This window comes from Vagococcus fluvialis (genome assembly GCF_003337315.1).
Lineage (GTDB): Bacteria > Bacillota > Bacilli > Lactobacillales > Vagococcaceae > Vagococcus > Vagococcus fluvialis.
In genome coordinates, this window is record NZ_QPJV01000015.1 from 1 (window position 1) to 57,671 (window position 57,671).

Below are 57,671 nucleotides of genomic sequence, written 5' to 3' on the forward strand. Positions count from 1 at the left end.
ATGGCAAGAAGGATACACCTGTTCCCATGCCGAACACAGAAGTTAAGCTTCTTAGCGCCGATGGTAGTGAAGGGTTTCCCTTTGTGAGAGTAGGACGTTGCCATGCTTATAATAATTATCCGGCATAGCTCAGTTGGTAGTAGCGCATGACTGTTAATCATGATGTCGTAGGTTCGAGTCCTACTGCCGGAGTACAATTTAGGCCCGTTGGTCAAGCGGTTAAGACACCGCCCTTTCACGGCGGTAACACGGGTTCGAGTCCCGTACGGGTCATTTTGGAGGTTTAGCTCAGCTGGGAGAGCACCTGCCTTACAAGCAGGGGGTCAGCGGTTCGATCCCGTTAACCTCCATTAGATTAATATATAATTACTCTAAAATAGGTTCCGTGGTGTAGGGGTTAACATGCCTGCCTGTCACGCAGGAGATCGCGGGTTCAAATCCCGTCGGGACCGTTTTAGGCGCAGTAGCTCAGTTGGTAGAGCAACGGATTGAAGCTCCGTGTGTCGGCAGTTCGATTCTGTCTTGCGCCATTATATGGAGGGGTAGCGAAGTGGCTAAACGCGGCGGACTGTAAATCCGCTCCTTCGGGTTCGGCAGTTCGAATCTGCCCCCCTCCATTATTTTAATAATTTCAAACTATAGGGGTATAGTTTAGCGGTAGAACTACGGTCTCCAAAACCGTCAGCGTGGGTTCGATTCCTACTACCCCTGTTTTATTATGGCGGTTGTGGCGAAGTGGTTAACGCATCGGATTGTGGCTCCGACATTCGTGGGTTCGATTCCCATCAGTCGCCTTTTAAAAATTGGGCTATAGCCAAGCGGTAAGGCAACGGACTTTGACTCCGTCACTCGTTGGTTCGAATCCAGCTAGCCCAGTAAACGGCGGTATAGCCAAGTGGTAAGGCAGAGGTCTGCAACACCTTTATCATCGGTTCAAATCCGGTTACCGCCTTTTAGTTGTTATTATATATAACGCCGGCGTGGCGGAATTGGCAGACGCGCTGGACTCAAAATCCTGTGCCCGTTAGGGCGTGCCGGTTCGACCCCGGCCGCCGGTATAACTTTAAGGCTTGTATATAATAGTAATAATAATTATCCGGCATAGCTCAGTTGGTAGTAGCGCATGACTGTTAATCATGATGTCGTAGGTTCGAGTCCTACTGCCGGAGTTCTTATAATAAGGAAGTTTTGGATATAGTACCTGGAGAGTTGTCCGAGTTGGCCGAAGGAGCATGATTGGAAATCATGTAGGCGGTAATAACTGTCTCAAGGGTTCGAATCCCTTACTCTCCGTTTTATAAAATTGGCCCGTTGGTCAAGCGGTTAAGACACCGCCCTTTCACGGCGGTAACACGGGTTCGAGTCCCGTACGGGTCATTAAAATTTAACCATAGGTTAGGCGCAGTAGCTCAGTTGGTAGAGCAACGGATTGAAGCTCCGTGTGTCGGCAGTTCGATTCTGTCTTGCGCCATTATATGGAGGGGTAGCGAAGTGGCTAAACGCGGCGGACTGTAAATCCGCTCCTTCGGGTTCGGCAGTTCGAATCTGCCCCCCTCCATTATTTTAATATTAATACGGCGGTTGTGGCGAAGTGGTTAACGCATCGGATTGTGGCTCCGACATTCGTGGGTTCGATTCCCATCAGTCGCCTTTTAAAAATTGGGCTATAGCCAAGCGGTAAGGCAACGGACTTTGACTCCGTCACTCGTTGGTTCGAATCCAGCTAGCCCAGTAAAAGACTCTAATCATTTTAGAGTCTTTTTTTTGTCTAAAAATATAATACTCGTTTTTTATCTTCTGACTAATAATTTATAATTATTACTTGTTATTTTAGTAAATAGTAATATATAATAGGAAAGTTGTTACATAATTATTACGAATATTTCTAAGGTAACAGAAAATCTAGGTCTTAAGTCGTAGAGGAAATTACGGCAAATGCTTGATAAAAAAAAACTAGTTTTGGGGTATTATTTATTTAAGAAAACTTGAGTGGGAGATGTTAACAATGGAAATGAAAAATATTATTAAAAATAAAGATTCAAGAGAAATTATTGGATTTGTTGGAAAAACAATATTATATACAACTATTCTTTTAGGTTTAGTTTATTTATACCATTATAGTTCAGTCGGCGGCGGCTCATTTATTTATAATCAATTTTAAAAGGGGCTGTTAGCGACATGAAGAATTTAATTATTACAAAAATAAAGGAATGGGCTGAAAAAGCGCCTAATACTTATTTTTTTGATGAAGGAGATTCAAGTTTAACTTATGGTGAGTTGGAGCGCTACTCAGATGCTTTAGCAAGTCATTTAGAATCTAATTTTTCTAAAAAACAAAATATATTAGTTTATGGCGGACAAGATAGTCGTATGATTATTAGTTTTCTTGCAGCTACAAAAGCAGGTCATTGTTATGTACCTGTTGATATTCATACACCAAAAGATCGTGTAGAAATGATTTTAGAAGAGTCAGAAGCTACTTGTGTCATATCTTTAGGGGAATGGCCACTAGACAAGGGTAAAGTCATTACAGAGGATTTATTTGAAGAATTAGTAACCCTAAATAAAAAGCCGAATTTAGCGAATATGGTAACTGGCAATGATAATTATTATACAATTTTTACATCAGGTACAACTGGGAAACCTAAAGGCGTTCAAATTACATATGACAACTTAGTGAGTTTTACAGATTGGATGTTATCTGACTTTAACTTAAAAACAGGACAACGCTTTTTATGTCAAGCACCATTCTCATTTGATTTGTCTGTGATGGATTTATATCCTTCACTTTTATCTGGTGGGACTTTAGTACCTTTAGAAAAAGCAGATGTTGATAACTTTAGTAAGTTATTTGCACGACTACCTGAAATGGATTTAAATGTTTGGGTATCTACACCATCATTGGTAGAGATATGTTTACTAAATCCAGATTTCAATGATGAGAAGCTTCCTGGTCTTGAAAACTTCCAATTCTGTGGAGAAGAGTTGCCTCATGCTGTTGCTCAAAAACTTATGGAACGTTTCCCTAAGGCTGATATTTACAATACATACGGACCAACAGAAGCAACTGTTGCGATTACGTCTGTTTTGATTAATCAAGAGGTTCTTGATAGCAATGAGCGTTTACCACTTGGTAGAGTGAAGGCCGATACAAGTTTAGTTATCTTAGATGAGGAAGGAAATGCTTCTGAGGAAGGGACAATTGGAGAAGTGCTAATTGTAGGCCCTGGAGTATCTAAGGGATACTTTAACCAAGAAGAGAAAACAAAAGAAGCCTTTATTACTTTTGAGGATCAAGCAGCATATAAAACAGGGGATGCTGGTTTAATTAAAAATGGTCTCCTTTATTATAAAGGAAGACTGGATTTTCAAATTAAGTGGCATGGTTACCGAATGGAATTAGGTGACATCGATCATCATATTATGGAAGTTGATATGGTGAGAAATGCGTGTGTTGTTCCTAGATATAATAAAAATCATAAAGTTCAACAATTAATTGCTTATGTTGTGCTAAATGAAGGTGTATCAGGTGATGCAAAAGAACTAGGTAATCTTGTTAAAGAAGAGCTTCAAAAAAGTGTGATGGATTATATGGTTCCTCAACGTTTTGTCTTTGTAGAGAATTTACCTTTGACTTCTAATGGCAAAGTAGACCGTAAGAAGTTGATTGAAGAGGTGAATCTATAATGTCATTCTTAAGTACTTATGTGCCATTTCTATCACCTTTTGAAAAGCCATTTTATTTTATATTGTTAGCAATTATGTTTATTCCATCGATAATTTACTCATTACAAGGAAAGAGAGCTTATTGGTATCAAAACTTTTTGACTCTCTTCTTTTTATGGGTAAGTTTTGTTGGACCTAATTTGAATCAAGGTTATGCATTGTTTGGTTATATTTTGTGGCAATGTATTTTAACAAAAGTCTATTTCAATTATAGACAAAAAGATAATAAAACAGGTTGGTTTTACCTGTCTGTTTTCTTAAGCTTAATCCCAATGTTTATTATGAAGATTGGACCCTTAACTGGAAGTGACCATTATCAACTGTTTTATTTCTTAGGCTATTCTTATTTAACCTTTAAATCTGTTCAAGTAATTATGGAGATTCGTGATGGAATGATTAAAGATTATCAAACATCTGATTACATTCAGTTTTTATTATTCTTCCCAACTATCTCATCAGGACCTATTGATCGTTATAGAAGATTTTTAAAGGACTTAAAAAATCCTCCAAGTAAAGAAAAATACACAGAAATGCTTGGGACAGGGATTCACTATATTTTCTTAGGCTTCTTATATAAGTTTCTAATTGGCTATGTTTTAGGAACTCATCTAAGACCTTTAGTTGAACAATTTGCTTTATCATCTGGTGGGCATGTTTTAGGAACAATAGGTTACATGTATGTCTACAGTTTGTATTTATTTTTTGATTTTGCAGGGTATAGTTTATTTGCAGTCGGAACAAGTTATTTATTAGGTTATGAAACACCAATTAACTTTAACAAGCCATTCTTAAGTCCAAATATTAAAGAATTTTGGAATAGATGGCACATGTCTTTATCATTTTGGTTTAGAGACTATGTCTACATGAGATTAATGTTTACTTTGATGAAGAAAAAAGTATTCAAAAGTCGTATTGTCGCTTCAAATGTTGGGTATTTTGCCCTTTTCCTAATCATGGGAGTATGGCACGGATTAACTTGGTATTATATTGTTTATGGTATTTTCCACGCGAGCTTGATTTGTATTAATGATGCTTGGTTAAGATATAAGAAAAAACATAAAGATAAATTACCAAGTAACAGATGGACAAATGCTTTAGGTATCTTTATTACCTTTAACGCAGTTTGTTTTAGTTTCCTGATTTTCTCAGGATTTTTAGATACACTATTTAAACAATTAATTAACTTCTAGGAGATGGATATTATGGATATCAAAGAAACAGTATTAGCAATTATTGAAGATTTAACAGGACAAGATGTGTCAGGAGATTTAGATTTAAACCTTTATGATGATGGTTTGCTTGATTCAATGGCAACCGTTCAAATGTTAGTTGAAATTGATGGTCAATTAGGTATTACAGTACCAGTTTCTGAATATGAAAGAAGTGAGTGGGGGACTCCACAACAAATCATTAATCAAGTGTCAGCTCTAGCTTAATGGAAAAGAAAAAACTTCTACTAGCGATTGGACCATTTTTAGCAGCAGTAATGATTATTGGATTTATTGTTTTTTCCCCTATAAATCTGTTTCAAAAGCCTTCTGAGAAAGCTATACATCGATCAGCATCTTCGATGTCAGTTAATGTCTTAAAGGGAAATGCGTTAAAAAATGAGGCAATGGCAAGTGGACATTACCTACCATTTTTTGGATCATCTGAGTTAAGTCGTGTGAATGAATTTCATCCTTCTGTTCTAGCTCAAAAATACAATAGAGATTATGAACCTTATTTATTAGGTGCAGCTGGTACTCAATCTTTAACTCATTATTTTATGTTAAATTCTATGAAGCAAGAATTAAAAGGTAAAAAAGTCGTTTTTGTCATTTCACCACAATGGTTCGTTAAAGATGGTGTGGGCGATCCAATGTTTTCACTTTTTTATTCACCACTTCAAACAAATCAATGGTTAATGGATGTTGATCCTAAAGACGAGAATAGTCAGTATCTTGCTAGCCGTTTAAAGAAATTTTCAAGTGTTAAAAGTGATACTCAGTTAAACGGAGCTGTTAAAAAGATAGCTAAAGGTGAAGAAATTTCTAATTTAGACTATACAAGAGCAATGGCTCGCTACAGAATGCTTTCTAAAGAAGACTTACTGTTTAGTAAAATCGGTGTGAAATCTAAATTCAAAAAAATTGACCGCGAAGCAGAAAAATTACCTGCTAACTATTCATTTGAAGAATTAGATAAATTAGCTTTTGCTAGTGGTAAAAAAGAGACTAATAATAATGAGTTTGAGGTCGCTAATGGATTTTATAGCAAACGAATTTTACCAGTTAAAGGTAAAATGAAAAATTCTCAAACTAAATTTGATTATGTAGTATCTCCGGAATTTTCTGATTTTCAATTATTATTAAATGAGATGGCGAAGAATGAGATGGATGTTTTATTTGTTATCCCTCCAGTTAACAAAAAATGGTCAACTTACACTGGGCTTTCTCAAGAAATGTTAGATACATTTAGTAAAAAAATGACTTATCAATTAAATTCTCAAGGTTTTAATCATGTAGTAGATTATACCAATAAACATTCTGAGCCTTATTTTATGGAGGATACAATTCATATTGGTTGGCGTGGTTGGTTAGAATTAGATAAAGATTTACAAAAATTCTTACAAGACTCAAATAAACCTTCATATGATATTAAATCTGATGAATTTTTAAGTAAAGAATGGCAAAATAGAAGAGAATTTTAAAAAGAATGCTGAGGATATTTTCCTTTAGCATTCTTTTTTGTTTTTTAATAGTTTTAGAAATGAGTAGGAAGAATTATTAAGTATCTGTTGCTGATTCTTTACGATGTAAAAGGGTTGTTTTTGGTTAAAGCCTTTTATTGTAATTGTTGAGATTTTTTTATTTTCTAGTTCTTTTTTTACAGATGATTGATAAATAAAAGAAATACCTTCATTTTTGTAAACCATATCTTTAATAACGTTGATATTACCAACTACTTGTTTATTAATAAGATCTTGATAATCCATTTTGTGTTCATTGAATTTATTTAAAACCGCTTCCATAATTCCGGAGCCACTCTCTCTAATTAAAAAACGTTCAGTGCTAAGTTTATTGATAGAAACTGTGCGATTAGCCAGTGGATGCTGATTAGAGCAGACTAGGAGAATATTATCTTCTAGAAAAACTTCGCAATCAAAATCCGAAATAGAAATTGGACCTGAAATAAGAGCAAAATCAATTTTTCTTTTAGTTAGCAAAGATAGTAGAGCCGAGGTATTATCAACTAAAACAGACACTTTAGGATTGTCAAATTGCTGGTTAAACTTAGATAATGTATCGGAGATGATAAACTCTCCAATTGTTTTACTTGTTCCGATTTGTAGTGAAATTTCATCAATTAAAAAAGATTCGATTTTGTTTATCTCACTTTGAATTTTTTTGATTTGATGATATAAGTAAATTCCCTCAGAGGTAATTGTTAGTTGATTATTTTGATAAATAACTAATGAGGTTTTAAGTTCTTTTTCAATAAATTGGATATGTTTTGTTACAGCTGGCTGAGTAAAGTTAATTTGCTTGGCTGTTTTTGTGTAACTTTTTGTTTCAACTAAAACTATAAAGGTGTTATATCGATAGTCTAACATGATTTCATTCCTCCAATAATTGTATTATACATCATATTTGTGATTTTTATAACTAATATAATTTATTGTTATAACACTATAATAAACAGTGATTATCTTTTTGTGATTAAATGAACTAGAATTAAATTGTTCAATAAATAACAAAAGGGGATGATGAGGTGAATAGGTTAGAAAATGAGACTACAGGAGTATTTAATAAAAAACAAATTATTATTGCTGTTACTCTTGTGATTTTACTAACAATATTTGGTAGCTACTTAGGTTATCAAAAAGAGATGTTGTCGATTCAGTTGTTTTCAGGGATATTACTAGGAGGGGCTTTAACAAGAACTAGGTTTGGTTATGCAGGTGGAATTAAAAGAATCTATGTTCGAGGTGAAGGCAGTCTGAGTAAAGCATTATTAATAATGCTTTTAGCAACAATGCTAATTTTTATGGGAGTTCAGTGGTATGCAGCTCAAAATGGGGCTGTACCTGCATTTAGTGCTGTAGAAGGAGATGCAATCATTCCAGGAACTCAAAATGTTCAGTTTGCAAACTTAGCAACTGTTATTGGTGGTGTGTTGTTTGGGATGGGAATGATTTTCTCAGGTGGTTGTGCGTCAGGAACACTAACTGATATGGGTGAAGGTGAAGGACGTGCTATGTTTGTCTTTATCTTTTTCATCTTAGGCTCTGCTCCTGGGGAATGGGCAAGATATACATTTGATAATACTAGTTTGGGAAAAGTTGGTACTCAAATTTATTTACCAGACTATTTTGGTTACTTTGGAGCACTTCTTATTTCAGTATTAGGGTTACTTTTTATTTACTGGTTAATTTTAAAATATGAGAAAAAAAGAAAAGCAGAAGGAACGTATGCTGATCCTAAAGGTGACTGGGAAAACTTTGAAAAACCAGTTACTGATATAAAAGCAAGTGAAACTTCTCTTTTAAGTTATAAAACGTATCATAGATTATTTGTTGAGAGATGGACTTTTAATACTGGAGCTTTAGTAATTGCAATTATTTGTAGTTTTATTTTACTAGCTACTGGAAAAGCTTGGGGTGTTACAAGTGCCTTTTCTAAACTTGGAGTTGCGATTTTACAACCATTAGGTATTTCTTTTTCATCTCCTGCTTTTACTGAAATTGTAGAAGATGTTAATAAAGGCTTGTTATTAGATGGTGGAACTATTCGAAACTTAGGAATTGTTTTTGGTTCATTAGTTGCTTTTTTACTAGCAGGCAGATTTAAGTTATCTCTTAAATTGAATAAATCAGATTTACCCTATTTTGTAGTAGGTGGCTTATTAATGGGATTTGGTGCCCGTTTTGCAAAAGGGTGTAATGCTGGAGCGATGTATTCAGCTATGTCAACATTTTCAATTTCTGGATGGATTTTCGCAGTTGCCATGGTTCTTGGTGGCTTAATTAGTTTAAAAGTTTTTGCTGGTAAAATGAGTTTGATTCCTGCAAAAAGAAAAAAATAAACAAATATACTAGGAGGAAACAAAATGAGTAAACGCGTATTAGTTGTCGGAGGAGTAGCTGGAGGAGCTTCAACAGCTGCTAGAGTAAGAAGATTAGATGAGTTTGCAGAAATTGTTATGTTTGAAAAGGGGCCCTTCGTTTCATTTTCAAATTGTGCCCTACCTTTCCATTTAAGCGGTATCGTAGAAGAGGCTGATAATTTGGTGTTAATGACGCCAGAAGTTTTCCATAAACAATATAATATTACAGCAAAAGTTAATCATGAAGTGATTGAAATAAAACCAGATAAAAAGCAAGTTGTTGTAAAAAATACAGTAACAGGCGAATTAACTGAAGAAACTTATGATGAATTGATGTTGTCCCCAGGAGCTAATCCTATCTTACCAAGCAGTATTAAGGGAATTGGTTCTGATCATGTCTTTACAGTGCGAAATGTTCCAGATATTGATGGTATTCATCGTTATATGAATGACCATAATATTAAAGATGTAGCAGTTGTTGGAGCCGGATTTATTGGTATTGAAGTAGCTGAAAACTTACGTGAAGCGGGTAAAAATGTCACTATTATTGAAGCTAGTAATCAAGTGATGGCTCCATTTGATCATGATATGGCTCAAATTTTACATAAAGAAATTATTGATAATGGTGTGGACCTTGTTTTATCAGATGGTGTGAAAGAAATTTTTGGTGACCATGTTGTGTTAGCGTCAGGTCGTAAAGTAGTTGCTAAAGCAGTTATTATGGCAATTGGTGTGACTCCAGAAGTAGAACTAGCTAAGCAAGCTGGACTTGAAATAGGTGTGACTGGTGGTATTAAAGTGAATCATCATTATCAAACATCAGCTCCTTATGTTTATGCAGTAGGAGATGCAATTGAAGTCACTCACTTTATTACTCAAAAACCAACTCGTTTAACATTAGCCGGACCTGCCCAAAGACAAGCTCGTGCAGCAGCAGATCATATGTATGGTAGAACGTATCGCAATACTGGAGTAATTGGTTCATCTGTTATTCAATGTTTCAACATGAACGCAGCTTCTACAGGCTTGAATGAAAAAGATTGTCAAAAAGAAGGAATTGCTTACCAAACTGCTTATGTGATTCCAAAAGATAAAGTTGGGTTAATGCCAAATGCTAGACCGTTATTCTTTAAATTAATTTTTGCTGATCCATCAGGCCAACTTTTAGGTGCTCAAGCAATGGGGGAAGGCAATGTTGATAAACGGATTGATATTATTGCCAGCCTTATTATGAAACATGGAAATTTAGAAGACTTAAAAGAGCTTGAATTATCTTACTCACCATTATTTGGTACTGCAAAAGATGTTGTTAATATGGCAGCTTTAGTTGGTTTAAATGTGTTAAACGGAGAATACAAACAAGTTCCAGTGACTGAGATTAGAGAATTACAAGAGAGTGATGCGTTTATTATTGATGCTCGTGAAGCATGGGAATTTGAAGAAGGACATATTAAAGGAGCTGTCAATATTCCTTTTAGTGAATTTAGAAATCGTTTAGATGAAATTCCAAAAGATGAGCCGGTTTATGTTCACTGTTTATCTAGTCAAAGAAGTTATAACATGGTAAAAGCTTTAAATATGCGTGGTTTCGATAATGCTTATAACTTAATGGGTTCATTTTTAGGTTTATCAATGTATGAATACTTTACTGATAAAACTGAAGGTAGAGAACCAATTGTAACCAATTATCGTTTTGATTTACTGTAAAAGATAGAAGAGATTGTGACATAGATTAAGGTTTATGTCACAATCCTTTTCTTAATAATACAAGAAAAGTTGGAGACTGATGAAAATGAAAAATAAAGACCATCGATATACCTATCTAACTTGGTTGACTATTATTTTAGTTTGGTTTGTAGTGACTGAGTTTAATTTGATATCTTCAAGATTGGTTCCATCCCCAATCCAAGTTATTCAAACCTTTTTTGATATTTTAAAGAATGGTTATAATCACATATCCTTTTGGGAGCATATGGGGATTAGTATGTATCGATTATTTTTATCTTCTTTTTTAGCCTTAATAACTGCAATTCCTCTTGGATTATTAAGTGGTTATTCTAAAAGAGTGAGAGCAATAGTGGATTCTGTCGTACAGTTTTATCGTCCTCTTCCTCCGCTAGCCTATTATACATTACTCATTTTGTGGCTTGGAATCGATGAATCATCAAAAGTGATGTTGTTATACTTAGCAGCATTTGCCCCAATTTATTTAGCCTGTGTATCAGCAGTCAGTAAAGTTGATCCAGATTTTATTAATAGCGCTCATTCTTTGGGGGCTAGTAAAAAGGATGTCTTTTTTACAATTGTATTGCCAGCAAGTGCTCCAGATATTTTTACTGGGTTACGAACAGCAATTGGAGTTGCTTATACGACTTTAGTATCTGCTGAAATGGTTGCTGCAACTTCTGGTATTGGTTGGATGGTAATAGATGCTTCTAAATATCTAAAAAGTGATGTTATGTTTGTCGGAATTATTATTATGGGACTAACGGGATTATTAATTGATTTTATTTTAAAAAGAATTGAATCTAAATTAGTTTTTTGGAAAGGAAAATAAAGATGAAAAAGAAAACAGTATTTTTACTTATAGTGAGTTTATTAGTTATTTTATTTGTTGGTTGTGGTAAGAAAGAGGCTTCTGATTTACCAAAAGAAGTTAGAATTGGAATTATTCGAGTGCCAAATGACAAACAGGTTGCTATTTCAAAGAAATTTTTTGAAGAGTATTTTGAGGATAAAGGCATTAAAACTAAATTTATTTTCTTTGATTCAGGTGTAGCTGCTAACCAAGCTTTTTCATCTAATAGTATTGATTTTGCTGAGATGGGTTATACAAATGGGGTAGTTGCTTTATCGACTGGAATTCCTGTTAATTTAATTTGGATTCATGAAATTTTAGGAACTAATGAAGCTCTTGTTGTTCCTGATTCAAGTGATGTGAAAGACATTAAGGATTTAAAAGGTAAAAAAATTGCCACACCTTTTAGCTCAACCTCTCATTTTAGTTTATTACAATCTCTAAAAATAGCTGAAATTGAACAGGATGTTGATCTTCTTGATATGGAAACAAAAGATATCGTAGCTGCTTGGGAAAGAGGGGATATTGATGGTGCTTATACATGGGAACCAACTTTATCAACTCTAAAAGAATCTGGAAAAGTGTTAGTTGATAGTAAAGAATTATCTGAAAAAGGTTTTTTAACAGCTAATATTGATTTAGTTCATCAGGATTTTGCTAAAAAATACCCTGAATTAGTAGAAGATTATTTGTTAGCTTTAAATAAAGGTGTTGAATTTTATAAAGAAAATCCTGATGAAGCAGCTGAAAGTTGTGCTGAGGCATTAGGTATTACAAAAGAGGAAGCTCTAAATCAAATGAAAGGCACAACTTGGTTAATCTTAGATGAAGAAATCATGCCTGAATATTTAGGAACTAGTGAGAAAGAAGGTCAGTTTAATCAAGTATTTTATGACACAGGTGTCTTTTTAAATGAACAAAATGCAATTAAAAATGTGCCAACAAAAGAAGAAATAAAAAGCTTTATTCAACCTAAGTATATTGAAAATGCGATTAAAAAAAGTAAGGAATGATAGTGATGAAGGAGAAAAAAATAATTGAGTTAAATCAAGTATCTCATGTTTTTGAAACCTCAGAAGATGCCTTACATGTTATTCAAGATATTAGTTTATCAATAGATGCTTGTGAGTTTGTTTGCGTTGTTGGGCCCTCAGGCTGCGGGAAAAGTACCCTTCTTAAAATGATTGCTGGTTTTTTGAAACCAACTTTAGGTGAGTGTTTCATGTTAGGGGAAAAAATTGAAGGACCTGATAAAAAACGAGGAGTGGTCTTTCAATCACCGACTCTCTATCCATGGCTGACTGTAGCCAATAATATAGGTTATGGACCAAAGTTAGCAAAAGAAAGTAAAAAAGAAATAGAGCAATCTGTTAATGAGTATCTAAAAGAAGTTGATTTACTAGAATTTAAAGACCGTTATTCTTTTGAATTATCAGGGGGAATGAAGCAAAGAGTGGCTATAGGAAGGACACTAGTTAATAATCCAGAAGTTATCTTAATGGATGAGCCTTTTAGTGCTTTAGATGCAATTACTCGAGGGGGTATGCAAACAATGCTTCGAAAAATTTGGAAAGAAAAAAAACAAACAGTATTTATGATTACTCATGATATTGAAGAAGCTTTAAAATTAGGAACAAGAATTATTGTGATGAGTAAAAATCCTGGAAAAATCATTTATGAATGTCATGTAGATTACACAAATCAAATATATAATAATGACAATTACTTCGTAGAACAAGATTCAAGTTTTCACTTAAAAAAGATGGAATTGTATGATTTGATTGTATAACTACTTTTATTAAATTATCTTTAAATAGCACCTGATATCACTTGAAAAAATGCTGGAATTATGACAAAATAATGCTTACCTATTAATTATAAGGGAGCAATAAATGAGTTGAAATCCACAAAAAAAGTGTTTAAAAAAGTGTTATTGATTTTATTGCTAGCCCTATTAGTGAGTGGTGCATTTCTTTATTTTAAACTTTCAAAACAAGTAGAACAAGTAATGGTTTGGGAAAATGAGGTTACTAAAGCTGCTACCAATCATGGAATGGAAGCTTATACTGATGTTATTCTAGCTATTATTTTTACTGAAAGTAAAGGAGATCATGTTGATTTAATGCAAAGTAGCGAAAGTAAATACGGAGCAAGAAATCAAATTTTCTCAAGTGAAGAAAGTATTGACTCAGGAGTAGAACATCTAGCAGAAGTAGTTAATGAAGCGAGGGAACAAAATTGTGATATTTGGACGGCTGTTCAGGCTTATAATTTTGGTTCTCAATATATTAATTATGTTGCAGAAAATGGAAAAGAAAATTCTTTAGAGTTAGCAGAAACCTATTCTAGAGATGTATTGGCTCCTTTACTCGGGAATACAACACAGGAAACCTATCAGTATAAACATCCCTTAGCTTTGATTCATAATGGAGGGAAATTATACCGTAACGGTGGGAATTTCTATTACTCTGAAAGTGTCAAATGGAATTTAAGAATACTTAAATGGTTTAAATAAAAGGAGTTGTGACATACTTATGTCACAACTCCTTTTTTCAAACTAAAGGGTGTAATAGCTTCTTTTTTATGGTTGTGAGGCTTCAAGAAAAGCACCAAATGAAGGACCATCGTATCCTGGTGAAATTCGAACACGTTTTAAAGTCTGTAACCCATTTGATTTTTGAGCATATCCAGGTTCTGTTGTAACAGCCATTTTATAGCCATTTTTTTCAGATGAGGCAATCACACGCTCGTCATATCTTCCAGCTGGATAACATAATAAACTAGTTGTTTGATTTAATTCTTTATTTAACCAATCTTTTGAATCTTTTAATTCAGAATCGATACGGCTATCATCTAACGTATTTAAATCAAGGTGAGAAACTGTATGACTTTCGATATTAACCCATGGACTTGCAGCCATTTCTTTCATTTGCTCTAAATTAAAATAGTATTCAGAGCTAAGTTTTGATGTGATGTAGTTAATCGTTGCATGCATTTCTAATTCTTTTAAAATCGGAAAACCTTCTGTGTAGTTATTTAAGTACCCATCATCAAAAGTCACCCAAACAATTTTTTCGGCAGGTTTTTTATTTTCAGTTAAGACAATATAAGCTTCTTCTGGTGTTAAAGTGTAGTAATCATTGGCTTTTAGCCACTCCATATGTTCTTTAAATTCCTTTGGCGGAACTTTTAAAGAGTTTCCCTCACTCTCAGCTAAACTATGATACATCAAAATTGGAAAGGCAATTTCTTGGTCACTTTCAATCCATTCTATTTTCTCCTCTTTTTCTTTTGTTGAGGTAGTTGTTGTTTCTTTTGTAACTGTTGAAGTTTCTTTAGTAGTCGCTGTTTTTTCTTTGGGAGTAGATTGAGTTTGTTTAACAAAGAAAAAACCAAGCGCTACTAATTCTAATAGGACAAGGGATACAAGAATCCAGATTCCTTTTCTTTTCATGGGTAAAGCCCTCCGTTTCATTGTTTAAATTTTATCAAATTGTTAATTTTCTTTCAAGGTAAACAAGATTTCCTTGATTCCTCTTTTAGGTAAGATATGCTAAACTATTCTAGTGGAGATATAAGAAAAACTCTTAAGATCAGGAGTGTTATTTTGAAAGAATCACAATTTAAATGGCAAATAAATGAAGTTCAAGAAGAATCACAAGTTCTTGTAGCAGAACTTGAAACATTAAAAATGTCACCTAAGTTAGCACCACTTTTATGGAACCGAAATATAAAAGATAGTGACAAGTTAGCTCATTTTTTTAAACCTCAATTAACAGATTTACATGACCCATTTCTTTTATTTGATATGGAAAAAGTAGTGACCAGAATTCAAGAGGCTGTTGAAAAAGGAGAAAGAATTTTAGTTTATGGTGATTATGATGCAGATGGTATAACAAGTACAACAGTTATGAAAGAAGCAATCGAATTAATCGGTGGAGATGTTGTTTTTTATTTACCAAATCGATTTAAAGATGGTTATGGACCTAATAGAGCTGTTTACCAAAGAATGATTGAAGAAGAAGGTATTCAGTTAATTGTTACTGTAGATAATGGTATTAGCGGTCATGATGCTATTGAATATGCCATGGAAAAAGGCGTGGATGTGATTGTAACAGATCATCATGAATTACCGGAAAACTTACCAAGTGCCTTTGGAATTATTCATCCAAGGCATCCAAAAGGCGAGTATCCTTTTGGTGATTTAGCAGGTGTTGGTGTGGCCTTTAAAGTGGCGACAGCTTTACTTGGAGAGGTACCAACTGAAAGTTTAGATTTAGTTGCGATTGGGACGATTGCCGACTTAGTTTCTTTAACAGATGAAAATCGTGTTTTGGTGAAAATAGGTCTTGAAATCATGAAGCAAACAGAACGTATTGGTTTACAAATGCTTGGAGAAGTTGCTGAATTCGATTTATCTGAGGTAACTGAGGAAACAATTGGCTTTAGTATTGGACCAAGATTAAATGCTATTGGTCGTTTAGGGGATGCTAATCCTGGAGTGACTTTACTAAGTACTTTTGATGATGAGGAAGCTAATAATATTGCTACTCATATTCAAGAAACGAATAAAGAACGCCAAAGGATTGTTAAGGAGATTACTGCCGAGGCAATAGCTATGTCTGAAACTTATAAAGATGAACCAGTTCTTTTTTTATTGTCTGAAAACTGGCATGAAGGTGTTCTTGGAATAGTGGCAAGCCAAGTTGTTTCTAAAGTAGGAAAACCTGTGATTGTTTTAAGACATGATAAAGAGACTAATATCTTAAAAGGTTCAGGTCGAAGTATTCAGTCTGTTGATCTTTTTAAAGTATTAAGTAGTACTAAAGAGATGTTGACCAGTTTTGGTGGTCATCATATGGCAGCAGGATTAAGTTTTGATTTTGAGAAGCTAGATGCTGTTAAAGAACAGGTTGAGGCTTACTTTAAAGAAAACAATTTAACAGAAGCAGAAAAAGATAGTTTAGTTATTGATGGTGAGTTACTAATTTCTGAGATTACAGTTGAATTTATTGAAACATTAAAGATGTTAGCACCATTTGGTACAGATAATCCTTCACCTTATTTTATGATTAAAGATAATAAGATTGAGCAACTAAAACAGATTGGTGCAAGTAATAATCATTTGAAATATCAAGCAGTAAATGGGGAAGTTAAATTAGATTGTATTGCCTTTAACTACGGCGAAGAGATGTCAGAGTTTTCTCAAGGTGAGAGCATTCAACAAGTTGGTCAATTGTCAATTAATGAATGGAATGGCTTTAGAAAACCGCAATTTATGTTGACTGATTACCAAGTTTCTGGGTTTCAGATTTTTGATATTCGTGGAAAAAAAGGATTTGAAGTAAAACCTGTGACAGAAAATATTGCTTATTTTGTCTTTAATGATGAACATGAATCAATGGTTAAAAGCAAAAATCCTGAAGATATTTTTTATGCCAGTCAAGTCACACAAAACGATATGTCACGTTTAAATGGATATACTGAAATTGTTATTGTGGACTGTCCTTATGATTTAGAAAAAGCAAAAGAAATCTTTAGCAGCCTAACAGTTGAAAGACTTTATTTTAGAGTCCAAGTTAGTACAGAACATTATATGACAGGTTTGCCGTCAAGAGAGCAGTTTGGGAAGTTATTTAAATTAATTGCCACGCAACCTTCTATAGATGTTAGATACAAGTTGAATGATATGGCTAGTTACTTAAAAATTGAAAAGAAATTATTAATTTTTATGATAAACGTGTTTTTTGACTTGGGATTTGTTACAATAGAAAATGGTTTGATGGCTAAAGTAGATCAACCCACAACTAAGCCGTTACAAGAAAGCAAAATTTACCAAGAGTATGAACAAAAAATCGAAATGGAAAAACTGTTTTTATACAGTAACATAAATGAGATTAAAGAGTGGATTTTGCAACAGGAGGAAGTCAAATGAACTTAGAAAACTATATTGCTAGTATACCGGATTATCCACAAAAAGGAGTTATTTTTAGAGATATCTCACCATTAATGGGAGACGGTGAAGCCTACCAAGAAGCAACTAGACAAATCGTTGCTTATGCTAAAGAACGCGGTGCAGAGATGGTTGTTGGACCAGAAGCACGTGGTTTTATTATTGGGTGTCCAGTAGCTTACGAATTAGGAATTGGTTTTGCACCAGCTCGTAAAAAAGGAAAATTGCCAAGAGAAACAATCGAAGTGGACTATGGTTTAGAATATGGTGAAGCGACTTTAACTTTACATAAAGATGCGATTAAGCCAGGTCAAAAAGTTATTATTTGTGATGACTTATTAGCAACAGGTGGAACAATTGCAGCGACAATCGAATTAGTTGAAAAACTAGGTGGAGAAGTTGTTGGTTGTGCTTTTTTAATCGAATTAATGGACTTAAATGGTCGCGATAAAATTAAAGGTTACGATATTTTAAGATTAATGGAATACTAAAAAATGGCATGAAACCTCTTATAAGTTAGAGATATATCTAACTTATAAGAGGTTATTTTTTATTAACAGAACGATTCTTTTTATGTATAAACTATAGTTTGTTACGGAACATCTTTAATTTGTTTCTTAAATAAATAAAAAGTAAGCGTTATACTTTGTTTGTGAATGAGGGGAGGGAAAATATTGAATAAAAAGAAAAAAGGGTTTTGGGCTGATGTTTATAGGTTCAGAGCGCTAATTTTTATGGCGTTGCCTGGTATGATTTGGTTTATTTTCTTCTTTTATATACCTGTACTAGCTAACGTTGTTGCTTTTAAAGACTTTAGAATCTCGCCAGATGGTTTTATTGCTAGTTTAAGAACCAGTCCTTGGGTCGGACTTGAAAACTTTAAGTTTTTATTTGCTTCAAGTGATGCTTGGTTAATTACTAGAAACACGATACTTTATAATGTGGTCTTTTTAGCTTTTAACTTATTTTTTGCTGTGGCATTTGCCATTGTAATGAGTGAATTACGTAATAAAAAATTGGTTAAAGTCTATAATACGATGTCATTATTACCATACTTTTTATCATGGGTAGTTATTTCTTATTTTGTGTACGCCTTCTTAAGTCCTGATAAAGGAATTATTAATCAATGGTTAACGCAAAACGGACAACTACCGATACAATGGTATAACGATCCAACATGGTGGCCTTTAATTTTCGTTGTTCTAAACGTCTGGAAATCACTTGGTTATAACAGTATTATCTATTATGCATCTGTTATGGGAATTGATCCAACTTATTATGAAGCAGCGATGGTGGATGGTGCAAGTAAGTGGCAACAAATTAAAAATGTAACCATTCCGCAGTTACTACCAATGATGAGTATCTTACTGATCTTAAACATTGGAGGAATTTTTAAAGCCGACTTTGGAATGTTCTATTCAGTGCCAAGGCAATCTGGAGCACTGTATGAGGTAACAAGTGTATTAGACACTTATATCTATAATGGATTAACAGCAACAGGAGATATAGGGATGTCAGCAGCAGCTGGTCTTTACCAATCCCTTGTTGGAATGATTCTATTAATTGGCGCGAACATGGTAGTTCGTAAGCTTGATCCGGATTCATCATTATTCTAGTAGGAGTGTGACAAATGAGTAGAAAAAAAGTAACTAGAGTAGAGGTTCGAGCATTTAGTCCAAAAGTAGATTTTTTCTTTAACATTTTAATTGCATTATTTGCGATATCTTGTTTAGTACCATTTATTTTTGTTATCATTATTTCCCTAACAAGTGAAGTATCATTAGCAGAGCATGGTTATAGTTTCTTTCCACAAGAATGGTCATTTGCAGCTTATGAATATATTTTTGCAGGTCAAATGTCTGAAAAAATATTCAGAGCTTTCGGAGTGACTATCTTTGTAACAGTTTTTGGAACGCTAGTTAATGCTTCAATTACATCACTTTACGCCTACGCTATTTCTCGTTCAAATTTTCCATTTAGAAAATTCTTTACGATGTTTGCGTTAGTGACAATGCTATTTTCACCAGGGATGGTAGCAAACTACATTGTTATGACAAATATGCTTCATTTAAAAGATACGATTTGGGCCTTAATTTTGCCAATGGCATTAGGACCATTTAATATCTTAGTAATGAGAACCTTTTTCAAAAAAACTGTACCCGATAGTATCATCGAGTCAGCTCGTATAGATGGAGCTGGTGAGATGAGAATCTTCATGAAGATTGTTTTACCTTTAGCTGTACCAGGTATTGCAACAATTAGTTTGTTTGCAGCCCTTGGTTATTGGAATGACTGGTTTAACGCACTACTTTACATTCAAAATGATAACTTAGTGCCTCTTCAATACTTATTAATGAAGATTCAAAATAACTTGGATTACCTAGCAAAAAGTACCGGAATGGGCTCTCAAATTGCAGGTGGCTTAGCAGCCTTACCAAGTGAATCTGCCAGAATGGCAATTGTTGTGGTTTCAACCCTACCTATTGCTTTAAGCTATCCTTTCTTCCAGAAATATTTTGTTGGTGGCTTGACAATCGGTGGCGTGAAAGAATAATAGAAAAGATATAGGGGGAATAAATTGTGAAAAGCTTTAAAAAAGTAACATTGTTTGCTGGAGCAGCTCTTTTATTAGCAGGTTTAGCAGCATGTGGTAATGGTGGTAGTAAAGAGTCTAAAGGTGAATCATCGGGAAGTAAAAGTGATACAACAACGCTTTTAATGTACCAAATTGGTGACAAACCTGAAAACTATGATGAATTGATGGAAATTGCTAACAAACGTATTAAAGAAGAAATTAATGCTGAAATTGACCTTCAATACATCGGTTGGGGTGATTGGGATCAAAAAATGAGTACAATCATCGCTTCAGGTGAGAACTACGATATTGCTTTTGCTTCTAACTATGTAACAAACGCTCAAAAGGGTGCTTACGCTGACATTACAGAACTTGCACCAGAATATGCAAAAGAAGCTTATGAACAATTAGACGAAGACTATATTAAAGGTAACAAAGTTGACGGAAAATTATATGCTTTCCCAGTGAATGCAAATATTTATTCTCAACAAGTATTAACATTTAACAAACAGTATTTAGATAAACATAATCTAAGTATTGATGGTATTGAATCTTATGCAGATGCTGAAAAAGTTTTAAAAGAATTCCATGAAAAAGAGCCAAATATTGCAGCTTTTGCTATTGGACAAAACTTTAAAGTTTCAGGTAACTATGATTATCCATTAGGTAAAGACTTACCATTTGCGATTAAATTAGATGATTCAGATAACCCTAAAGTTATCAACCAATACGAAGACAAAGAACTAATGGATAGCTTAAAAGTTATGCGTGGTTGGTATGAAAACAAATTAATCCCAGTTGATGCTGCAACAAACACAACAGGTTTCCCATTAGAAGGAAATACTTGGTTTATGCGTGAAGAAACTCAAGGACCTTTAGACTACGGAGATACTGTACTTACAAATGCTGCTGGTCAAGAATTAGTTTCTAAACCTATTACAAAGCCATACAGAACAACAGCTACAGCTCAAATGGCAAACTTTGTTGTTTCAAACGTATCTAAAAACAAAGAAAAATCAGTTGAATTTTTAGGTTTACTTAACAGCGACCCAGAATTATTAAATGGATTAGTATGGGGTGTTGAAGGTGAAGCTTGGGAAAAAGTTGGCGATGATAGAATTAAATTATTAGATGGTTACAAACCAAACATGCATATGGCTGCTTGGAACACTGGTAACAACATGCTACTTTATACTCAAGATACTTTAGATGAAGCTTTAGTTAAAGAACGTGATGAAAAAATTGCTAACTCTCTAACTTCTCCAACATTAGGATTTAACTTTAAAACAGATAAAGTTAAAACTGAAGTAACTAATATTTCAAACGTTATGAGCCGTTACAAAGACAGCTTAAACACTGGTTCAGTTGATCCAGACGAATATGTTGCTAAAATGGTAAAAGACTTAGAAAAAGCTGGCTGGAACAAAGTACAAGAAGAAATGCAAACACAATTAGATGACTTTTTAAAAGAATCTAAATAAAAAGGTCTCTAAAAAAGTGAGAAAAGGTTGAGACTTATGAATAAGTTTCAACCTTTTTTATAAGTAAAAAGAATTGAGAATAAATGAAAGAGAGGAAACAATTATGCTAGGAACAGGTTTAGAGAAGGGGTTCAACATTTGTTGGCTAGTTATCAAATTAAATTTATTTTTTCATTTGTTCAGTTTAATGGGAGGCTACATCTTTGGTGTGGGTCCATCAATTCAAATGGTTAGTGATTTATTTCAAGCCTCTAAGTTTGATCATAAAGAAATCACACTAAAAAATGCCTTTGCTATTTGGAAAGGACACTTCATGCGAAGTAATGGTCAATTTTTATTATTTATTGGTGTTTTTTGTTTATTAACGTATAATCTATATGTTTCTGTTCAATTAACAGGAATGTTATGGTTAATCATTGACTTTATGCTTATATCAGCGATATTATTTATTTATGTAGCTTACCAGTATGTTATTTCTTATGAAACTGAATATGACATGCCTTTTTTACAAGTCATTAAATTAGCTTGTATTAGCGTATTCTTTGGTTTTGGAACTTTCTGGAAATTATTAATAGGTGCAGGAGTTATATTGATTGTGACATGGCAAATGAAAGGTTTAATTTTATTTGCAACAATTAGCCTACTTATTATGTGGAGTGTCATTGCTACTAAAAAAATAAGAGATGTAGTCGATGAAAAGTTGGGGTTTAATGAATAAAAAGAGATTTACTTTTTTTAATAAAGGGTTTTTAATCAATCAATTAATGCAACTATATAGCTTAATCCTTGTCGTGGTGCTAATGATCATCATGGTTGGGTTAAGTTTATTTATGTTTGTAACGAATTTTAAAGATGCTGAAAAAACTATCGATAATGTCACAACAGAAATAGCAACGAGCTTAAAAAGTAAAGATAGTGATATGGTAAGTAGTATATTAGCAGAAGTAGCAGCCTCACCAAGCCATTATGAAAATATGTATAATTTTTTAACAATGAGTCAGCAAGATTATTTTGAATATATGATTAACTTATGGCATGAAACAGGTGTTAGTACTTATTTTCCAGATATTATTAAAACAGTGTTTATTAATTATCAAGATGTAGAATCTATTGATATTGTTTTTGACAGCCTTGATTATTATCTTCACGGTGATTCTTCAAGTGTTATGGGAAAAAAAATAGATGGACCTTATAAAAAGCCAAAAGATGCTTTAACTTCAGTCCGTCCTCTTACAAATCAAAGTACCTCAGAAGTGGAAGGGGCGATTTATGTCACCTTTACAAAGGAAAGTCTCACTTCTTTTTTTAATGAGGATACTAAAAGCAAAGAACAAGTAGGGAATTTCATTTTTAATAGCCGCGGAGAATTAATATTTGAAAATCATGAAGAGATTTCTGATAAAAGTCTAAATAAAATTAAAGAAAACATGTTAGAAAGTGGTTGGGTAAGTCCAGAAGATTTGGATAATCGCTATTTTGTGCGTAATAAACAAGTTAGAGATAAGTCACTTGTAACAATACTAGATAAGAGAGAGGTTAGATGGCTATCAATTCTACAAATTCTTCCTATCTTTTTAATTGGCTTTTTAGTTATTATTTTGTTATTAGTTTTCTTAAATAAAGTTTTTGAGAAATACTCTAATCAAATGTCCCGCATTGTCCACGTAACGAATCAAGTTAGTCAAGGTAATTTAGAAGCACAAGTAGATACTGTGGGTATGGAGCTAGAATTAGGCGATTTAGCCAGTGCTATTAATCAGATGGTGATAAACCTAAATCAATACATAGAAGACATCTACGCCCTTGAAATTAAGCAAAGAGATGCACATATGCGTGCCCTGCAGTCACAAATCAATCCACATTTTTTATACAACACATTGGAGTATATTAGGATGTATGCGATTAGTCAGAAACAGGATGAATTAGCAGACGTGGTTTACGCTTTTTCAGCTTTACTTAGAAATAATATGACACAAGAAAAAACAACAACCTTAAAAGATGAACTAGATTTTTGCGAGAAATATGTTTATTTATATCAAATGCGTTATCCTGATAGTATTGCTTATAATTTTACAATGGATAATGGTTTGGAAGATTTTGTAGTTCCTAAATTCATCATACAACCTTTAGTAGAAAATTATTTTGTTCATGGAATTGATTATGAAAGACAAGATAATGCGATTAGTGTTAAGGCGATGAAACAGGATGGTTTAATCGAAATTCGAGTTATTGATAACGGATTAGGAATGGAAAAAGAACGTCTAGAAGAAGTGAATTTAGAATTGGGTCAAAAAGGATTTTCAATACAAAATTCAATTGGTATTATTAATGTGTATGAACGGATTAAAGGATACTTTGGAGAAGATTCAAAAATGTGGGTTGAATCCGTTATTGAAAAAGGTGTGACTATTGTCATTCAAATAAAGGAATAAGGAGGTAGTTGGTATGTACAAAGTCATGCTTGTTGATGATGAGTATATGATACTCGAAGGGTTAAAGCAGATTATTCCGTGGAGTGAATTAGGATTTGAAGTTGTAAAAACAGCTAAAAGGGGTCAAGAAGCCCTAGATTACTTAAATGAAAATGAAGTTGATTTATTAATCACAGATGTTACCATGCCTAAAATGAGTGGGATAGACTTAGTTCGTCAAGTTAGAAAGCTATATCCTCATTTACGTGTATTAATTCTCTCTGGCTATCAAGAATTTGAATATGTGAAGCAAGGAATGGAGTTAGGTGTTAAAGGGTATTTAGTGAAACCTGTTAATAAAGCAGAATTAGCTGAAAAAGTAACTCAAATTAAAGGTGAGCTTGAAGAAGAGGAGTTACTAGATTTAAAAAAAGAATTTTATTATGAAACGATGATCCAAAAATGGTTGAATGATGAAATCAATGAAGATGAATTTTTTAGTTTCTTAGATGAGCTGAATCATACTGTTAATTCTGCTTATTCTGTATTAATTATTAATCAATATGATTCTAATATCAGTCTAAAAAGTTATGCTAAAAAATATAATCAACCCTTTATTATTCAAAATGATAGTTTATATCAGCAACAAACGATTATTATTTATGAAGGAAATCGCTCTGATTTAAACTTATTTGTTCGAGGCATAGAAGAAAAATTAGCTGAGAATCATTTTAAAATTATTTTAGGTGAATCTGTTTCAGATTGGGATAATGTCTATGAAAGTTTTGAAAAAGCTAAAAAAATAGCGTTGTTTGATGAATTTTATGGTTCAAACGATCAGACGAAAACAGTTGTAAAATTAACTGATACAGATGATGAAGAGGCGAAACTCCATTTCTTATCTTTTAATAAAGCATTAATGATTGGTGATATGACAACTATTAAAGATGAACTAGAAGATATTTATGAGCAAATGAGAGCTTATCGTTATTCACCTGAAAATGTTCGTCATGTGACGTTTTTATTATTTACTGATATTTATCGTCAATTTCCAACTTTAGATAAAGAAATTTATGATGATACCTTAACTAAAATTCATACAAGTAACAGTATTCACGATTTAAAAAAATGGTTATCAGATATTTTAGATACTTTATATGAGAACCCGGATATGGGGAAAAGGTATTCAGATCTTGTTGCTGGTGCGATTAATATTATTGCAACAGATTTTAAAATGGATTTATCACTGAAAATAGCAGCTGAAAGGCTACATGTCAATCCTGTTTATTTAGGCCAATTATTTAGTAAAGAAACTGAGCGTAGTTTTTCTCAGTACTTAAATCAAACAAGAATTAAAAAAGCGCAATACGGTTTACTTAATACAAATAAGCCAATCAACGAGGTAGGCTATGATGTTGGTTACAATAATCCTACCTACTTTTTCAAAATGTTTCGTAAGTTAAATGGCTTAACGCCTAAAGAATTTAGAGAGAAATATATGACAAATTATCAATCAGTTGAAGAAGATAAAGAAAACCAAAGTGAAATCTAACATGATAGAGTTCACTTTGGTTAATTTTGATACATACTTCGACGTCGTTCTTCTTTGTGTTTTTCCAGTCGCAATTGTTTTTTGATATATTGATGAAGTCTTTTTTCACTTTGAGGTGATTCTAAAATCATTACTTTTGCTGATTGGTTATACAAGCTACCTTTAATAGAAGGTAATCTTTTTTTAAAGCGGCTATTCCACTTGAAAAGTTTGAACATTCGCTTAACAGTTTTTCTTTTTTGAGTCCAGTTTCTCTTTGAATCAAAGACTTGGCTACAAGTTCGTTTAAAGACTCTAAATTGTGTAATATATAAAGGATAATCAAGGACAACTATTAAATCAGCATCATGGAAGCTTCTAGTAGTCCAAGGACTTACTTGAACACCTTCAATAATCCAGGAGTCTAACCTATCTAAACGTTTATTTAAAGCTGTCATACGTTGTTCTTTATCTTTAATTTTTAGGAAATCATCTAAAGAAATCCCTTGAATTATATATTTTTCTTGAAGCTTTATCGTTAAAGAAGTTTTTCCACTCCCAGCATAACCAATGATTCTAATTTTCATTTATTATCTATCTCCAGTCATTCAATCTCTTTAAGATTACAATAAACGGGAAATAAATTCAATAACCCAACTGATTTTATTCTTATTAATTAAGGAAAGTAAAGACTGTTGAGTAAATTGAAAACCTGGTAGAATCTATTGACTTATTTAAGTAATTTGGGTATTCTATAATTTGTTGTGAGGCATAATTATGCCGCCTTAGCTCAGTAGGTAGAGCGTTTGCATGGTAAGCAAAAGGTCACCAGTTCAATCCTGGTAGGTGGCTCTCATCATTAAAAGCTTGGTTTCTCTAATGAAATCAAGCTTTTTTGATACAAAAAAACCAGTAGTTAAGCTGGCAAAATAGATTATATTTTTTTGACAAATTCTGATTTTAATTTCATAGCACCAAAACCATCAATTTTACAATCAATGTTGTGATCACTATCAACAAGGCGAATATTTTTAACTTTCGTACCTTGCTTAACAGGATTACTAGCACCCTTAACTTTTAAGTCTTTAATAACAGTGACACTATCACCGTCTTGTAAAATATTTCCATTAGAATCTTTTACAATAAAAGCGTCTGTTTCTTCTGTTCCTGCTTCTTGTGACCACTCGTGAGCACACTCTGGGCAAATAAAAAGACTACCATCTTCATAAGTGTATCTTGAGTTACATTCAGGACAATTAGGTAATGCAGTCATAAAAAAACTCCTTTCACAATATTCATTAGCTAGTTTACCTTATTTGTTATAAAAAAGGAAGTTTATTAATGAAAATAGATGTTTCACAAAAGTTAAGATTTAAATAGGAATAACTAAATAACAGTAAAAAGATATAAAACATGTTTGGAATTTTAGCATAATCATGTATAATGATAGGAGCAAATTTAAAAAAACATGTTAAGGAGGACAACTTTTTGACTAATCATGATGACGAATTTAACCAAAAAGATGACAGTCCTAAATCGGGAAAAGATTTTAAGGAGTATGTACTGAATTCATTACACGAAGAACCTACTTCAGACAAAGATCCTGAAGCTCAAAGTATAGTAGAAGAAGAACCACAACCAAGAGTTGAAAGAAGAAATAGAAGAGATGATTCTCAAAAATATAATAGCCGTAAAAAAGAAAATAATATGGTGAAAAAAATCGTGATTATTGTATCTGTTGCTTTAATCGTAACAGTCGGAATTGCTGCTTTTTCATTCTATAGTTTCTTTAAATCAAGTTTAAAACCTTTAGATCCTAAAAATGACAAACTAGTCCAAGTTGAAATTCCAATTGGTAGCTCAAGTAAACAAATAGGGCAAGTGCTTGAAAAAGATAAAGTAATTAAAAGTGGACTTGTATTTTCATACTACGTCAAAATGAATAATATTTCTGACTTCCAAGCTGGATTCTACCAAATGGCTCCTAATATGACATTAGAAGAGATTACGAAGAATTTACAAGCTGGTGGAACAGCAGAACCTGAAGCATTAGCAGATGGTAAAATAACTATTCCAGAAGGCTATCAAGTTGATCAAATCGCTAAACTATTTGAGGAAAATACAAAAGTAAAACAGGATGAATTTTTAGCCCTAATGAATGATGAAAATTTCTTTAATGAAATGGTAGAAAAATATCCTAAATTATTAACAAGTGCTAAAGAGGCTAAAGATGTTAGATATAAATTAGAAGGTTATTTATATCCAGCTACTTATAATTATTATGATGATAAAGGCTTAAAAGATGTTGTTGAGCAAATGATTAATAAAATGGACCAAGTAATGGCTCCTTATTATGATGTTATTGCTGAGAAGAAAATGACAGTTCATGAAGTATTAAGTATTGCCTCTTTAGTTGAAAAAGAAGGTGTAACTGAAGAAGATAGAAGAAAAATAGCTCAAGTCTTTTTAAATCGTTTAGCTATTGATATGCCAATTCAGTCAGATATTTCAATTCTTTATGCAATGGATGAACATAAGGTTCACTTGTCTATTAAAGACACGAAAGTAGATTCACCGTATAACTTGTATGTTAATACAGGAACAGGGCCTGGACCTTTTAATAACCCTAGTCAAGAAGCAATAGACACTGTATTAAATCCAACACCAAATAATTATATTTATTTCTTAGCTGATGTAGATACTGGTAAAGTTTACTATGCTGAAACTTATGAGGAACATTTACAACTTAAGGAAGAATATATTGATAGTAAAAATTAGTGTGAAATAAATAAAAACGTTGATTAAAAATAACTTTTTAATGTTTACTTTTTAATCCTAACGTGGTAATCTGTTTGTTATATTGAAAGTGAAAAGCTTTTCCGATACACTTCGGAAAAGCTATTCATTTGTTATAGAACTTAGTATTGTTTTAAGGAGACGTGCGTCAATTATGGAAAAAGTATATCCAATGACTTTAGAAGGTAAAGAAAAATTAGAATTAGAACTTGAAGAATTAAAAACGGTTAAACGTAAAGAAATCGTTGAACGTATAAAAATCGCTCGTAGTTTTGGGGATTTATCAGAGAACTCTGAGTACGAATCAGCAAAAGATGAGCAAGCCTTTGTAGAAGGTCGTATTACAACATTAGAAAATATGATTCGTTTTGCCCAAATTATTGATAACAATAATGTATCAAAAGATGAAGTATCTATTGGTAGAACAGTTACTTTTGTTGAGTTACCAGATGGTGATGAGGAAGAGTACACTATCGTAGGTAGTGCAGAAGCTGATCCTTTTTCAGGTAAAATTTCAAATGATTCACCGATTGCTAAAGCTTTAATTGGTAAAAAATTAAAAGATACAGTAATAATTAGCACTCCAGGTGGAGACATGGAAGTTAGAATTGAAAAAATTTCATAATACAATTAAAGTTATGCTGAATTAAGCATAACTTTTTGTTTTTAATCTAGGACTAAAGTCTTAGCAAATTTTGGTTCTTTTGTGCTTTTATTAAATGCATTATTATAGGTATACTATAGATAATAATGTAAGAGAAAAGGAGCGACTTTTTTATGGAAAGCTCATGGAGATTTTTTATTGTCACAGAGTTATTATTACTCATCTGGGCAGCGTATCTATTATTAGGTAACATACCTATTCTACTATTTATGATTTTTGCGATTATTAATTTTGTTTACTCAATGAAAAAAGTTCACAAAACTTCATTTAATCATTTTCAAAAATATGCCAGTTTATTTGTTATTGTCCTATGTTTATTAAGTACACCAGTTGTGTGGTTAATGTTAGTACTTGCTGTTTTATTTGTTGGCTTAAAAGGTATCGAAGTTTCAGGTATTCAATTATTTGATAACGCACCTTGGCGTAAAAAACAAATGAAGATGGTTAAAACAGTTGCTAGTGAACCTAAGTCAGGCAGAAGATTTTCTCGTCCTTGGATAGGTAACCAACGTTTTGGCAATGATACTTATGAATGGAATGATATTAATATTTCTGTTTTATCAGGAGATACGATTATTGATTTAGGAAATACGTTATTACCTAAAGAAGATAATGTAGTCATTGTAAGAAAAGGTTTTGGTAAAACAAGAATTATTGTTCCGACTGGAATCGGTATTATGTTAGAACACTCAGCAATGATTGGTGAGGTAAGTTTTGAGGGTGAGCATTATCAATTAAAAAATGAATCTATTAAAATTTATAGTGATGACTATGATGAAGCTGCTAGAAAATTAAAGGTAGTAACGAATACCTTATTAGGAGATCTTGAGGTGATTCGTGTATGATGTCTAAAATAGGGCGTCCTTTAACATTTTTTTATACCTTTTTAATGACATTCATGGTATTAACTTTAACTCTCTACACTTACTTTTATGCTAAAAATCAGCATAAGTGGATGTTAGAGTTAGTTAATACAAGAATGTTTAGAGTGCCATTATTAGTTTATATTATTGTTATTTCATTTGCTGTTAGTGGACTGGTGATGGTCTTGCTTTATGTTTATAATAGAAAAACATTTAGTAAAATAGAAGAAAAAATGCAATTATTAGCGATTGGTAAATACGAACATGATGTTTTAAATAATCATCTTGAAGGTAACATCGATGAAGGCTTGTTAACTGATTTAGATGCTGATATTACAACTGTTAGAGATAAGATGGTTGCTATGTCTAAAGAAATTCAAGATTTGAACAGTGCTCCTAAAATGGTTGAGGGCGAGTCTAAGGAAGAGTTGATTAAAGAAGAACGTCAACGTCTAGCAAGAGAATTGCACGATTCAGTCAGTCAGCAACTTTTTGCTGCAACGATGATGTTATCTGCTTTAAATGAAGGCGTATCAGAATTAGATGTACCAGAAGTGGTTGAAAAGCAAGTTCAAATGATTACTAATATTATTAATACGTCTCAATCAGAGATGAGAGCTTTATTACTTCATCTACGTCCAATTAATTTAGAATCTAAAACCTTAAAACAAGGAATTGAGATGTTGTTAAATGAACTACAAACTAAAATTAATATTGAATTAATTTGGGATGTTGAAGATGTGAAACTACCAAGTTCAGTTGAAGATAACCTATTTAGAATTGTTCAAGAACTACTTTCGAATACATTGCGACATGCTAAGGCGAATTCTTTAGAAGTTTATTTGAAAAAAATCGATAAAACTGTTTTACTAAGAGTAGTAGATGATGGAAAAGGCTTCGATATGAATGAAGCTAAAGTTGGAAGCTACGGCTTGAACAACATGAAAGAAAGAGCCTCTGGTATGGGAGGAACATGTAAAATTATTAGTTTTAAAGGACAAGGAACAAGTATTGAAATTAAAGTGCCATTAATTGAGGAGAGTGACGCGAATGATTAAAACTTTGTTAGTAGATGACCACGAAATGGTTAGGTTAGGTGTATCATCTTATTTGATGATTCAACCAGATATTGAAGTTGTTGCAGAAGCTGAAAATGGTTTACAAGGTTATGAAAAAGCTTTAGACCTTAGACCAGACGTTATTTTAATGGACTTAGTGATGGATGTAATGGATGGAATTGAAGCAACGACAAAAATTCTTTCAGAGTGGCCAGAAGCTAGAATTATTATTGTAACAAGTTTTATTGATGATGAAAAAGTGTATCCAGCCATTGAAGCAGGAGCAGCTGGTTATTTATTAAAAACATCTTCTGCAAAAGATATAGCCAATGCGATTAGATCAGCTCATCAAGGTGAAAAAGTTCTTGAGCCTGAAGTGACAAGTAAAATGATGGAAAAATTATCAAAAGCAAAAGAACATGTCTTACATGAAGATTTAACTAATCGAGAAAAAGAAATCTTACTACTAATTTCAGAAGGTAAAAGTAACCAAGAAATTGCAGATGAACTATTTATTACCCTTAAGACAGTTAAAACTCATGTATCAAACATTTTATCAAAATTAGATGTTGATGATAGAACTCAAGCAGCTATTTATGCCTTTAAACACGGTATAGTAAAATAAAGAAAAGATAATATAGAGGAGAAGGTAACATGCGAAAATCATTCGCTATAATTGGTTTAGGAAGATTCGGCGGAAGTGTCTGTCAGGAATTAATAAAATCAGATCAAGAGGTTTTAGCGATCGATAGTTGTGAAGATCGAGTTAATGAATATATGAATATTGCAACTCACGCAGTTGTAGCTAATGCACAAGATGAGGCAACATTGCGTTCTTTAGGATTAAGAAATTTTGATCATGTAATTGTAGCGATTGGAGAAGATATTCAGGCAAGTATTTTAGTGACGTTGATGGCTAAAGAGATGGGTGTGCCAAAAATTACAGCTAAAGCACAAAATGAATATCATGCTCGTGTTTTAGAGAAAATTGGGGCAGATATTGTTGTCCATCCTGAAAGAGATATGGGAATCAGGTTAGGACATAAGTTAACATCAAATAACATGTTAGACTTTATTGAGTTATCAGAAAACTATTCTCTAGCGGAAGTTATTGTAACTAATAAAAAATTCTATAATCGTACAATCGAAGAAATTAACTTTAGACAACATTTTAATTTAACTATCGTTGCCATTAGAAGAGGGAAAAATGAATTAATTGTTTCTCCACCGGCAGATCAGTTGATATTAGAAAATGACATTTTATTAGTTGTTGGTAAAAATGATGATGTGGATTATTTAGACGACAAAATGATTAAATAGCATTGAGCAAAAAGCTCTTTGCTTTTTTTTTGTTATGTTACAATAACGTTGTAAATAGAAGTGGAGGGGACAAAATGGAATTAACAATAACTCCTGAAGCTATTGCTTGGTTTAAAGAAGAACTTGTTTTAGATAAAGGCGATAGCGTTAGAATATTTGGAAAATACGGTGGAGCAACTAACGTACATGTTGGCTTTTCTACAGGTATAGAAGTAACAACACCTCATCAAGAACGTTTAAGTAAAGATGTAGAAGGCATTCACTTTTTTACGGAACATGGAGATGATTGGTTCTTTTCAGATTATGATTTAGCAATCTCAATTGACGAAAAAACAAAAGAGCCTGTATATATTTATAGTTAAAAAATAGTGTATTTGAAAAAAGAAGTTATGACAAAATATTCTGTCATAACTTCTTTTTTATTTTTTAATTTTTCTATTAGGTCTTGGGAAAATATTAAAGTAAATAATTAAAGTAAAGGCAAGACCAAATGAACCAATAGCAACTTGCGGCCAGATAAATTGTAAGGCTGCTGAAAGAATTGTTGGAAATGTAGAACAGTAAACTAAAATTTTGAAAATTTCAGTGAATTTAAGTTGAACTAATCTTAATTTAGTAAAAATATTAGCAAAGAAAGTCATAATGATTAAATCAAATAATAGACTTAAGAAAATAATAAACATAGAAGTAAATAGAACAACTGTAAATAAAATAGTATTTTGAGATTGATCTGTTAGTAGCTTGCTTAAAAAGTTTTTGTTAATATTATTTAACTGAGGTGTTGAATAGGGTAATGATAAAACATTGCTATCTAAAACGTCAGCTGTAGAACCTGCCGTTGGTAAAATAATCACTGCTTCATTTTTTAGAAGTGCCATAGTTAAAACACCTTTTGTAGCATCAGCTTCAACATCTTTTTTACTTCTTTTTCCTTCAGGGTCAAAAGTGAAAATCATTGAATCAGTTTGATAGATGAAACCTGATTCTTTTTCAGTTGTTGTTAATTCATTATCAGTTACAGAGAATTCAGGTAGCTTATTAACGATTTCTTCTCCGTCATTTTTTAAACTATTTAATAATCCCATACTTTGAAAAACAACTGGTAAACTTAAGATAAAGGTTAGAACCAGCATATATATAAAGACATGAAATCCTTTTTTCTTTCTAGCTTCTATTAAAAGAGCAGGCTGTTTAAAGGTTGCTTTAATCAAATTAAATGTACTCATAAAATCTCCTTCTAGTAATCAATATGCCTAATTGTAACGTTTTTTAGGGGTATTAACAAGTTTTTCAAAATCCAGTTCAATATTTTGTTTTTAAGTGGGTATAATGTTATAGTTGTGTTGTTAGTTATAACACACGAAACATTTAGGAGGAATAAAAAAATGGTTTATACTTTACCAGAATTACCTTATGCAAAAGATGCATTAGAACCACATATTGATGAATTAACTATGACACTTCATCATGATAAACATCACAACACTTATGTGACAAACTTAAACGCTGCGATTGAAAAATATCCAGAATTAGGTTCAAAATCAATTGAAGAGTTAGTGGCAAATTTAAACGATGTTCCTGAGGATATTCGTATGGCAGTAAGAAATAATGGTGGCGGACATGCTAACCACGCTTTCTTCTGGGAAATTATGGGGCCAAACGGTGGCGGTGAGCCAACTGGTGCAATCAAAGAAGGTATCGAATCTACTTTTGGTAGCTATGAAGCATTTAAAGAACAATTCAGCGCAGCTGCTGTTGGACGTTTTGGTTCAGGTTGGGCTTGGTTAGTTGATAACAATGGTAAATTAGAAATTATGTCAACTCCAAACCAAGATTCTCCATTAACTGAAGGAAAAACTCCTTTATTAGGTCTTGATGTATGGGAACATGCTTACTATAAAAAATATAGTAACGTTCGTCCTGATTACATCAAAGCATTCTTTAATGTTATTAACTGGGAAGAAGTTAACAAACGTTTCTCAGCAATTTAATCAATAGATTACAATGAGAGCAAAAGAAAATTCTTTTGCTCTATTTTTATTGTCTGATTTCTTTACAATCATACTCAAAATAGACTATTATAGATAGAAGAAATGAAATCTACTATGGCTTTTTTTGTAAAAAATAACTATTTAAAAATATATGATAAAGAAATTACTAAGGAGGGCTATCATGCTTTTAAATATAATAAAAGATGATGCGTTAGAAGCACTTAATCAAGAAGCCTCAAAAATAAGACAATTAATTACAAATCAAAGAAATTATCAATGTATTACCCAATGTAAAGCCTTTGAGGAAGTTGTTGATACTCAGATGTTTGGTTTTTCAAAACAAGTAGAATATGCACAAAAAATAGGTATCTTAACAAGAGAAGAAGGTACTAAGCTAATCGTTAGTTTAGAGCAAGAATTAAATCAGGTCTACGGACTCGTTTATGACGAACAGAAAAAGAAAGATTTGAGCAATGAGAGGAAGTGAGTTCTGTGCCAAAACGAGTTAAGAAAAAATTATATATGGATTATGGAATATTAATTCCTTATCTCATTTTATCTATTCTAGGAATTATTATGGTATACAGTGCTAGTTCTCCTAAGTTAGCCATGTTAGGACAAAATGCAGGCAAGGATGCCATTAAGCAAGCAGGCTTTTTTATTGTTTCTCTGATAGGAATTACTTTCATTTATCAAATGAAGACAAAAGTTTTTCAAAATAAAAAGTTTATTATGTTTGCGATAGGTATCATTAGTGCAATGTTAATCTTAACTAAGTTTTCTCATCTTGGACAATCAGGTGGTGGAGCAGACGGTTGGTTAAATATTGCAGGTATCACATTGCAACCGGCAGAGTTTTTAAAAATAGTTATTATTTGGTATTTAGCATATATTTTATCTAGAAGACAAGAAAAAATTAATCAAAATTTTAAAGATGCAGCATTGAAGCCTCTTGTGTTAATAGGAGGTTTAATTTTTTTAGTTTTGATACAACCTGATAATGGTGGAGCTGTTATTTTAGCTTTAATAGCAGGTATTATGGTGTTTGCTAGTGGAGTGAACTATCTATATACGGCTATAGCTATAGGTGGTGGAGTAGTCGGTTCTTATTTATTAATAAAGTTTATTTCTTTTACAGGTGGTGCTATTTTCCCTGGAAGATTTCAATATGTTTATAATCGTTTTAGAACTTTCTCAGACCCTTTTGTTGATCCGTTAGGTGATGGTCATCAAATGATTAATTCCTATTTTGCCATGATAAATGGTGGTTGGTTTGGTTTAGGAATTGGTAATAGTATTCAGAAAAAAGGCTACTTATCAGCAGCTCAAACTGACTTTATGTTTTCAATTGTAATTGAAGAACTAGGTTTGGTTATGGCTATAATTATTTTAGGAATTCTACTATTTTTAATCTTAAGAATTTTTAGGATAGGCATAAAATCAAAAAACACCTTTAATTCTATGATGTGTATCGGAATTGCAGGAATGATATTGATTCAAGCTTTTATTAATATAGGGGGCATAACAGGAATTATTCCGTTAACAGGAGTGACATTTCCATTCTTAAGTTCTGGAGGATCAAGTCTAATCACTCTTTCTGTTGGGATTGGTTTTGCTCTTAATATTAGTGCAGATGAAAAGAAAAAACAGTATGATGCTCATAATAAACGCATTCACTTAGAATATACGAATCAAACATTATTAGATTATCCTATGTAGATAGGTTTGGAGGAATGGATATGAAAAAAGTTTTAGTAGCAAATAGAGGAGAAATAGCTATTAGAGTATTTCGAGCTTGTACGGAAATGGGAATCCAAACTGTAGGTATCTATGCAGCAGAGGATGAAAGATCAATTCACCGTTTTAAAGCAGATGAAGCCTATTTAGTTGGTAAAGGGAAAAAACCAATTGATGCTTATCTAGATATTGAAGATATTATTCGTATCGCTAAAGATAGTCATGTAGATGCCATTCATCCAGGATACGGATTTTTATCTGAAAATTTACAATTTGCTAAGCGTTGTGAAGAAGAAGGTATCATTTTTGTTGGTCCAACTGTGAAACATTTAGATATGTTTGGTGATAAAATTAAAGCAAAAGATGCTGCGATTTCTGCTGGGGTACAGTCAATTCCAGGTACAGATGGTCCAGTTGATACAGTGGAAGAAGCTTTAGCCTTTGCCAATGAATTTGGTTACCCTATTATGATTAAAGCAGCTCTTGGTGGTGGTGGACGTGGTATGCGTGTTGCTTACAACGAAGAAGAAGCTAAAGAGGGTTACGTTCGAGCAAAAAGTGAAGCCAAAGCCTCATTTGGTAATGACGAAGTATATGTTGAAAAATACATTTCAAATCCTAAACATATTGAGGTTCAAATTTTAGGAGATACTCGTGGCAATGTGATTCATTTATTTGAAAGAGATTGTTCTGTCCAGCGCCGTCATCAAAAAGTAGTCGAGGTAGCACCGTGTGTTTCTATGTCAGATAGTCAACGGGAAGAAATATGTAACGCAGCTGTGAAATTAATGAAACATGTTAACTATGTAAATGCTGGAACAGTTGAATTTTTAGTGGAGGGAGATAATTATTACTTTATTGAAGTTAACCCTCGTGTTCAGGTAGAACACACTATTACTGAGATGATTACTGATGTTGATATTGTAATGGCTCAATTAGAAATTGCTATGGGAAGAGATTTACATAAGGAAATTGGCATTCCAACACAAGATAAATTAAGTATTCACGGGTACGCGATTCAGTGTCGTATTACAACAGAAGACCCATTAAATAACTTTATGCCAGATACAGGAAAAATCGATACTTATCGTTCTCCAGGTGGTTATGGCATTCGTCTTGACTTAGGAAATGCTTTTGCAGGAGCTGTTGTAACACCCTTTTTTGACTCGTTACTAGTAAAGGTTTGTACCCATGGGATAACTTTTGAACAAACGATTTCAAAAATGCAAAGAGCTTTAAAAGAATTTAGAGTTCGTGGCGTTAAAACTAATATTCCTTTCTTAAGTAATGTGATTTCTCATCCAACATTTAAATCAGGACATGCAATAACAACTTTTATTGATGAGTCTCCTGAATTATTTGAGTTTCCTCGAGTTCGTGACCGTGGAAATAAAACAATGAAATATATAAGTGAAGTAACGGTTAATGGTTTTCCGGGAATTCAAAAAGAAAAGAAAATTTATCACACAAACCCAAGAATTCCTCAGATAATTCAAACAGAACCTAAAATTCTAACAGCTAAAAATATTTTAGATGCCAAAGGTGCAAATGCAGTTGTTGAACATATAAAAAATACAGATGAAGTTTTACTAACTGATACAACTTTTAGAGATGCTCATCAAAGCCTTTTAGCAACACGAGTTAGAACAACAGATTTGAAACAAATTGCTAGAGAAACAGAGCAAGCTATACCTGAATTATTCTCAAGTGAAATGTGGGGTGGAGCAACTTTTGACGTGGCTTACCGTTTCTTAAATGAAGACCCTTGGATTCGCCTTAAAAAATTACGTAAATTAATGCCAAATACATTATTCCAAATGTTATTTAGAGGTTCAAATGCAGTTGGTTATCAAAATTATCCAGATAATGTACTAAAAGAATTTATTGATGTAGCAGCTAGTGAAGGTATAGATGTTTTCCGTATTTTTGATAGCTTAAACTGGTTACCTCAAATGGAAAAAAGTATTCAATATGTTCGTGATGCAGGAAAAATTGCTGAAGGAACAATTTGTTATACGGGAGATGTTATGGATAAAAATCGTGCTAAGTATGACATTGCTTATTATGTAGAAATGGCTAAAGAGCTCGAAAAAATGGGTGCTCATATTATTGCAATTAAAGATATGGCTGGTTTGTTAAAACCTCAAGCTGCGTATCATTTAATCTCTGAATTAAAAGCAACTGTGGATGTGCCGATCCATTTACATACTCATGATACTGCTGGTAATGGAATTATTACGTATTCTGCAGCAACTAAAGCAGGTGTTGATATTGTGGATGTGGCAACAAGTGCCATGAGTAGTGCGACAAGTCAACCAAGTATGAGTAGTTTGTATTATGCTTTAGTGGATGGACCAAGAACACCTAATTTAAATATTGATAAAGTTCAACAAATTAATCACTACTGGGAAGATGTTCGTAAGTTTTACGGACCATTTGAAAATGGCATTAGTGCTCCTCAAACAGAAGTTTATGCCCATGAAATGCCTGGAGGACAATATTCTAACTTACAACAACAAGCTAAAGCAGTTGGTTTAGAAGAGAAATGGGAAGATATTAAAGATCAATACGCTGAAGTTAACTTATTATTTGGTGATATTGTGAAAGTAACTCCTTCATCAAAAGTAGTTGGAGATATGGCTTTATTTATGGTTCAAAATAATTTATCTAACAAGGATATTTATCAAAGAGGTCGTGATTTAAGTTATCCTGAATCAGTAATTAGTTTCTTTAAAGGCGATTTAGGTCAACCAACTGGAGGATTCCCATCTGAATTAAAAGATATTATATTAAATGGTCGTGAATCCATTGATGTTAGACCAGGTTCATTAGCTAAACCAGTTGATTTTGAACAGGTTAAAGCTGAATTAAAAGAGATTGTAGGCTTTGAACCAAGTCAAAAAGATGTTATTAGTTATATTATGTATCCTCAAGTTTTTGTGGATTACTGTAAGATGAATGATAGCTTTGGAGATGTTGAATTACTTGATACTGTAACTTTCTTCCAAGGAATGCGTATTGGTGAAACAATTGAAGTAAACATCGAAAAAGGTAAAACATTAATCATCACTCTTGATCAAATTGGGGATCCAGATATTGAAGGAAATAGAGTCTTATTCTTTAACTTAAATGGTCAAAGAAGAGAAGTTGTTGTTAAAGATACTAATGTTAAATCACAAGTTACGATGAAGGAAAAGGCTGAACCAACTAACAAAGGGCACGTTGCTGCTACTATGTCAGGTTCTGTTTTAGATTGCTTAGTCCAACCAGGAGATACTGTAGAAAAAGGTCAAGCCTTATTAATTACAGAAGCAATGAAGATGGAAACAACCATTCATTCTAAAAGAAATGGTGTTGTGAAACGCGTTTTAGTAACAAGCGGTGAGCCAATTCAATCTGGTGATTTATTGATTGAATTAACAGTTTAGATGATAAAAGAAAGGTAGGAAGAAATGAAACGAATTTTAGAATTTAGTATTTGCTTACTGATTGTAACAAGCTTTTTCTATATGAAACCAGTTGTTTCTTCCTACAATCAACCTAAGCCTAAAAATGATTTGATTGTTGAAGAAGTTAAGGTTTCTCACAAATCTGTTCCTTACTATGAATTAAATACAACTGGAATGGCAGTTCATATTGGAAAAACAAAACAAGAATTTCTAAAAGAATTTCCTAAGCCTAAAAAGGACTTAACCTCTTTCCATGGAACAGAGTGGCTAATCTACGGAGATAACACGGAAGATTATTATCAAGTGGAGATAAAAAATCATGTAGTTTCAAGTATTTTCCTCTTAGGAGATCACTTAGAATCGTCTCCCTTTTCAATGGGAATGAATTTAGTTGATTTAGCTGAAATTACAACTATTTTTTCAAACTTTAATTTTGAATACGGTGATGAAAAATATGAGGTGGAGCTGACAGAGGATGATATGAATTATCGTCCTTTAGTGGCTTTTAACAACGGCACATTTGCCATGCTCCATATTAATCAAGGTAATGGTCAATTAATGGCGATTAGATATTTAGACAAAAATAGTTTGTTAAGCATTATGCCGTATCAAATGAACCAAGAAAACAAGGTTAAAGATAATTTAGAAACATCCGATGAAGCTTGGCAACAAGTGAATCAGGATAACAGAGAGCAATTGATATCAATTTTAAACTTATTAAGACTTAGAGAAGAGAAAAATAGTTACCAGGTAGATACAAAACTACAATTAGGAACTACTAAATCCTTAGAAGTCTTACAAAAGAATCCAGAAGTTGTTTTCACTGAACCAGAACGAATGGATATGTGGAAAAAAGTTAGTGAAGAAAAAGATGAATCTAAATCCTTTTTACTAAACAGTAAAGAGATTAGTTCTTTAGCAAATGAAATGGAATTAGATGAAAAGAAAATTCATGGAATTTTTTATTATCCAGTATCAGATGTCCCTTTTATGATTACTAATTGGTACGGGAGTCGTTTTTTTCACGAAGAATTAACACATAAAAAAGATAAATTAATTGGTGTCTCTTTTGAAAAAGAGATGGTTATGACCTTCTTAGGTCCTAAAAATGAAAATGAGCAAACTAAGGAAAGTAGTGGCGAAAAATGATATTCAATGAAACTGTTTTTGAAGTTGAGTCAATCTTAACCGAGTTATCAAATAGTATTAATGAAAGTCAGTTAGTTGCCGATTATATTAGTAGCTATCATGTAATGAATAAAAGCGATGAAGTTGCGAAGTTAAGAAAAGATTTTAAAGAAGTTAAAGAAGCATTCGAAAAGATTGAGCCATACGGTAAATATGCACCTGATTTCAAAGAAAAACGAAGAGCAGTTCGTAAGGTAAAACGAGAATTAGATACAAATGAATTAGTAAGTAACTTTAAGTTTAATGAAACTTCCTTGCAAAATATGCTAGATTACATTACATTTGATATAGCGAAATCAATTTCAGATGATATAAAAATTGATGCAGGCAACCCATTTTTTGAGTTTGCTAAAAGAGGATGCGGAGGTAGCTGTCATGTTGGATAATGAGACGTACGATACGCTGGATGTAACCCCAAGGAGAGGTTTAATAATTTGGGTATATAGCTTAAAACAATTAAAAAATCTAAGAAGATTTGGCTATGTCCATCATGTATCTCGTAAACAAAAGTATGTTGTTTTATATGTGGATGATATCGATATTGAAACAACAATTGAAAGAATTGAAAAACTCTTTTTTGTTAGAAGTGTAGAGAAATCTATGCGACCAGATATAAACATGAATTTTGACAACAGATTAGGTAATAAAGAAGTTAAGGCAGAAGAACCTGTTGAATTTGAAGAACAAAATACTGAAATTGTATTAGCAGATTTTGTCCACTAGAAGTTGAAAAGTAGGATGAAAAAGACTTGGAAGCAAGTCTTTTTTTGTTGCTAATTTTTAATATAACATATATACCAATTTATTTTTTTATTCTTTAAAATATCGAAAAAGATTGACCTTGATAGTTATTAAGGTTAATATGATGATGTTTCTGTTTTAGGTGGCTGAAATAATGATTTAGTATACCTTTTAAAAAAGCGCCAGACCTTACTTAAGGTGACGAGGAAAGAATTTATCGAAGATTTTCGGCGGATAATTCTAGGATCTGCATTCTATAGAGTTCTGACAAAATTAAGTAGCAATACTTTTGCCAAAACAGAATTCAAGCAGAACAGAAACGAATTAGATAAAGAAAGTTGGAAAAAAAGATGTGCGGAATTGTAGGAGTAGTAGGAAATGTAGCAGCAAAGGATATTGTGATTTCTGGACTACATAAATTAGAATATAGAGGATATGATTCAGCAGGAATTATGCTAAGTGAAAACTCAAATGTGTTAATCAAGAAAACACCTGGAAGAGTTAGCGAATTAGAAAAATTAGTTGCTCATGTTAACGGATTTTCAACAGGTATTGGACACACAAGATGGGCGACACATGGAGAGCCCAAAAAAGAAAATGCTCATCCTCACGTCTCAAAATGTGGGCGTTTTGGTTTAGTTCATAATGGTGTGATTGAAAATTACGAGGAATTAAAGGAAAACTATTTATCTCATGTATCACTTTCAGGAGATACTGATAGTGAAGTTATTGTTGAAGTTATTAGCTATTTTGCTAGTCAAGGATTAGATACAATGGCTGCTTTTTCTAAAACTTTAGAAGAAGTTAAAGGTTCATATGCTTTAGCTTTAATTGATGTAGAAGAAGATGATAGACTTTATTTAGCCAAACATAAAAGCCCACTCTTAATTGGTTTAGGAGAGAACTATAACTTAGTAGGCAGTGATGCCATGGCAATGATTAGTGAAACTAATGAGTTTATTGAAATTATGGATAAAGAAAGAATTATTTTAACAGCCACTGAAATGACAATTTATAATGAAGAGGGTGTTGAAGTTACTAGAGATTCTTATATCGCTGAAATTGATGCCAGCGATACAGAAAAAGGGTTATATGCTCATTACATGTTAAAAGAAATTGACGAGCAACCAGCAGTGATTAGAACCTTAATACAAGAGTATTTAACAATTGATGGTAAAACAACTATTTCAAGTGATATCTTAGCTGATATGAGTGAATCAGACCGAATTTATATTGTTGGGTGTGGAACGAGTTGGCATGCCGGTTTAGTAGGTAAAAAATTAATTGAAGAATTAACAGGGATTCCAGTTGAAGTTCACTTAGCTAGTGAGATGGGGTATGATATGCCAATTTTATCTAATAATCCTTTCTTCCTGTTTTTAACACAAAGCGGAGAAACTGCTGATAGCCGTCAGGTACTAGTGAAAGTAAATGAATTAAATTTACCTTCTCTTACAATTACTAATGTAAAAGGCTCAACTCTCTCAAGAGAAGCAACTCATACTCTATTACTTCATGCAGGCCCAGAAATAGCAGTAGCATCAACTAAAGCTTACACTTCGCAAATTGCAGTTATGTTATTACTTGCTAAAGCTTTAGGTGAGGAAAAAAATAGAGAAACTGCTAAAGAGTTAGATATTATTCATGAATTAAGTATTGTGGCTGGTGCGATGGAATCTTTAGTAGATGATAAAGAAAATTATGCGACTTTAAGTGAAGATTACTTAGGAACAACTAGAAACGCATTTTATATTGGACGTAGTTTAGATTATGCTGTTTCATTAGAAGGAGCTTTAAAATTAAAAGAAATTTCTTATATTCAGGCAGAAGGTTTTGCCGCTGGTGAATTAAAACATGGAACAATCGCTTTAATCGAAGAAGGAACACCAGTTATTGGATTAATTTCAAACAAAGAGACTAGTGCTCATACGAGAGGAAATTTAAAAGAAGTGGAATCAAGAGGAGCTAGGACTTTAGTTATTGCTCTTGAAGGTTTAGAAAAAGTAGATGATCAAATTTGTTTACCACATGTTCATGAATTGTTAACACCACTTGTTATGGTCATTCCTTTACAGTTAATTGCATATTACGCAAGCTTACAAAGAGGATTAGATGTTGATAAACCAAGAAATCTTGCTAAAAGTGTCACAGTTGAATAAATTAAAATAGTTATGTTATAATACTAAAAAAAGAAAGAGGTGAATACTTAATGGTCAGTGCAGACAATGTAAATAACAAAAGCATATTAATGTTCTTGTACTTTTGTCGTGCAATTATTTCCGTATTTTCAAAAATTGGTGGAGTCTGCCTAAATTTAATGAAAATAATATGAAAACGACCATTCAGTAGATACTCTTTAATCAATAAAATAACGAGGTCGTAGATTAACTACGGCCTTTTTTATTTTCTTTCTGGATGGAGAAATGAGGAAGAAAATTATGTTACAACTTAATCAAATCAAAAAAACAATGTATGGAAATTTATTATTCAAAGAAGTGACACTTCAAATCAATGATGGCGAAAAAATAGCTTTAGTTGGTAGTAACGGAAGTGGAAAGTCAACGTTACTTAAAATTATGACAGGAATAGAAGATGTAGATGAAGGACGTATTTCGATTTCTAAAAATCAAGAAGTCAGCTATTTAGAACAACATAGTTTAGTTGAAACAACTGAATCAGTTTATGACTACATTTATAATGGGCAAAAAGAAATCAAAGCTTTAGCTAATTCATTAAAAGAGTTGGAAGAAAAACTTTCAGATCCTGAAACAGCGGATTTTGATAAAATAATGACTAGATACGGTAACTTACAGGAAGTCTTTATGGAAAAAAATGGTTATGTTGTGGAAGAGTCAATTAAATCTATTTCAACAGGACTTAGTATTAGTTATTTATTAGACCAACCGATTGCTTCACTTAGTGGTGGTCAGCAAACACTAGCTAAATTAGCTCGTTGTTTACTAGAAAATAAAGAAATATTGTTACTAGATGAGCCAACCAACCATCTTGATACAAATGGCTTAAATTGGCTAGAAAATTACTTAAAACATAGTAAACAAACTGTAGTTATTGTTTCTCATGACCGTTACTTCTTAGATCAAGTTGCTCAAAAAATTGTCTATATTAATCAGCAGAAGATTAGTAGCTATCATGGAAATTATTCGGCTTTTAAAATAAAAAGAGATCAGGAATTAATTGAACTTGAGAAAAATTATAACGAACAGCAAAAAGAAATAAAACAAACAGAAGATGCTATTAGAAGATTTAGGCACTGGGGTGCTATTAGTGACAATGAAAAGCATTTTAAAAAAGCTAAACGATTAGAAGCGAACTTAGAAAAATTAGATAAAATTGAATTTCCTAATAAAAATGTTAAAAAGATGAATCAAGGTTTCCAAGAAAAATCTAGATCTGGAAAAGAAGTTATTATGATTGATAAATTATCTAAAAGCTTTGATGAAATTATTATTTTTGAAGAATTAAGCTTTCCAGTTTACCGCAAGGAGCATGTAGCTATTATTGGTGGCAATGGTGTTGGTAAATCCACACTAATTAAAATGATTTTAGGAAAAGAAAAATTAGATTCTGGAGAAATAAAAGTAGGCGACAGTGTTTCAATAGGCTATTTATCTCAAGTTATTAATTATGAAGTTAAGAAACAAACCATTCTTTCTTATTTTAAAGAAAAAGTATTTTTACCAGATGAAGAAGCTAGAAGAATTTTATCTTACTTTAAGTTTTTCAAAGAAGATGTTTTTAAACAAATTGGTAATCTAAGTGGTGGCGAGAAAGTAAGATTGGAGTTAGCATCTATGATGAATCAAGAAATCAATTGTCTAATCTTAGATGAGCCAACTAATCATTTGGATATCGAAACGAGAGAGTGGCTAGAAGAGCAACTAGAAGCATTTTCAGGAACTATTCTTATGGTAAGTCATGACCGTTATTTTGTTGATAAGCTTGCCACTAAGAGAGTTGTTTTAGAAAATAAGACTGGAAAAATCCAAGTATAACTCTTGTTTTTAGGTAAGAAAAGGTATATAATTGGACTATACCAAAAAGGCGGAGGCGGAATAATGAAGATTATTAAAGTAAAAGATAATGTTGAAGGTGGAAAAGTAGCTTTTGATATTATTAAAGAAGAAATGCTAAAAGGAAATGTTAAAACTTTAGGTTTAGCAACAGGTAGTACTCCTGAAACTTTATACCAAGAAATGGTTAAAAGTGATTTAGACTTTAGCGATTTAAATTCTGTAAACTTAGACGAATATGTTGGTTTAGAAGCAAGTAACGACCAAAGTTACGATTATTTCATGAGAAAACATTTATTTGATGCAAAACCTTTTAAAAATAACTATTTACCAAATGGTGTTGCTGAAAATGGTGCTAAAGAATGTGCACGTTATGATCAAGTTATTGCTGACAACCCAATTGATATTCAAATTTTAGGAATTGGCGAAAATGCTCATATTGGTTTTAATGAACCAGGATCATCATTTGAAGGGACAACAGCTGAAGTTCAATTAACAGAATCAACAATTGAAGCTAATAGCCGTAACTTTGCTAAAAAAGAAGATGTTCCAACTCGTGCTTATTCAATGGGAATTAAATCAATTATGCAAGCTAAGAAAATTGTATTACTTGCTTATGGTGCGAAAAAAGCTCAAGCTATTTTAGATACTGTAAATGGTGAAATTACAGAAGATGTACCAGCAAGTGCACTTCAAAATCATCCAGATGTGACAATCATTGTGGATGAAGAAGCTGCTAAAATGTTATAATATAATGAAAATCTTGGACATTTAATGTTCAAGATTTTTTTAATTTCGTAGTTATTATGTTGATTTTAGTGTAAAATAAGACAGATATAGTTATTATATTTTAGGAGGAATTAGCATATGTCAATTGCAGTTATAGGTGGAGCAGGATATATCGGTTCACACGCTGTTCAAGCGTTAATCAAAAAAGGAGACAGAGTAGTCGTTATTGATAATTTGTTAACTGGTCATAAAGAAGCAGTCCATAAAGAGGCTCAATTTTATGAAGGAGATATTCGAGATAAAGCCTTTCTTTTAGACGTTTTTGAAAAAGAAGAAATTACTGGAGTTATTCATTTTGCTGCAAGTTCACTAGTGGGTGAATCAGTAGAAAAACCATTAAAATATTTTAATAACAACGTTTACGGCACTCAAATTTTATTAGAAGTAATGAAAGAATTAAATATTAAGCGAATTGTCTTTTCATCAACGGCAGCAACTTACGGTGAACCAGAAGAAATGCCAATTCTAGAGACAACACCAACTAACCCTAAAAATCCTTATGGGGAAAGTAAATTAATGATGGAAAAAATGATGAAGTGGTGTGATGAAGCTTATGGTATAAAATATGTCGCTTTGAGATATTTTAATGTAGCTGGCGCTAGCTTAGATCATTCGATTGGTGAAGATCACGACCCAGAAACTCATTTGGTACCAATTATTTTACAAACAGCTTTGGGTCAAAGAAAGCAAGTATCTATTTTTGGGGATGATTACCCAACAGTAGATGGAACTTGTGTCAGAGACTATGTTCATGTAGTAGATTTAAGTGAGGCTCATGTACTTGCTTTAGACTACTTAGAAAAAGGGAATCCAAGTGACATCTTCAACTTAGGTAGCTCAACAGGATTTTCAGTTAAAGAGATGATTGAAGAAGCACGCCTTGTTACAGGTAAGGAAATTCCTGCAGTTATGGCATCAAGAAGAAGTGGTGATCCAGCTACTTTAGTTGCGTCATCCAAAAAAGCTCAAAGTGTTTTAGGTTGGGAACCAAAATTAACAAATACAAAAGATATTTTAGAGTCTGCGTGGGCTTGGCACAATAGCCAACCTAATGGATATTAATAGCAAGGAGTGTGGCTTTGGTGGAAAAGTATATTAATGATTTTATTAATCTAGCTATAGGGTCCGGTGGTTGGATGATTTTAGATCGAATTTATTTAAGAAACCGTTTGGAATCCTTAATTGGTGAATGGCAAAAGGAAAATGAGGAAGTTGAAATGCCAGAAAGTATGTCATCTCAAGAAATTGTAGATAAATTACTTAATGTTGCAATAAAAAACAACAAACTTGATTCTCAAAATAAAAGAGATATTGAAAAATTACAATCAGAACTAATGGAACTTTTAACACCACCACCTTCAGTTCTTAATGCGCTGTTTTCTCAGCATTATGATAACTTACCTCACGAAGCAACTGATTATTATCATTTGCTAAATATTAATAATGGTTTTATTAAATCAAGTTTTTTGAGAGCTGAAGAGATTGAAATAGATAACTCAAACTGGGTAATTCAACCTAATAGTTGGGCAAATATAGATGAAAACGTTTGCCAACAATGTTTTGAAAGTGAAGGTTTTGGTGTTTTAAAGAATAGATTAAAACGAATTATTCGTATGAATCTAAAAGGGGAAAGTTGGGGATTCTCATATGAACAGACTCCTTTATTTCATGAGCATTCACAGTTTTTCCCTGAAGAACATTCACAGTTTGAAATAAGTCGAAAATTACATGAAACCATGCTTCAACTAGTTGAAATTTATCCCCATTACTTTATTTCATTTGATCCTTTAAAAGATAAAGTGAAACATCATAGTTCATTCTTTGGTGGTAAGAAAAATCTACCGCTTTTTAAAGAAGAAGCTACCCATGAATTTGATATCCCAGGATTTGTGACTGTTTCAGCTGCTTTAGTAGATTGGCCGCTTTCGGTGATTAGATTGAAAACAACATCGAAGAAAAACTTACTAAATAGTATTGAATATTTAAATTTAAGATGGCAGCAATATTCTTATCCGTCTCTTGATATTTTAGCTAAAAATGAATCAGGAGAAGTTACTCATTCTTTAATACCGATTTTTAGAATCGAAGATAATATGTATGTAGCTGACCTTATCTTGGTAGATGAATCAGTAGCCTTTAATAGAACAGTTAATTACGAAAATTTATTAGCTGATAAATTTTCAATAGTTGATCAACTAGGTGTTATTAATATTAAAGAAGATCTTGAAATTAATGATCGTCTCAAAGAGATTGTGGCAGAAAATATGTTAAAACAAAGCGTCTTTAAAAACACTCCAGAAGGTGAAACAGCCTTTATTCGTTTCGTAGATACGTTGTAGAATTAAAAGAGAGCGACCTTAAACAGGTTCGTTCTTTTTTATTTTAAAGAGGAGTGTTTTTCTAAATCGGTATCTTTTTTTGTATCTTTGTTTTAATATAGAAGAATAGGATAAAAAACGAGGTGTTTTATGGTTGGGTTTAAATTATTACTAATAGCATTAATGATTTATATAACAGCACTTTTTGTAGCAGCTGAATTTGCTTTAGTAAAGGTAAGATCGTCAAGACTAGAACAATTAGCAAGTAATGGAGAAAAAAATGCTGAATTAGCTCTTCATTTAGTTCACCACTTAGATGACTATTTAAGTGCTTGTCAGCTTGGAATCACGTTAACAACGTTAATTATTGGTGGGGTAGGAGAAGAAACGGTTCGTGGTTTAATAGAACCTTTGTTTAACCAATTACCCATTACAAAAAGCTTATCCTTAACATTATCACTGATTCTATCTTATTTTTTAGTTACGTTTGTTGAAGTTGTTGTGGGTGAATTATTACCGAAATCTTATAGTATCTCAAACGCTGAGAAAGTAACAATGGCAATTGCTAAGCCACTTCACTTTTTCTATAAATTTACCTATCTGTTTATTAAGTTACTAAATCATTCAGCTAACTTAATTGGAAAATTATTTGGTATTCATATGGTAGGTGAAGCTGAAGAAACTCTTTCTGAGGAAGAAATTTTACTAGTAGCAGCTGATAGTTTAGATAAAGGTGAAATTAATCAAGAAGAATTTAATTACCTATCTAATATTTTCGAATTTGATGAAAGACAAGTCAAAGAAATTATGACAAATCGCTTAGATATGAAAGTTTTAGACTATGATATGACCATTGAAGATGCGATTCCAATTATGCTTGAAATAGGCTACACACGATTTCCAATTATTAAAGAATCTAAGGATGAGATTATGGGTTATGTGACCTTACAACAATTAGTAAAATCATCTTATGAGGATAAAAATCGTTTACTAGTGGAAGAAGTTTCAAAACCAATTTTTGTTTTAGAAACATTAATGATAAAAGATGTGTTAAGAAACATGCAAGAAAAACATAAACATATCGCAATTGTTGTAGATGAATATGGTGGAACAGTTGGAATTGTTACAATTGAAGATATTATCGAAGAAATTGTTGGTGATATTCAAGATGAACTAGATACTGAAAAAGATATGATTCAATCACTTGGGAACGATGAGTATTTAGTTGATGGAAAAATTGAATTAGAAGAAATTCGTCATTTCTTTGATTTAGAAAACCTAGAGGACGCTAAAGGTAATGTGACTTTAGGTGGCTATATTACAGGTGTTTATTCTAATGAAGTGGAAAAAGGATTTCAGTTTGAAGTAGATGATGTGGTTTTTACTGTTCTTTTAGTTAGACAAACAGTTGTTGAGAGAGTGAAAATTAAGGATAAAAGAGAAAAACAAAATAGTTAGGAGAATAAGTTTGACTGAAAAATGGGATGTTTATACAGTAGATCGAGTAAAAACTGGTAAAACAGTAACTTCAGGGTTGGATTTAAAAAAAGGTGAATACCGAATCGTGATTGGTGCTTGTATTTTTAATAGTCAAAATCAACTCTTAGTTCAAAAGAGACAAACTGATAAAAAAACGTGGCCAAATTACTGGGATATTTCTGTTAGTGGTAGTGTTATTAGCGGAGAGACTAGTTCTGAGGGTGTTAAAAGAGAGATAGCTGAAGAATTAGGCCTTCATTTTGATATTGAAAATATGTTACCTCAACTTTCAATTAATTATAATGGTGGTTTTGAAGATTATTATTTAATTGAAGAAGACGTTAATTTAGCAGATGTAGTTATTCAGGAAGAAGAAGTTCAAGAGGTTGCTTGGATGACTTTAGCCGAGATTTATCAATTAATCGAGAAAGAGGAGTTTATTCCGTATCATGCCCATTTAATTGGCTTATTATTTGAAATGAAAACCAATTATGGTTCATATAAAAGAGAAGGCTGAGATGATACTCAGCCTTTTTAAGTGAGAAATTTAAGTGGTTTTAACAGTTTTATGCTACAATATATCAGAATAATAAAAAAGGTAGATGACAAATGACAACTTTAGGAATAGATACTTCTAATCAAACAATGGCGCTTTGTTTAGAAGAAAATGGAAAAATAATTGGAACTCAAGTAATGACCAATCAAAAAAATCATAGTATTTCTTTAATGCCCGGGATTGATTTTTTATTATCTATTAATCAAAAGAAACCAAAAGATTTAACTAAAATTATTATTGCCGAAGGACCTGGTTCTTATACTGGATTAAGAATTGGTGTCACAACGGCTAAAACACTAGCTTGGACATTAGGTGTGGAGTTATATGCTGTTTCAAGTTTAGCTCTAATTGCAGCTAGCAATATTGGTTTTGAAGGCTTGATTGTACCAATTATTAATGCAAGACGTGAAAATGTGTACACTGGTGCTTATAAATGGGAAGACGGTAAGTTGGTTAATGTAGTTGAAGATCAGCACATTGCCATGTCTACTTGGTTAGATAAATTAAGTCAGGGGAAAGAGCAAGTTCTTTTCATTGGCATAGATGTTCTTGTGTTTAAAGAGATGATTGATGAGAGAAATACCACTAATTTTATCTATAATTCTTTAGAGCATAATAACTTATTAAGCGGAGAATCCTTTTTAAGAGCTGATAATGTGACTCGTGAAATTACTAATATTGATGGGTTTGTTCCTAGTTACTTGAAGAAGGTTGAAGCAGAAGAAAAATGGTTAGAGATGAACAAGGAACAAGAGGGTTCTGATTATGTTCAAAGAGTCTGACATTAGATTTGAATCAGCAAAAGTTACAGATATTTATTTACTTCAAGAAACCTTAAAAAAAGTTTACGGTAAATCTCCTTGGAGTTATACGATATTTTGGTCAGAAATTATTAGGAAAAATGTTAGTGTCTATTTAAAAACTTACTACGAAGAGAGTTATATAGGTTTTATTGGTCTTAGAATTAATGGCACAGATGCCCATATAACAAGTGTGGCAGTTTTACCACGTTTTCAAAATTTAGGTGGTGGTTGGTGGATGCTGAAAGAAGCAGAAAGAGTAGCTCGTAGCCAAGAGTTACTAACGATGAGTTTAGAAGTCAAAGTTTCTAATAAAGGCGCTATTCATTTGTATAAAAAATTTGGATTTTATATTAATGGTATCAAAAAAGCTTATTATAAAGAAAATAAAGAAGATGCCATTGATATGACTTATGTATTGGAAGAAGATTAGATGAGTTTAGACAAAGAAATATTAACATTAGCAACTTGCTTTTTTGAAATCAGTCAAGAAAGCTTTGATAGCAAGTCTCCGTGGACCATTGAACAATTTATTTCGTTTTTTGAAAGTCCCTTCAATCATTATTTCATTGTGAAAGAGGAAGAAGAAATAGTTGGTTTCTTGCTTCTTAATGTGGTTTTTGAAGCAGCTGAAATTGAATTAATTGGTGTCAGGAAAAGTTATTTAAGAACAGGTCTTGGTGGTAAACTTCTTAAAGACGGAATTTCTTTTTTAAAAGAAAAAGAAGTGGAAACCTTGTTTCTTGAAGTTAGAGCAAGTAATGAAAAGGCAAGAGCATTTTATGAAAAGCATCATTTCTTAGATATAGGAGTTAGAAAAAATTACTATAAATCTCCTATAGAAGATGCTATTTTGTTACAGTTAAAAATATAGGACGTGACGATTTTGGATATATTTAAAAATAAAGAAAGAAAATTAATATTAGCAATCGAAAGCAGTTGTGATGAAACAAGTGTCGCTGTTATTGAAGACGGCAACATTATTTTATCTAATATTATTGCCTCGCAGATTAATAGTCATAAACGTTTTGGTGGAGTAGTTCCAGAAGTTGCTAGTCGTCATCATGTTGAGCAAATTATTGGTTGTATGGAAGAAGCTCTTAATGAAGCTGAGGTCACAGTTGAGGATTTAGGTGCTGTTGGAGTGACCTTTGGACCTGGGTTAGTAGGTGCTCTACTTATTGGAATTCAAGCGGCTAAAAGTTTTGCTTGGGCTAATGAGTTACCTTTAATTCCTGTCAACCATATGGCAGGTCACATATACGCAGCTTCTTTTGTTTCAGAAATGAAGTTTCCTGCACTTGCTTTATTAGTAAGTGGTGGTCATACAGAATTAGTTTTAATGAAAGAACATGGAGAGTTTGAAATTATTGGTGAAACACGAGATGATGCTTGTGGTGAAGCCTATGATAAAGTTGGGCGTGTTTTAGGTCTTAACTACCCTAGTGGTAAAGAGATTGATGAATTAGCTCATAAAGGAAATGATGTGTATCATTTTCCCCGTGCGATGATGAAGGAAGACAACTATGATTTTAGCTTTAGTGGTTTGAAAAGTTCTTTTATTAACCTAGTTCATAATGCTGAACAAAGAAATGAAGAGTTAAAAATCGAAGACTTAGCAGCAAGTTTTCAAGCAAGTGTGATTGAGGTTTTAGTGTCTAAAACAATTCGTGCTGCTAAGGAATATGATATCAAACAGCTGATATTAGCTGGTGGAGTTGCGGCTAATAAGGGATTAAGAAATGCTTTAACTCAAGCAGTTTCTACTGAATTAACTGATGTAGAATTAGTTGTGCCACCTTTTAAATTATGTGGTGATAACGCAGCTATGATTGGTGCAGCTGCTTTTATTGAAGCTGAAAAAGGACATTTTACTGATGGCTCATTAAATGCCAAACCAAGTATAACATTATAAAAGAGGTTGGAACGGGAGTGTTCAGCTTCAAGAAATAAGAAGGAAATAACGAAAATTGCTTTTCAAATTTTTGTTATTTTCGGCTTATTTCCGAGGAAGCTACTTCTGTGACACCGTTTAGTTTATAAAAGAGGTTGGAAATTATTCCAACCTCTTACTTTTTTCGTCACAATAAATAAAAGAAATACAGTAGAAATAAGTAGTCCACCTAAAATACAATAGGTTAATCCTGTAACCAAAGTAAGATGGAAAAAGATGCTTGGAAAAATTGAAGCAGTATACTGAGTTAAAAAACATGAAAAAATTGCTAGTAGAACAATAGCAATTAGTACAAAAACAGGTTGATTAATAAAATAAAAAATTACCAAGCTAGTAGGAATGACATATCTAAAAAATGTTTGCTGAAAAAAACTAGGTAGTATACCTAAGAGGACAAGGTTTAATGCCAATATAATAGGTAAATCCATATTTAATTCTAGATGTTGAGTGCTACTATCGAATAGTTGTAACTTGTAATGAATAGCTAGACTTAGTAGTAAACTTAAAGAATAAAAAAATGATATAATAAAAGAAGTCAGGTTAATTCTAACAAAAATGCTATTTAAGTAATTTTTATAGTCTTTTTGTGATTGAAGAAAAAAAGGGATTAGCAAATAACAAACAAAACTTAGTATTGATAATAAGAGATTAAAATTAGAACTAGTTTTATCAAAAAATAAACTAGTGGTAAAATAAATAAGTAGCCATGAAAATAAAAGAAACCCAACTTTTCGAATGGCTATGTGATATCTTTCTAACATGAATGTCACTCCTTAGAAATTAAGTATGACTGAGTTTGAAATTTTATTAAATGGATAGAACTTACACATATCTTACAAATTTGTAAGGTGAATCAGAGAGCAAATATTAACTTGATATTAATCATTAAAAAAGAGAAAATAATGAAATGAAGAATAAAAGGTGGCTAAAAAATGAATAATCAACCAATTGGCTTTTTAGATTCAGGTGTTGGTGGTTTAACAGTGGTCAAAGAAGCCGTGAAACAACTACCAAACGAAACAGTTTATTATATTGGAGATACTCTAAGATGTCCTTATGGTCCAAGGCCAGTAGAAGAAATCAAACAATTTACTTGGGAAATGGTACGCTTTTTATTAAGTAAAAATGTAAAAATGATTGTGATAGCTTGTAATACAGCGACTGCAATTGCATTAGAAGAAATTAAAGAATCAATTGATATACCAGTAGTTGGAGTGATTATTCCTGGAGCAAGGGCCGCCTTAAGACTAACGAGCTCACACAGAATTGGTGTTATCGGAACTGTAGGAACAATTAATAGTGGAGAGTACACAAAGGCAATCCAACGTAAAGTTCCTAAAACTAAAGTGTATGGTTTAGCGTGTCCTAAATTTGTGCCAATTGTTGAAAGTAAACAATATGAATCAGCTATTGCTAAAAAAGTAGTAGATGAAACCTTAGAAGCTTTTTCAGACAAAAATATTGATACCTTAGTTATGGGATGTACACACTATCCACTTTTAAAACCATTAATTAAAGAAAAAATGGGTGATTCAGTTCAGTTAGTAGATTCTGGAGCTGAGGCTGTTAGTGAAGTTAGTATGTTACTTGATTACTATGATATATCAGCAGATGCGACAGACAAAGGAAAAAATCATCAATTTTTCGCAACAGGTTCTAAAAAATTATTTGAAGACATTACACATGACTGGCTATCAATAGAGGATATTTCAGTTAACCGTGTAACTTTACCATAAAGGATGATAAAGATGAGACATGATAATCGTAAAATAAATCAAATAAGAGAAATTACTATTGAAACAGACTACTTAATGCACCCGGAAGGTAGTGTGTTAATTAGTTTTGGAAATACGAAAGTGATTGTTAATGCAACAATTGAAGATAATGTACCTCCTTTTTTAAGAGGGAGTGAAACAGGCTGGGTAACGGCTGAGTATAGTATGCTACCACGAGCAACTAACACGCGTAATAGACGTGAGAGTAGTAAAGGAAAATTAACAGGACGCACAATGGAGATTCAACGTCTGATCGGTCGTTCATTAAGAGCAGTTGTTGATTTAGAAAAATTAGGTGAGCGCTCAATTGTTATAGATTGTGATGTAATCCAAGCTGATGGAGGTACAAGAACTGCAAGTATTACAGGAGCTTTTGTAGCTCTGAAATTAGCAATTAATAAGTTACTTGAAAGAGGCGAGTCAGAAGAAAATCCAATCAAAGAGCATTTGGCAGCTATTAGTGTTGGGATTTTACCAACAGGTGAATGTGTGGCTGATTTAGATTATATGGAAGACTCATCAGCTTTAGTGGACATGAACATTGTAATGACTGAATCAGGTCGTATGGTAGAAATCCAAGGAACTGGTGAAGAAGCTACATTTACAAGAGATGAGCTAAATACATTATTATCTTTAGGTGAAGAAAGTATTGAAGCGTTAATTGCACATCAAAAAAAGAGTTTGGAAAAAGCAGAAGAAAAAGCTGATATAAAGCCACAAGCTAAAACAAAAAAAGAAATTTTAATTGCTACAAGAAACATAGGAAAAGCTAAAGAATTTGAAACTATGTTTAATGAGCAAGGCTATCAAATCAAAACACTACTAGATTACCCTGAAGTACCTGATGTAGAGGAAACAGGTTCAACGTTTGAAGAAAACGCTAGATTAAAAGCTGAGACAATAGCTAAAGAATTTAATACAATTGTTTTAGCCGATGATTCAGGTTTAAAAGTAGATGCTTTAGGTGGGCAACCAGGTGTCTACTCAGCAAGATATGCTGGAGAAAATAAAAGTGATGCAGCTAATAACGCTAAATTGCTTCATGAATTATATGATGTTCCTAAAGAAAAAAGAACTGCTCAATTTCACTGTACATTAGTACTTGCCTCACCGGATAAAGAAAGTTTAGTAGTTGTTGGTGAACTGCCAGGTGAAATTGCTGGAATACCAAGAGGAGAAAATGGTTTTGGTTACGATCCATTATTCTTTGTTCCTGAGTATAATAAAACAGTTGCCGAAATGACATCAGAAGAAAAAAATAAAATTAGTCATAGAGCTCAAGCAATTCAAAAATTAGTCGTTGACTTTAAAAAATGGATGGAGGAGTAAATATGAAATACCTTGTTGTTAGTGATAACCATGGAAATAGAGATGTTTTAGTTGATTTAGTACATGTCTGGGAAAAAAAGATAGATGGTATGTTCCACTGTGGTGACTCAGAGTTAAAAGAAGATGATACCTTATGGCAAAAATTTGTTGTTGTTAAAGGTAACTGTGATTACAGTCCAGAGTACCAAAAGGAAACAGCAATTGCTCACGGGGAAGATACAATCTATATGACTCATGGTCACTTGTTTAACGTCAATATGGGACTGACTTATCTTTCACTAGCAGCAAAAGAAAAAAATGCGTCTTTATGTTTTTATGGTCACACTCACAAACTGGCAGCTGAGATGGTAGATGGGATTTTATATTTAAATCCAGGGAGTATCTCTCAACCAAGAGGAAAGTACAGTCATTTAAAAACTTATGCGATTGTAGAAACCAGTGAAAAGGAAATCGAAGTTGCTTTTTATACACAGAACCATGAAAAGTTATCTGATTTGACATTTACTTTTCCAAGAGAAGATTAAATAAAATATAATAAGTTATGAAAAAACTGTGAATCTACTTTATCTATTTTTATTTTAAGGTAAAATAAAGATTAGTGAAAAGAATGGAGGGTTTTCTAAATGATAGGAAATGCTGTAAAAGAAATTTTTTTAGAAAACGAAGACAATTACTTAATACACAGTGACAATGTAGCAACACTAACAGATACGAATAATTTAGAACATGCCTTATTAGTTTTAACTAATATTGGCTATAGTAAAATTCCAGTAGTTAATAAAGAAGAAGAATTAGTAGGACTTGTTTCTTTATCAAATGTGGTGTCAGAGATGTTTGATACAGAAAATTTTAATCCAGACCGTTTAGCAGATATTCAAGTATGTGACGTGATGGATAAAGAAATTAAAACAGTCCAACAACCATTTAATATCGAAAAGGTTTTAAATTTTTTAGTGGATAGTAACTTTATCCCTGTTGTTGATAATGAGGGTGTTTTTAAAGGGATAGTCACAAGAAAAGAAATTTTAAAATCAGTGAATCATTTAGCTCATGAACTAGAGCTTAAATATGATGTAACTGAAAAAGAATTAGCTGAAAAAAATCATTAATAATGAGGGGAGTTTGATGATGTTTTCAAAAGAAGAGTTAATTAAAATAAGAAGAGAGTTACATCAAATTCCTGAAATTGGCCTTAAGGAGTTTAAAACACATGATTACTTAATAGCTGTTTTAAATTCTTTACCTCAAGAGCATTTAGAAATTAAAACAAAAGACACAGCTATTATTGTAACTGTGAAAGGGAAAAATCCTAGAAAAACAATTGCTTGGCGAACAGATATTGATGGTTTACCGATTAAAGAAGAAACAGGATTTCCTTTTGAATCAACTCATGAAGGATTTATGCATGCTTGTGGTCATGATTTTCATATGACAATTGCTTTAGGCTTAATTGCTAGACAGCTTGAAAATAGAAGCGATAATAACTATGT

Annotated in this window: 55 protein-coding genes, 19 tRNA genes and 1 rRNA gene (1 of these 75 running past the window's edge); 69 read left to right on the forward strand and 6 right to left on the reverse strand. The window is 32.5% G+C overall.

What is annotated here, in order from left to right; all coding sequences use genetic code 11:
- The 24 genes from rrf to dltD form a co-directional block, all read left to right on the forward strand.
- Positions 1–106, forward strand: a 5S ribosomal RNA gene (rrf, locus tag DFR54_RS11650); the annotation flags it as partial.
- Between the two features lie 12 nt (positions 107–118).
- A tRNA-Asn gene (locus DFR54_RS11655) sits at positions 119–192 on the forward strand.
- A 9-nt stretch (positions 193–201) separates the two neighbouring features.
- Positions 202–273: transfer RNA gene (locus DFR54_RS11660), tRNA-Glu, on the forward strand.
- 4 nt (positions 274–277) lie between these two features.
- A tRNA-Val gene (locus DFR54_RS11665) sits at positions 278–350 on the forward strand.
- Between the two features lie 29 nt (positions 351–379).
- Positions 380–452, forward strand: a tRNA-Asp gene (locus DFR54_RS11670).
- A gap of 5 nt (positions 453–457) precedes the next feature.
- Positions 458–530 (forward strand) — tRNA-Phe (locus DFR54_RS11675).
- Between the two features lie 6 nt (positions 531–536).
- Positions 537–617: transfer RNA gene (locus tag DFR54_RS11680), tRNA-Tyr, on the forward strand.
- Between the two features lie 23 nt (positions 618–640).
- A tRNA-Trp gene (locus tag DFR54_RS11685) sits at positions 641–711 on the forward strand.
- 10 nt (positions 712–721) lie between these two features.
- Positions 722–794, forward strand: a tRNA-His gene (locus DFR54_RS11690).
- 10 nt (positions 795–804) lie between these two features.
- A tRNA-Gln gene (locus DFR54_RS11695) sits at positions 805–876 on the forward strand.
- A gap of 5 nt (positions 877–881) precedes the next feature.
- Positions 882–952: transfer RNA gene (locus DFR54_RS11700), tRNA-Cys, on the forward strand.
- Between the two features lie 22 nt (positions 953–974).
- A tRNA-Leu gene (locus tag DFR54_RS11705) sits at positions 975–1,058 on the forward strand.
- 37 nt (positions 1,059–1,095) lie between these two features.
- A tRNA-Asn gene (locus DFR54_RS11710) sits at positions 1,096–1,169 on the forward strand.
- A gap of 34 nt (positions 1,170–1,203) precedes the next feature.
- A tRNA-Ser gene (locus DFR54_RS11715) sits at positions 1,204–1,293 on the forward strand.
- Positions 1,294–1,305: 12 nt separating this feature from the next.
- Positions 1,306–1,377, forward strand: a tRNA-Glu gene (locus DFR54_RS11720).
- 21 nt (positions 1,378–1,398) lie between these two features.
- Positions 1,399–1,471: transfer RNA gene (locus DFR54_RS11725), tRNA-Phe, on the forward strand.
- A gap of 6 nt (positions 1,472–1,477) precedes the next feature.
- Positions 1,478–1,558 (forward strand) — tRNA-Tyr (locus DFR54_RS11730).
- A gap of 19 nt (positions 1,559–1,577) precedes the next feature.
- Positions 1,578–1,650 (forward strand) — tRNA-His (locus DFR54_RS11735).
- 10 nt (positions 1,651–1,660) lie between these two features.
- Positions 1,661–1,732: transfer RNA gene (locus DFR54_RS11740), tRNA-Gln, on the forward strand.
- A gap of 273 nt (positions 1,733–2,005) precedes the next feature.
- Complete coding sequence (locus DFR54_RS11745) at positions 2,006–2,161, forward strand: teichoic acid D-Ala incorporation-associated protein DltX (RefSeq protein WP_376716383.1); 156 nt, start codon at positions 2,006–2,008, stop codon at positions 2,159–2,161.
- Between the two features lie 17 nt (positions 2,162–2,178).
- Complete coding sequence (dltA, locus tag DFR54_RS11750) at positions 2,179–3,687, forward strand: D-alanine--poly(phosphoribitol) ligase subunit DltA (RefSeq protein WP_114290367.1); 1,509 nt, start codon at positions 2,179–2,181, stop codon at positions 3,685–3,687.
- Positions 3,687–4,916 (forward strand): D-alanyl-lipoteichoic acid biosynthesis protein DltB, encoded by a 1,230-nt coding sequence (dltB, locus tag DFR54_RS11755; RefSeq protein ID WP_114290368.1) that lies wholly within the window; start codon positions 3,687–3,689, stop codon positions 4,914–4,916. Before dltA ends, dltB begins: the two co-directional genes overlap by 1 nt.
- Positions 4,917–4,928: 12 nt before the next feature.
- Positions 4,929–5,162 (forward strand): D-alanine--poly(phosphoribitol) ligase subunit DltC, encoded by a 234-nt coding sequence (dltC, locus tag DFR54_RS11760; protein ID WP_086342577.1) that lies wholly within the window; start codon positions 4,929–4,931, stop codon positions 5,160–5,162.
- The gene (dltD, locus tag DFR54_RS11765; protein ID WP_114290369.1) at positions 5,162–6,418 is read left to right on the forward strand and encodes a D-alanyl-lipoteichoic acid biosynthesis protein DltD; all 1,257 of its coding nucleotides are present in this window, start codon (positions 5,162–5,164) and stop codon (positions 6,416–6,418) included. Before dltC ends, dltD begins: the two co-directional genes overlap by 1 nt.
- A 24-nt stretch (positions 6,419–6,442) precedes the next feature.
- On the opposite strand, the gene DFR54_RS11770 is transcribed toward dltD, so the two are convergent.
- Positions 6,443–7,321: a LysR family transcriptional regulator gene (locus DFR54_RS11770; RefSeq protein ID WP_114290370.1), complete on the reverse strand. Its 879-nt coding sequence runs from the start codon at positions 7,319–7,321 to the stop codon at positions 6,443–6,445.
- A 158-nt stretch (positions 7,322–7,479) separates the two neighbouring features.
- Here DFR54_RS11770 and DFR54_RS11775 point away from each other — a divergent pair, with 158 nt between their 5' ends.
- The 6 genes from DFR54_RS11775 (at position 7,480) to DFR54_RS11800 (ending at position 13,907) form a co-directional block, all read left to right on the forward strand.
- Positions 7,480–8,793, forward strand: coding sequence for a YeeE/YedE family protein (locus DFR54_RS11775; protein ID WP_211315056.1), 1,314 nt, complete (start codon positions 7,480–7,482; stop codon positions 8,791–8,793).
- 24 nt (positions 8,794–8,817) lie between these two features.
- Positions 8,818–10,521, forward strand: a complete 1,704-nt coding sequence (locus DFR54_RS11780; protein ID WP_114290371.1) for an FAD-dependent oxidoreductase — start codon at positions 8,818–8,820, stop codon at positions 10,519–10,521.
- Positions 10,522–10,606: 85 nt separating this feature from the next.
- Positions 10,607–11,371, forward strand: coding sequence for an ABC transporter permease (locus DFR54_RS11785; protein WP_207056300.1), 765 nt, complete (start codon positions 10,607–10,609; stop codon positions 11,369–11,371).
- A 2-nt stretch (positions 11,372–11,373) separates the two neighbouring features.
- Entirely contained in the window at positions 11,374–12,405 is a 1,032-nt protein-coding gene (locus DFR54_RS11790) for a taurine ABC transporter substrate-binding protein (protein WP_114290372.1), read from the forward strand.
- 5 nt (positions 12,406–12,410) lie between these two features.
- On the forward strand, positions 12,411–13,181 hold the full coding sequence (locus DFR54_RS11795; RefSeq protein WP_170126961.1) for an ABC transporter ATP-binding protein: 771 nt from the start codon (positions 12,411–12,413) through the stop codon (positions 13,179–13,181).
- 108 nt (positions 13,182–13,289) lie between these two features.
- Complete coding sequence (locus tag DFR54_RS11800) at positions 13,290–13,907, forward strand: lysozyme family protein (protein WP_114290374.1); 618 nt, start codon at positions 13,290–13,292, stop codon at positions 13,905–13,907.
- Positions 13,908–13,973: 66 nt separating this feature from the next.
- Here the strand turns inward: DFR54_RS11800 and DFR54_RS11805 are convergent, their stop codons facing one another.
- Positions 13,974–14,846: a polysaccharide deacetylase family protein gene (locus DFR54_RS11805; RefSeq protein WP_170126962.1), complete on the reverse strand. Its 873-nt coding sequence runs from the start codon at positions 14,844–14,846 to the stop codon at positions 13,974–13,976.
- 153 nt (positions 14,847–14,999) lie between these two features.
- Here DFR54_RS11805 and recJ point away from each other — a divergent pair, with 153 nt between their 5' ends.
- The 8 genes from recJ to DFR54_RS11845 all read left to right on the forward strand — a co-directional run bounded on the left by recJ (position 15,000) and on the right by DFR54_RS11845 (position 25,364).
- Positions 15,000–17,327 carry a single-stranded-DNA-specific exonuclease RecJ gene (recJ, locus tag DFR54_RS11810; RefSeq protein WP_114290376.1) on the forward strand — a complete coding sequence of 776 codons (2,328 nt, stop codon included), beginning with the start codon at positions 15,000–15,002 and terminating at the stop codon, positions 17,325–17,327.
- Positions 17,324–17,836, forward strand: coding sequence for an adenine phosphoribosyltransferase (locus DFR54_RS11815; protein ID WP_086342586.1), 513 nt, complete (start codon positions 17,324–17,326; stop codon positions 17,834–17,836). The genes recJ and DFR54_RS11815 overlap by 4 nt, the downstream gene beginning before the upstream one ends.
- A 165-nt stretch (positions 17,837–18,001) precedes the next feature.
- Positions 18,002–18,961 (forward strand): ABC transporter permease, encoded by a 960-nt coding sequence (locus DFR54_RS11820; protein WP_086342587.1) that lies wholly within the window; start codon positions 18,002–18,004, stop codon positions 18,959–18,961.
- Positions 18,962–18,975: 14 nt separating this feature from the next.
- Entirely contained in the window at positions 18,976–19,899 is a 924-nt protein-coding gene (locus DFR54_RS11825; RefSeq protein WP_086342588.1) for a carbohydrate ABC transporter permease, read from the forward strand.
- Between the two features lie 26 nt (positions 19,900–19,925).
- A complete protein-coding gene (locus DFR54_RS11830; protein ID WP_114290377.1) occupies positions 19,926–21,401 on the forward strand; it encodes an ABC transporter substrate-binding protein in 1,476 nt (491 codons plus the stop codon).
- A 103-nt stretch (positions 21,402–21,504) separates the two neighbouring features.
- Positions 21,505–22,119, forward strand: a complete 615-nt coding sequence (locus DFR54_RS11835) for a YesL family protein (RefSeq protein WP_114290378.1) — start codon at positions 21,505–21,507, stop codon at positions 22,117–22,119.
- Complete coding sequence (locus DFR54_RS11840) at positions 22,094–23,833, forward strand: sensor histidine kinase (protein ID WP_114290379.1); 1,740 nt, start codon at positions 22,094–22,096, stop codon at positions 23,831–23,833. The genes DFR54_RS11835 and DFR54_RS11840 overlap by 26 nt, the downstream gene beginning before the upstream one ends.
- Positions 23,834–23,846: 13 nt before the next feature.
- Positions 23,847–25,364, forward strand: a complete 1,518-nt coding sequence (locus DFR54_RS11845) for a response regulator transcription factor (protein ID WP_114290380.1) — start codon at positions 23,847–23,849, stop codon at positions 25,362–25,364.
- A 20-nt stretch (positions 25,365–25,384) separates the two neighbouring features.
- On the opposite strand, the gene DFR54_RS11850 is transcribed toward DFR54_RS11845, so the two are convergent.
- Positions 25,385–25,930 (reverse strand): P-loop NTPase family protein, encoded by a 546-nt coding sequence (locus DFR54_RS11850; protein ID WP_114290381.1) that lies wholly within the window; start codon positions 25,928–25,930, stop codon positions 25,385–25,387.
- A 192-nt stretch (positions 25,931–26,122) separates the two neighbouring features.
- Between DFR54_RS11850 and DFR54_RS11855 the strand changes: the two genes are divergently transcribed.
- Positions 26,123–26,195, forward strand: a tRNA-Thr gene (locus tag DFR54_RS11855).
- 82 nt (positions 26,196–26,277) lie between these two features.
- Here the strand turns inward: DFR54_RS11855 and DFR54_RS11860 are convergent.
- Positions 26,278–26,616 (reverse strand): zinc ribbon domain-containing protein YjdM, encoded by a 339-nt coding sequence (locus tag DFR54_RS11860; protein ID WP_114290382.1) that lies wholly within the window; start codon positions 26,614–26,616, stop codon positions 26,278–26,280.
- A gap of 215 nt (positions 26,617–26,831) precedes the next feature.
- Between DFR54_RS11860 and mltG the strand changes: the two genes are divergently transcribed.
- The 7 genes from mltG (at position 26,832) to DFR54_RS11895 (ending at position 32,406) form a co-directional block, all read left to right on the forward strand.
- Complete coding sequence (gene mltG / locus DFR54_RS11865; protein WP_086342595.1) at positions 26,832–28,121, forward strand: endolytic transglycosylase MltG; 1,290 nt, start codon at positions 26,832–26,834, stop codon at positions 28,119–28,121.
- A 169-nt stretch (positions 28,122–28,290) separates the two neighbouring features.
- Entirely contained in the window at positions 28,291–28,764 is a 474-nt protein-coding gene (gene greA, locus DFR54_RS11870) for a transcription elongation factor GreA (RefSeq protein ID WP_114290413.1), read from the forward strand.
- 152 nt (positions 28,765–28,916) lie between these two features.
- Positions 28,917–29,648 (forward strand): cell wall-active antibiotics response protein LiaF, encoded by a 732-nt coding sequence (gene liaF / locus DFR54_RS11875; RefSeq protein ID WP_114290384.1) that lies wholly within the window; start codon positions 28,917–28,919, stop codon positions 29,646–29,648.
- On the forward strand, positions 29,645–30,724 hold the full coding sequence (locus tag DFR54_RS11880) for a sensor histidine kinase (protein WP_086342597.1): 1,080 nt from the start codon (positions 29,645–29,647) through the stop codon (positions 30,722–30,724). The genes liaF and DFR54_RS11880 overlap by 4 nt, the downstream gene beginning before the upstream one ends.
- On the forward strand, positions 30,717–31,349 hold the full coding sequence (locus tag DFR54_RS11885; RefSeq protein WP_114290385.1) for a response regulator: 633 nt from the start codon (positions 30,717–30,719) through the stop codon (positions 31,347–31,349). The genes DFR54_RS11880 and DFR54_RS11885 overlap by 8 nt, the downstream gene beginning before the upstream one ends.
- A 29-nt stretch (positions 31,350–31,378) precedes the next feature.
- Positions 31,379–32,044 carry a potassium channel family protein gene (locus DFR54_RS11890; protein WP_114290386.1) on the forward strand — a complete coding sequence of 222 codons (666 nt, stop codon included), beginning with the start codon at positions 31,379–31,381 and terminating at the stop codon, positions 32,042–32,044.
- Positions 32,045–32,118: 74 nt separating this feature from the next.
- Positions 32,119–32,406, forward strand: coding sequence for a HesB/YadR/YfhF family protein (locus DFR54_RS11895; protein WP_086342600.1), 288 nt, complete (start codon positions 32,119–32,121; stop codon positions 32,404–32,406).
- 57 nt (positions 32,407–32,463) lie between these two features.
- Here DFR54_RS11895 and DFR54_RS11900 read toward each other — a convergent pair whose 3' ends face one another.
- Positions 32,464–33,270 carry a DUF1189 domain-containing protein gene (locus tag DFR54_RS11900; protein WP_114290387.1) on the reverse strand — a complete coding sequence of 269 codons (807 nt, stop codon included), beginning with the start codon at positions 33,268–33,270 and terminating at the stop codon, positions 32,464–32,466.
- 159 nt (positions 33,271–33,429) lie between these two features.
- Between DFR54_RS11900 and DFR54_RS11905 the strand changes: the two genes are divergently transcribed.
- The 18 genes from DFR54_RS11905 (at position 33,430) to tsaD (ending at position 53,038) form a co-directional block, all read left to right on the forward strand.
- On the forward strand, positions 33,430–34,035 hold the full coding sequence (locus DFR54_RS11905) for a superoxide dismutase (RefSeq protein WP_086342602.1): 606 nt from the start codon (positions 33,430–33,432) through the stop codon (positions 34,033–34,035).
- A 181-nt stretch (positions 34,036–34,216) separates the two neighbouring features.
- Positions 34,217–34,522: a DUF1507 family protein gene (locus DFR54_RS11910; RefSeq protein WP_114290388.1), complete on the forward strand. Its 306-nt coding sequence runs from the start codon at positions 34,217–34,219 to the stop codon at positions 34,520–34,522.
- Between the two features lie 5 nt (positions 34,523–34,527).
- A complete protein-coding gene (locus DFR54_RS11915; protein WP_114290389.1) occupies positions 34,528–35,754 on the forward strand; it encodes an FtsW/RodA/SpoVE family cell cycle protein in 1,227 nt (408 codons plus the stop codon).
- Positions 35,755–35,774: 20 nt separating this feature from the next.
- Positions 35,775–39,200: a pyruvate carboxylase gene (locus DFR54_RS11920; RefSeq protein ID WP_114290390.1), complete on the forward strand. Its 3,426-nt coding sequence runs from the start codon at positions 35,775–35,777 to the stop codon at positions 39,198–39,200.
- A gap of 24 nt (positions 39,201–39,224) precedes the next feature.
- Positions 39,225–40,370 (forward strand): CAP-associated domain-containing protein, encoded by a 1,146-nt coding sequence (locus tag DFR54_RS11925; RefSeq protein WP_114290391.1) that lies wholly within the window; start codon positions 39,225–39,227, stop codon positions 40,368–40,370.
- Positions 40,367–40,795 carry a YlbF/YmcA family competence regulator gene (locus DFR54_RS11930; protein ID WP_114290392.1) on the forward strand — a complete coding sequence of 143 codons (429 nt, stop codon included), beginning with the start codon at positions 40,367–40,369 and terminating at the stop codon, positions 40,793–40,795. Before DFR54_RS11925 ends, DFR54_RS11930 begins: the two co-directional genes overlap by 4 nt.
- Entirely contained in the window at positions 40,785–41,132 is a 348-nt protein-coding gene (locus DFR54_RS11935; RefSeq protein ID WP_114290393.1) for a YlbG family protein, read from the forward strand. Before DFR54_RS11930 ends, DFR54_RS11935 begins: the two co-directional genes overlap by 11 nt.
- 368 nt (positions 41,133–41,500) lie before the next feature.
- Entirely contained in the window at positions 41,501–43,309 is a 1,809-nt protein-coding gene (glmS, locus tag DFR54_RS11940; RefSeq protein WP_114290394.1) for a glutamine--fructose-6-phosphate transaminase (isomerizing), read from the forward strand.
- 279 nt (positions 43,310–43,588) lie between these two features.
- A complete protein-coding gene (abc-f, locus tag DFR54_RS11945) occupies positions 43,589–45,163 on the forward strand; it encodes a ribosomal protection-like ABC-F family protein (protein WP_170126963.1) in 1,575 nt (524 codons plus the stop codon).
- A 63-nt stretch (positions 45,164–45,226) separates the two neighbouring features.
- A complete protein-coding gene (locus DFR54_RS11950; RefSeq protein ID WP_114290396.1) occupies positions 45,227–45,931 on the forward strand; it encodes a glucosamine-6-phosphate deaminase in 705 nt (234 codons plus the stop codon).
- A 117-nt stretch (positions 45,932–46,048) separates the two neighbouring features.
- Positions 46,049–47,032, forward strand: a complete 984-nt coding sequence (galE, locus tag DFR54_RS11955) for a UDP-glucose 4-epimerase GalE (protein WP_114290397.1) — start codon at positions 46,049–46,051, stop codon at positions 47,030–47,032.
- 20 nt (positions 47,033–47,052) lie between these two features.
- The gene (locus tag DFR54_RS11960; protein WP_114290398.1) at positions 47,053–48,309 is read left to right on the forward strand and encodes a hypothetical protein; all 1,257 of its coding nucleotides are present in this window, start codon (positions 47,053–47,055) and stop codon (positions 48,307–48,309) included.
- 129 nt (positions 48,310–48,438) lie between these two features.
- Positions 48,439–49,746 carry a hemolysin family protein gene (locus DFR54_RS11965; protein WP_114290399.1) on the forward strand — a complete coding sequence of 436 codons (1,308 nt, stop codon included), beginning with the start codon at positions 48,439–48,441 and terminating at the stop codon, positions 49,744–49,746.
- A gap of 10 nt (positions 49,747–49,756) precedes the next feature.
- Complete coding sequence (locus tag DFR54_RS11970; protein ID WP_167800039.1) at positions 49,757–50,284, forward strand: NUDIX hydrolase; 528 nt, start codon at positions 49,757–49,759, stop codon at positions 50,282–50,284.
- A gap of 92 nt (positions 50,285–50,376) precedes the next feature.
- Positions 50,377–51,105, forward strand: a complete 729-nt coding sequence (gene tsaB / locus DFR54_RS11975; RefSeq protein WP_114290400.1) for a tRNA (adenosine(37)-N6)-threonylcarbamoyltransferase complex dimerization subunit type 1 TsaB — start codon at positions 50,377–50,379, stop codon at positions 51,103–51,105.
- On the forward strand, positions 51,089–51,556 hold the full coding sequence (rimI, locus tag DFR54_RS11980) for a ribosomal protein S18-alanine N-acetyltransferase (RefSeq protein ID WP_114290401.1): 468 nt from the start codon (positions 51,089–51,091) through the stop codon (positions 51,554–51,556). The genes tsaB and rimI (DFR54_RS11980) overlap by 17 nt, the downstream gene beginning before the upstream one ends.
- Positions 51,557–51,997 carry a ribosomal protein S18-alanine N-acetyltransferase gene (gene rimI, locus DFR54_RS11985; protein ID WP_114290402.1) on the forward strand — a complete coding sequence of 147 codons (441 nt, stop codon included), beginning with the start codon at positions 51,557–51,559 and terminating at the stop codon, positions 51,995–51,997.
- Between the two features lie 12 nt (positions 51,998–52,009).
- Positions 52,010–53,038, forward strand: a complete 1,029-nt coding sequence (gene tsaD, locus DFR54_RS11990) for a tRNA (adenosine(37)-N6)-threonylcarbamoyltransferase complex transferase subunit TsaD (protein ID WP_114290403.1) — start codon at positions 52,010–52,012, stop codon at positions 53,036–53,038.
- A gap of 122 nt (positions 53,039–53,160) precedes the next feature.
- Here tsaD and DFR54_RS11995 read toward each other — a convergent pair whose 3' ends face one another.
- Complete coding sequence (locus DFR54_RS11995; protein WP_114290404.1) at positions 53,161–53,838, reverse strand: hypothetical protein; 678 nt, start codon at positions 53,836–53,838, stop codon at positions 53,161–53,163.
- Positions 53,839–54,009: 171 nt separating this feature from the next.
- Here DFR54_RS11995 and racE point away from each other — a divergent pair, with 171 nt between their 5' ends.
- From racE to DFR54_RS12020, 5 genes are all read left to right on the forward strand, one after another.
- On the forward strand, positions 54,010–54,813 hold the full coding sequence (gene racE / locus DFR54_RS12000) for a glutamate racemase (protein ID WP_114290405.1): 804 nt from the start codon (positions 54,010–54,012) through the stop codon (positions 54,811–54,813).
- A 12-nt stretch (positions 54,814–54,825) separates the two neighbouring features.
- Positions 54,826–56,181 (forward strand): ribonuclease PH, encoded by a 1,356-nt coding sequence (rph, locus tag DFR54_RS12005; RefSeq protein ID WP_114290406.1) that lies wholly within the window; start codon positions 54,826–54,828, stop codon positions 56,179–56,181.
- Between the two features lie 2 nt (positions 56,182–56,183).
- Positions 56,184–56,705 (forward strand): metallophosphoesterase, encoded by a 522-nt coding sequence (locus DFR54_RS12010; RefSeq protein WP_114290407.1) that lies wholly within the window; start codon positions 56,184–56,186, stop codon positions 56,703–56,705.
- A 99-nt stretch (positions 56,706–56,804) separates the two neighbouring features.
- Positions 56,805–57,290: a cyclic-di-AMP-binding protein CbpB gene (gene cbpB / locus DFR54_RS12015; RefSeq protein WP_114290408.1), complete on the forward strand. Its 486-nt coding sequence runs from the start codon at positions 56,805–56,807 to the stop codon at positions 57,288–57,290.
- A 16-nt stretch (positions 57,291–57,306) separates the two neighbouring features.
- Positions 57,307–57,671, forward strand: partial view of an N-acetyldiaminopimelate deacetylase gene (locus tag DFR54_RS12020; protein ID WP_170126964.1) — the beginning only. Its footprint extends 769 nt past the window's final position; the window shows 365 of its 1,134 coding nt (coding positions 1–365); the start codon lies at positions 57,307–57,309; the stop codon falls past the right edge of the window.

What these genes read in the sequence shown, in the direction of transcription:
- DFR54_RS11745 (WP_376716383.1), top strand. Translation starts at nt 2,006, where the DNA reads ATGGAAATGAAAAATATTATTAAAAATAAAGATTCAAGAGAAATTATT.
- dltA (WP_114290367.1), top strand. Translation starts at nt 2,179, where the DNA reads ATGAAGAATTTAATTATTACAAAAATAAAGGAATGGGCTGAAAAAGCG.
- dltB (WP_114290368.1), top strand. Translation starts at nt 3,687, where the DNA reads ATGTCATTCTTAAGTACTTATGTGCCATTTCTATCACCTTTTGAAAAG.
- dltC (WP_086342577.1), top strand. Translation starts at nt 4,929, where the DNA reads ATGGATATCAAAGAAACAGTATTAGCAATTATTGAAGATTTAACAGGA.
- dltD (WP_114290369.1), top strand. Translation starts at nt 5,162, where the DNA reads ATGGAAAAGAAAAAACTTCTACTAGCGATTGGACCATTTTTAGCAGCA.
- DFR54_RS11770 (WP_114290370.1), bottom strand. Translation starts at nt 7,321, where the DNA reads ATGTTAGACTATCGATATAACACCTTTATAGTTTTAGTTGAAACAAAA.
- DFR54_RS11780 (WP_114290371.1), top strand. Translation starts at nt 8,818, where the DNA reads ATGAGTAAACGCGTATTAGTTGTCGGAGGAGTAGCTGGAGGAGCTTCA.
- DFR54_RS11785 (WP_207056300.1), top strand. Translation starts at nt 10,607, where the DNA reads ATGAAAAATAAAGACCATCGATATACCTATCTAACTTGGTTGACTATT.
- DFR54_RS11790 (WP_114290372.1), top strand. Translation starts at nt 11,374, where the DNA reads ATGAAAAAGAAAACAGTATTTTTACTTATAGTGAGTTTATTAGTTATT.
- DFR54_RS11795 (WP_170126961.1), top strand. Translation starts at nt 12,411, where the DNA reads ATGAAGGAGAAAAAAATAATTGAGTTAAATCAAGTATCTCATGTTTTT.
- DFR54_RS11805 (WP_170126962.1), bottom strand. Translation starts at nt 14,846, where the DNA reads ATGAAAAGAAAAGGAATCTGGATTCTTGTATCCCTTGTCCTATTAGAA.
- DFR54_RS11815 (WP_086342586.1), top strand. Translation starts at nt 17,324, where the DNA reads ATGAACTTAGAAAACTATATTGCTAGTATACCGGATTATCCACAAAAA.
- DFR54_RS11820 (WP_086342587.1), top strand. Translation starts at nt 18,002, where the DNA reads ATGAGGGGAGGGAAAATATTGAATAAAAAGAAAAAAGGGTTTTGGGCT.
- DFR54_RS11825 (WP_086342588.1), top strand. Translation starts at nt 18,976, where the DNA reads ATGAGTAGAAAAAAAGTAACTAGAGTAGAGGTTCGAGCATTTAGTCCA.
- DFR54_RS11835 (WP_114290378.1), top strand. Translation starts at nt 21,505, where the DNA reads ATGCTAGGAACAGGTTTAGAGAAGGGGTTCAACATTTGTTGGCTAGTT.
- DFR54_RS11840 (WP_114290379.1), top strand. Translation starts at nt 22,094, where the DNA reads ATGAAAAGTTGGGGTTTAATGAATAAAAAGAGATTTACTTTTTTTAAT.
- DFR54_RS11845 (WP_114290380.1), top strand. Translation starts at nt 23,847, where the DNA reads ATGTACAAAGTCATGCTTGTTGATGATGAGTATATGATACTCGAAGGG.
- DFR54_RS11850 (WP_114290381.1), bottom strand. Translation starts at nt 25,930, where the DNA reads ATGAAAATTAGAATCATTGGTTATGCTGGGAGTGGAAAAACTTCTTTA.
- DFR54_RS11860 (WP_114290382.1), bottom strand. Translation starts at nt 26,616, where the DNA reads ATGACTGCATTACCTAATTGTCCTGAATGTAACTCAAGATACACTTAT.
- liaF (WP_114290384.1), top strand. Translation starts at nt 28,917, where the DNA reads ATGGAAAGCTCATGGAGATTTTTTATTGTCACAGAGTTATTATTACTC.
- DFR54_RS11880 (WP_086342597.1), top strand. Translation starts at nt 29,645, where the DNA reads ATGATGTCTAAAATAGGGCGTCCTTTAACATTTTTTTATACCTTTTTA.
- DFR54_RS11885 (WP_114290385.1), top strand. Translation starts at nt 30,717, where the DNA reads ATGATTAAAACTTTGTTAGTAGATGACCACGAAATGGTTAGGTTAGGT.
- DFR54_RS11890 (WP_114290386.1), top strand. Translation starts at nt 31,379, where the DNA reads ATGCGAAAATCATTCGCTATAATTGGTTTAGGAAGATTCGGCGGAAGT.
- DFR54_RS11895 (WP_086342600.1), top strand. Translation starts at nt 32,119, where the DNA reads ATGGAATTAACAATAACTCCTGAAGCTATTGCTTGGTTTAAAGAAGAA.
- DFR54_RS11900 (WP_114290387.1), bottom strand. Translation starts at nt 33,270, where the DNA reads ATGAGTACATTTAATTTGATTAAAGCAACCTTTAAACAGCCTGCTCTT.
- DFR54_RS11905 (WP_086342602.1), top strand. Translation starts at nt 33,430, where the DNA reads ATGGTTTATACTTTACCAGAATTACCTTATGCAAAAGATGCATTAGAA.
- DFR54_RS11910 (WP_114290388.1), top strand. Translation starts at nt 34,217, where the DNA reads ATGCTTTTAAATATAATAAAAGATGATGCGTTAGAAGCACTTAATCAA.
- DFR54_RS11920 (WP_114290390.1), top strand. Translation starts at nt 35,775, where the DNA reads ATGAAAAAAGTTTTAGTAGCAAATAGAGGAGAAATAGCTATTAGAGTA.
- DFR54_RS11925 (WP_114290391.1), top strand. Translation starts at nt 39,225, where the DNA reads ATGAAACGAATTTTAGAATTTAGTATTTGCTTACTGATTGTAACAAGC.
- DFR54_RS11930 (WP_114290392.1), top strand. Translation starts at nt 40,367, where the DNA reads ATGATATTCAATGAAACTGTTTTTGAAGTTGAGTCAATCTTAACCGAG.
- DFR54_RS11935 (WP_114290393.1), top strand. Translation starts at nt 40,785, where the DNA reads ATGTTGGATAATGAGACGTACGATACGCTGGATGTAACCCCAAGGAGA.
- glmS (WP_114290394.1), top strand. Translation starts at nt 41,501, where the DNA reads ATGTGCGGAATTGTAGGAGTAGTAGGAAATGTAGCAGCAAAGGATATT.
- abc-f (WP_170126963.1), top strand. Translation starts at nt 43,589, where the DNA reads ATGTTACAACTTAATCAAATCAAAAAAACAATGTATGGAAATTTATTA.
- DFR54_RS11950 (WP_114290396.1), top strand. Translation starts at nt 45,227, where the DNA reads ATGAAGATTATTAAAGTAAAAGATAATGTTGAAGGTGGAAAAGTAGCT.
- galE (WP_114290397.1), top strand. Translation starts at nt 46,049, where the DNA reads ATGTCAATTGCAGTTATAGGTGGAGCAGGATATATCGGTTCACACGCT.
- DFR54_RS11965 (WP_114290399.1), top strand. Translation starts at nt 48,439, where the DNA reads ATGGTTGGGTTTAAATTATTACTAATAGCATTAATGATTTATATAACA.
- tsaB (WP_114290400.1), top strand. Translation starts at nt 50,377, where the DNA reads ATGACAACTTTAGGAATAGATACTTCTAATCAAACAATGGCGCTTTGT.
- rimI (WP_114290401.1), top strand. Translation starts at nt 51,089, where the DNA reads ATGTTCAAAGAGTCTGACATTAGATTTGAATCAGCAAAAGTTACAGAT.
- rimI (WP_114290402.1), top strand. Translation starts at nt 51,557, where the DNA reads ATGAGTTTAGACAAAGAAATATTAACATTAGCAACTTGCTTTTTTGAA.
- DFR54_RS11995 (WP_114290404.1), bottom strand. Translation starts at nt 53,838, where the DNA reads ATGTTAGAAAGATATCACATAGCCATTCGAAAAGTTGGGTTTCTTTTA.
- racE (WP_114290405.1), top strand. Translation starts at nt 54,010, where the DNA reads ATGAATAATCAACCAATTGGCTTTTTAGATTCAGGTGTTGGTGGTTTA.
- rph (WP_114290406.1), top strand. Translation starts at nt 54,826, where the DNA reads ATGAGACATGATAATCGTAAAATAAATCAAATAAGAGAAATTACTATT.
- DFR54_RS12010 (WP_114290407.1), top strand. Translation starts at nt 56,184, where the DNA reads ATGAAATACCTTGTTGTTAGTGATAACCATGGAAATAGAGATGTTTTA.
- cbpB (WP_114290408.1), top strand. Translation starts at nt 56,805, where the DNA reads ATGATAGGAAATGCTGTAAAAGAAATTTTTTTAGAAAACGAAGACAAT.